Genomic DNA, 45,612 nt, shown 5'->3' on the forward strand with positions numbered 1-45,612 from the left:
AAAATAGCACACCACAATTTAAAGGTAAAATTGAAATTTATAATGATGAAAATATGACAGGACAACCAATCGAGATAATTGATAATATTAAATCTTATCAAAGTGAGATTAGTCAATCTATACTATTATCTACAAATGCTTATGCAAAAATTATATTAACAGATTTATTTGATCAAACTGTTGAGAAAAAGGTACAAATCAAAAATGAATTTCCAAACATTTTAGAAGGTAACGAATTTGCATGGTCGCTAAAAGGGATTGGAGATTTTGAATTTGCGAAAGTAAATTTAAATAAATCAACAGAAGAAATGCAAATTGATTTAAAAGCAGGTGTACCACATAACTACTTTGATAGTACATATGCAAGTATTAAAGTGCAAAACACATCAGGTAAAGTAGTATATAACAAAGAGATTTATGGAAATAAGCAACAAAATGCTGAGCAAGCCAAAGTTCCGGTAAAAGTAGGCGATTTTATCGAATTCACACATTTAGAAGGAGCGAACCGAGCTAATATTACAAATATGGAAAAGAACATGCAGGAAAGTTTTGGTAACAAAGCAGTCTATGAGATTACAAAAGAGGGATTGAAGAAAGTAGATAGCATTGTTAATCCGAAACCAGATACAGAAGCTCCCACGCAGCCACAAGGATTATATGCAAGCAACGTTACTTCTAACAGTGTAGAACTAAAATGGAATCCTTCTACAGATAATGTAGGTGTAAAAGAATATCAGGTATTACGTGATGGACAACTAATTCAAACAATACAAGGTACGACGTTTATTGATCAAAATCTAACAGCTAATAAGGAATATAAATACGCAGTAAAGGCTGTAGATGCAGCTGGGAATACATCAAATCAAAGTAACATTCTTCTGATAAAAATAAAAGATCAAAATATATCTTATGAAAAATGGGATCCGAGGAAGGCATATACAAAGGGCGACAAAGTAGAACATCAAGGGAAAGTGTATGAAGCTGTTCAAAATCATCAAGGAAATGGTGATCCGAATTGGATATTTGCCTTATCGTTATGGAAACCACTTACTTTGAATTTTTAAGTTGATAGGCGTGGGAATACCACGTTATAAAATGAAATTCGATAAAGGTAAAATTAGTGAAAGTTATAGGGACTAAGTTGCATTCCACTATGTCAGCCAGTTGCGAAAGGTTAGGAAACTACCAAATTATATTCATGTTGGCTGTTTAATTCCTCATGCCTTTAAGTATGGAAATTATTTTATATAAACGAGAATCATGCAGCAGTCAAAGGTCAAAAACAAAAAAGGGGGAATTATTTTGAAAAGGATTTCATCTTTATTATTAACAATGCCGATTATTTTAGGAAGTATTGCTACGATTCCGCATACAAAGGTTTCAGCTGAAACAATGTCATTCAATCAAGAGACATTCACTTTAGAAACATTGGACCAACAGACGGATCAAGCAATTGCAAATGGTAATTTTGAAGCTCATTTGAATAATCTCACAGCATATCTGAATGGAAATATTGGGGGTATTACTGAAGAGAATTTAAAAAAGAAGCTTGTAGATCCAGTATTTGCAGCAGCTTTGGCTCAGTGGCAATTCATATCACAAACAGGTGCTGCAACAATGGATGCATTTGCTAAAAAAGATGCTGACCATCAAAAATTTCTTAGCTGGGCTATGAAAAATACAGATGTGATGAATACCTATCTTGAAGGTGGTAGTCCAACTGGAAAAAACCCTGTAAATGCACTTGAGATATGGCATACAATTTGGAATGCGGATGCAGATTCTCACAAAGGATTGTATTTAAAATTAGCGATATCCACATCGTTAGCTCATGCTGAACCTATAAAATATTGGACAAACAATAAACCTATTAATCCATTAACAAGATACCAGCATTATAAATCAGCAGATCAAAATAACGAGTTACTTCCTTGCTTTAGAACATATGATGTTTGGCATTTAAGATTAGTAGTGAATACTTGGTCACCAGAAGAAGATTTAACTTGGGCAAGAAATATGATTAATACGGAACATCCAGAACTTAAAAGTCAAGATAAGGTAGGGGAAAGTGCATATTTGATTAAATATACAACCCATAACAAAGATGGAGTTAGCATTCACGCTGGAAATGATGCATTCTACGGTTTAGGTTGGAATCTTTCTTCCATTTACAGATTTGGCGGGGTATGCGGTAATATTTCGAAGTTTGGTACGCAAGTAAGCCAAGCCTTTGGAGTGGCAGCTATGCCTGTTGGACAACCTGGACATTGTGCACTCATATGGAATAACAAACCATCTTCTTGGAATTTAGGAAATGATATATCCGGATGGGGTGAATCGAGCCGTCATGATGCAACTGTTATTCCTTGGTCAGATAATAGCCCGACAAATCAAGTACCGTATATGCTACTATTTGAAAATGCTGAACGTGACCTAGTAAAACTAGATCAATCAGAGCGATTACGCTGGTTAGCGAAAGCGATCACTTCAGCAGATAATAAAATTGCAATTTATAAAATATCCACCAATATTTTACCAATCAATTTTTTAGTATGGAAAGATTACGTTTCTCTTATGTTACAAAATCCAAATGTAACAGATGCTGAGTGGAAAGAATTAAATAACAGTATCATTTCTGTTTTTGCGAATGAACCGCGACCGATGATGGATCTTCTTACTCAAATAAAAAGCCATGTACCAAATACAGATGATATCTTGGAAGGAAAACAGTTTTCATGGTCACTGAAAGGGATTGGAGATTTTGAATTTGCAAAAGTAAATTTAAATAAATCAACAGAAGAAATGCAAATTGACCTAAAAGCAGGTGTACCACACCATTACTTTGATGGCACATATGCAAGTATTAAAGTGCAAAACACATCAGGTAAATTGGTCTATAACAAAGAGGTTTATGGGAATAAACAGCAAAATGCTGAATCAAAAACAGTCCCAGTAAAAGTGGGCGATTTTATTGAACTTACACACCTAGAAGGTGAAGAGAGAGCAACGTTAATAAATTTAGATAATAATAAGCACGAAAGCTTTGATAAAAAGGTAATGTATGAGGTTACAAAGGATGGCCTGAAGAAAGTAAATCAAATTGTTAATCCTAAGCCAGATACAGAGTCTCCAACACAGCCACAAGGATTATATGCAAGCAATGTTACTTCTAACAGTGTAGAGCTAAAATGGAATCCTTCTTCAGATAATGTAGGTGTAAAAGAATATCAGGTATTACGTGATGGACAATTGATTCAAACGGTACAAGGAACGACGTTTACTGATCAAAACCTAAAAGTTAGTAAGGAATATAAATATGCAGTGAAGGCTGTAGATGCAGCTGGAAATACATCAAATCAAAGTAACATTCTTCTGATAAAAACAAAAGATCAAAATGTATCTTATGAAAAATGGGATCCGAGGAAGGCATATACAAAGGGGGACAAAGTAGAGCATCAAGGGAAAGTGTATGAAGCTGTTCAAAATCATCAAGGAAATGGTGACCCAAATTGGATATTCGCTTTGGCATTATGGAAGCCACTAACATAGGGGTCTAATATATATTGAAACTACGCCAAAATGTTGATGGCAATTATGGGGTTTCCCTCATTCCCATTAAGCTAACATTTTGAAGTGCCTACAAAACGGAAATTACAGCCAATAAAATAAAGTGGTTTTCCAATGTTGGGTTCCGTGAATGTTACCTATTGAAAAAATGATTTATAGTAATAACATAGACATTTGACGAAAGGGCAACGAATGCATGGTTGCCCTTATTATTCTAAAAGTTCCTTTATAATTTCTTTTATATGCTTAGTGGGCTTATCAACATGGTTTAAATAATAATTTTCAGTTATGACAAGACCTGGTCCTACTATTGAACGAAGAAAAGGTGATATCTTTCCTGTGTAATTATTAATAGTTATGCATTCAGTATCTTCATTCATTAGAATGTTATATTTACATGTTATTTCTAATACAGGCTTTCCTTCATTATTTATCATTTTTCGAGAACTGATGGATTCAATAAGCGCATTACTTTGTTCGATTTAAAAACTATCTGTATTAGCCAAATCGTAGGAAATAATGAAAGCTATACCTATTGCGTTAATCATAGATTTCCTCCTTTAGTAGTTATGCTTACTAAAATATAATAATATATATTAAAAGTAAACAATATGAGAGCAAGTGATGTATGGTTACTCTTTTTTATACGAAATATGACATACCGTAATGGATTATATAATAACAATTTCAGACATAAAGATAATTGAGAAGCATACACTTATATAGAACGGTTGCAAATATAATTACCGATACTCTTTGCGAGAGAGCACTTAAGGAGAGTGCTCTTTTTCATTTTCACACTTTAAAAGAGACAAGCATATAGTATAAAACAAGTTATATTTCATCTAATCCCTTTTTTACCAAAGTACTCGTGGAAACGGGTGCTGTTATTATGTAACCTTTTGATAAGGACAAGTATAGGTACAACCCTGCGTTGTTCCTTATTCACTCATATCTAACTCCTTATCACATTAAGAGCATCCTTGTGTAGGGTGCTTTTTATCATGTAATAAAACACTTTTTACACCAAAAAAGAAAGAAAACGAAAATTTTATATCCCTACAGTTATTTATGAAAGTTCAATTCATTTTTTCATTTTGGGGAACAACCAACTTCTTAAGTTGATGGGCATGGGGTAGCACCGTACATCCATCAACTTAAGAAGAATAAACGCCACCAAAACAAAAAAAGTCCCAAATTTTTCTTGAAAATAAATTGGGGCTCTTGAACCAGAAAAGTATATTTTTAACTATGAAAACTACGATAAATTTTTCCTTTTTTCCTACTTGCTAAATTCAGCAAGTAAAATATTTTTAAAAGGATTAGGACTGTCAGTTCTACCCAAACTATTCCAATTGACGACCAACGTATGCTTGCCTCCAAGTGTACCTCCAACAAGAGTAGTAAACCCTAGAATGCCACCTGTGTGTCCCCATATCGAGACACCGCTTGGAAGCTTAGTTTCATAGATTCCAAGACCATATCCATCGATTCCTTCTTTTCCTGTAGGAACTGTAGTAAGCATTTGTTTTAGTTGCTGGTCTTTCAGTAATTTGCCACTGAGCAAGTAAGAGAAGAATTTATTTAAGTCGTCAGCAGTAGAAATCATATCTCCAGCTGAGCTAGCTACACTTGGGTTATAATAAGTAACGTCTTTTAGCTCACTTGTTCCGTCTGGTTGGACATATCCACGGGCATGATTGATGCCTGGAATAACGCTTGAATTGCCAGGTAGGAATGTATTCGATAATTCAAGCGGTTCAATAATCCGATTTTCAATCTCTTCCGCATAGCTGTTTCCGGTTACTTTTTCAATAAGAATACCCAGTAATACGTATCCTGTGTTTGAATAAGACCAACCCTTTCCTGGGGCAAAGTCTGGGGGCAGAGAAATCCCCATCTTCACTAACTCTTCAGCCATATACGATTTTTTTGTATCCATAAAATCAGCGTCTTTTGACCTTGAGTATTCAGCGATACCACTTGTATGGTTCAATATCTGCCGGATAGTAATCTGGTTACCATCATATCCGTTTCCTTGAATGACACCAGGCAACCATTTTTCGATGGAGTCGTCTAGATTCAAGCGGTTCTCTCCAGCTAATTGAAGTACAACCGTTGCGGTGAACGTCTTCGTCACGCTGCCAATGCGAAAGCGAAAATCTGTTTTCATTGATTGCTTGGTGCTTAGATTCGCTATCCCAGCGGCATACCCCCACGTTTTTCCACCCTCAGAAGTTTTAGCAAGTATCCCCGGGTATCCAAGTTGCAATGTATCCCGCATTGCTTGCTTGACGGAAGTACGATCTCGTTGAGTATTTGTTTGTAACGAACTAGATACATTCTGAGTGGGCTCTGCTTTTACAATTGAGGTTGGTGTTGTATATAATAGAGAACTTCCAGCTATTAAAAGGGCCAGACTTGCACATGTAATTTGACTACGTGTTTTCATAAGGCATTCCTCTCCTCTATTCATATTGTATAGGTGGTTGCTTGCTGTTTCATACTAACCACACAGCTATCATCTTCACCGATTACAAAAGGTCAACATTGAATTTGTAATCATCTTCATAAGTATTATTTTATCAACGCCATTCTGCCCTAACAAACGGTAAATCTCTCTTTTTTCACATGTTTGTAAACCACAGAAATTACTTCTTTTCCTTGAAACACTTTTGTTACTAGTTTGTTTTTCATATATAAGTCATATCTGTTCCGCCTTTCACGCCTCGTAATATTTTTATCCTATACAATGAAACTCTCTTTTTCCTTACCCATTCCTTACAAATTTCTTACGTTTAAAATAGATTCTATTTATTAATATTATTTAAAATCTGCGATACGATTTAATCTTAATTTAGTTGTTTTATAGAAATATTTCTGGTTTTCAGAAAATAATAATCGGAATATTCATTGTTTTCTATATTATTTTTAGAAAATAATCCCATTAATAGGAGTGTTATGATTTAATTGTTAGTCAATATCTCACTTTTAGAGCGTTAGTGTCTTTGAGAAAGTCAAAGCAAGCTATTGATTTCATTACCATCACAAACGAACTGCAAAAAAAGAATAGGGTTGAAGAGGCGGGAGAAGTCTCTTATTCCACCCAATTAGTTTCTATCGTCCCTATTTAGTAAACTTAAGGAGCTCGTTTTTATGAAAATTACCGAATCAAAAAGTCTATGGGGAAATACAATTTATTTACAAGTTTTCTCTGCGTATTCACTGCTTATGCTCGGAGTATTTATTGACATGTTAGCCATTATGACCATTGTTAGTTTTGAATGGGAAGTAGACCCCACCATGATTGGATTAATTCCTGTTGCGTATGCACTTCCTGGGATTATATTTAGTTCATGGGCAGGCGTGATTGCTGATCGCTTTAGAAAAATTCCAATTATGATGTTTTGTAATCTAATGGTTGGTTTATTAACAATTGTTCTTTTATTTGTCCAAAATATTCATTGGCTTTTGTTAGCATTAATGGTTCGTTCCATTTTCACCGTTTTTTACTATCCTGCACAGCAAACACTAACACGACAGATTGTTTCTCCTTATCTGCTTACCAAAGCAGTAAGTATCAATGGGATAGTTGAGCAAGGAACCAAGATACTGGGCCCACTTATAGGAGGAATGTTACTGAGCTGGTTTCAGCCAGAGTTTTGTCTGATTATAAGGGCAATATGCTGTTTACTAGCTGCTTTGGTTCTGTTGCCCACAATAAGGTTACAGGAATCTCTGTCAAGAGAACATATAGAAAAGAAACAGCAAAGTACTTGGACTGCTTGGTTACAAGGCTGGGGTTATGTATTATCCAATCGGATGATATTATCAACCATGATTTTCTTTACAATAGCTATGGCAGTATTACAATTAGTAGACTCACAGTTCCCTACTTTATTTAAGAGCTTGTTCCCAAATGATAAGAGTAAAATGGGATACATCATTTCTATTATTGGTCTTGGGGGAATAATTGGCGCATTCTTAACTCAGAAATTAAAACATTTTCAATATGGTTGGGTAATATGTGGAGGTATTGCTTTAATGGGAATTGGCTTTGGAGGAATAAGTCTGATAACTCTGATAAGTCCTGATGCATCCCTCATTTTTGCCTATCTGATCAGTTTTATAGCTGGTATTGGAAGTGGACTTATGTTTGTATCCAATCAAGTCATTCTACAAATAGAATCTCATCAAGAACAGGTCGGAAGAGTATTTGGGATTCAAAGCAGTTTAGCAAATGCAGCCCTCATTATTTCTCCTGCTATGAGCGGTCCACTGGTTCACTTTTTCGGAGTAATTGAACTCTATTTTTATGTGGGTATTGGGCTCATCATCATTGCAGTAATTGGGGTTGCACTACAGAAATATTTATGGGTTACACATAAACAAGAACCTGTAAGAGTAAATAATTTTTGAAGGGAAGATTTTTTATGGCCAATGAGGAATGTTATCCGTTAAGTCATCCACAGAGGAGAATATGGTATACAGAAGTTATTCATTCCGGTAAAGGGATATGTAATTTAAGGTTTTTGTTTAAACTTCATAGAAAAATGGATTATTCAAAATTAAATCGAGTTGTGAATCGTGTTATTAGTGAAAATGATGGTCTTTGCATCAGATTAAAAGAAAATGGGCTTCAGGAACCTGAACAATATTTTATTAAACATGAAGAACAAGAATTTGAGTTTTTCGATTTCAGTTCCGTGGAGGATTCAGATTTGCTTGAGAAATGGATTGAGCAGAAAACAAAAGAAACGTTTACATTATTTAATTCAGATTTATACTATTTCGCTTTAATAAAATTAAACGATAATGAATGTGCAGTCTTTGGGAATGTTCATCATATTATCATGGATGGTTTATCAATCCAAATATTTACCAGTCAGATTGCAAAATATTATTATGAGATGCATAACGAGACTGAGGAAGGCGAAATTAGAAATTCATATGTTCAATTTCTGGCCAATGAACAAACATACTTGAATAGTATTCGCTTTCAAAAAGATCAAAAATTCTGGTTAGAGGAATTTAAAACAATTCCATCTGTGACGGGATTGAAGCCTTATAATACGTCCCAAGTTAGTACCAAAGCATCACGTGAAACGTTTATATTATCGGAGCATTTGAAGAAAAAGATAGAGTTATTTTCTGAAGATTATAAATTAAGTGTATATTCTCTTTTTGTTGCAGCGTTTTCGTTGTCGATTTATCGGTGGACCTCGTCGCTTGATATTGCATTAGGAATGGCTTATGGCAATCGTATGACTAAAATGGAGCGGGAATTAATTGGAATGATGGTGAGTACAGTTCCTCTAAGAATGGATATCGCCCCTGAAGAAGAAGTGCTTTCATTTATTGGTCGAGTGTCCAGAAAACAAAGTAAATCATTACGACATCAGAAATTTCCATTTGATTTGTTATTAAAGCAGATTAATAAAGAGAACAACAGCAATGTTAGACTTTTCGGAACTACGATTGATTATAGAGATCGTGATGAAAGTGGTGACTCACTTTGGATTCCAAATGGTGAAGAAATGCAAGATTTTGCAGTACATATTGAGAATTTGACTGATATAGACTCTTTACAAGTACATATTGACTATCGTAAAGAGCTATTTTCTAAAGAAGAGATAAACCGCTTTTTTAAAACCATGTTAGCAATAATAGAAAATACATTTAAAAACCCAAAGCAAAAAGTTTTTGAGATTGAAATTATTTCAGAAGAAGATAAAAGAAAAAGTTTAGTAGAGTTCAATGAACCAAAGCTTGACTTTCCATATCATGCAACCATTCATGAATTGTTTGAACAGCAAGCGATGATTTATCCAAATGCTATTGCAGTTATGTATGAAAAGGAGAGGATTACCTATAGAGAGCTAAATGAACGTGCAAATCAGTTAGCACATTATCTACAGAAAAAAGGAATAGGACACGATTCTTTGGTGGGCCTTTGTGTTGAACGTTCTCTGGGAATGATTATAGGCATTTTGGGGATTTTGAAGGCTGGTGGAGCTTATGTTCCACTTGATCCAACATATCCAGAGCAGCGACTTCAGTATATTTTAGAAGATGCTAGCATTCAATTAGTTGTAACGCAAGAAAGTTTAAAAGGATTGAAATGGTTACCAGAAAATATAAAATCGATTTGTCTTGATCGTGATCGTGATGAGATTGAGCAAGAAAGTAAGACTTTACCGATTTCTAATGTAAATCCTCAACACCTAGCTTACGTAATCTATACTTCGGGATCAACAGGGAATCCGAAGGGCGTCATGGTAGAGCATCACAATGTTATTCGTTTATTTAAATCAACGGAATGTTGGTATCAGTTTAATGAAAAAGATACTTGGACGCTTTTTCATTCTTATGCATTTGATTTCTCAGTATGGGAAATTTGGGGAGCATTATTGTATGGTGGAAAACTGGTTGTTGTTCCTTACTGGATTAGTCGATCGCCTAAGGATTTCTATCAACTATTGGTAGAGGAAGAAGTCACGGTTCTAAATCAGACGCCTTCCGCATTTCGACAATTAATACAGGTGTGTGAACAAGAAGATGAGAATAAAAACTTGCAGCTGCGTTATGTGATATTTGGTGGAGAAGCGTTAGAACCTATTAGCTTGTTACCATGGTTTCAAAGATATGGTGAGAAAGAACCGCAGTTAATTAACATGTATGGAATTACAGAAACTACAGTTCATGTTACATATTATCCGATTACTCTAGATGATGTGCAGCATGCTTCAAGAAGTAATATCGGAAAACGAATTCCAGATTTAGAAGTGTATATACTAGACGCCTATCAACAACCTGTTCCTATAGGTGTAGATGGTGAGCTTTATATTGGCGGGGCAGGGCTTGCACGTGGGTATTTAAATAGACCTGAATTAACAGCAGAGCGCTTTATATCTCATCCATTTAGTAGTGATTCGAAAGCAAGATTATACCGGACAGGAGACTTAGCGAGGTATTTGCCGGATGGGAATCTGGATTATCGTGGAAGAATTGATCATCAGGTTAAAATACGTGGTTTCCGAATTGAGATTGGGGAGATTGAGTCTACTTTAAATGCATATGCATCTATAAAAGAGGCAGTTGTAATTGTAAGAGAAGATCAACCGGGTGATAAACGATTAGTAGCATATGTTGTAGGAGATGGAAATGTAGGTGCGTGGAGAGAGTACCTTAAAGCGAAACTACCGAGCTATATGGTCCCTTCGGGATTTGTGACGATGGAAGCTATTCCACTTACAGCTAACGGTAAAGTTGATCGTGAGGCCTTACCTGTGCCGGAGGAAAAGCAGATTAAAAGTGAAGCTGTTGCCCCTCGGAATAGTAACGAACAGATACTGGCTACCATCTGGAAGCATGTGTTAGGTGTTAAAAAGGTGGGAATCTATGATAATTTCTTTGAAATTGGTGGTGACTCGATTCTCAGTATTCAAATCATATCTCAAGCAAGTCAAGTGGGGTTAAAACTTACTCCAAAGCAAATGTTTGAATGCCCAACCATTGCCGAGTTGGCACAAGTGGCTATAGAAACGCAGGGAGTGCAAGCGGAGCAGGGAATTGTGACAGGAGAAGTGCCCCTTACTCCAATTCAGTACTGGTTCTTCGAGCAAGAACATTCACGTCCGGAGCATTGGAATCAATCAATGCTTTTAAGAGTAAAAGAGAGATTGGACGTGAAGTTACTAGAAGGAGCGATCTTAAACTTACTAAAACATCATGATGCTTTACGTTTCCGGTACGAACAGTTACCAAATGGAACGTGGAGGCAGAGAAATGAAAGGACTGATGAGCATTCTGTACTTCATGTGGTAAAACGGAACAAAGCTAATGAACAAGCGTGGAATAAAGTAATACAAGAAGAGATGAACATTACTCAAACTAGTTTCAATTTAGTTACAGGTCCGTTAATGAGAGTAGTTTACTTTGAGGACACCTTGTCTGGAAATGATCGAATATTCTGGGTGATTCATCATTTAGTAGTAGATGGAGTATCGTGGAGAATTCTATTGGAAGATTTACAGGTGGTATATAACCAGATGAAACAAGGTCAAGGAGTTCGCCTACCTGCGAAAAGTACATCTTTTAAAGAGTGGTCGGAACGCCTGCAGGCATACAGTGATTCGGGTGTTTCAAAAGAAGTACAAGATTATTGGAATGAACGGGTAGAAAAAGAAACGATGAAAATTCCAATGGACTATCCAATGCAAGAAACAACAGAAGAATCGATTGATCAAGTGACGAGGACTTTAGGAGTAGAAGAAACACATGCATTGTTACAAGAAGTTCCAGTGACTCATAAGACAAGGATAAATGAGGTACTATTGGCGGCATTAGGACAAGCTATCGTCGATTTTACAAATCAGCAAACGGTTTCTATTCATCTAGAAGGACACGGGAGAGAAGAGATGGTTGAAGGTATTGATCTATCACGGACAGTGGGCTGGTTCACGAGTATTTATCCTGTTCATCTGAATTTTCAAGGAACTAAAACACCTATTGAAGGATTAAAGGCTGTAAAAGATCAATTGCGTCAAATTCCGAATCGCGGAGTTGATTATGGTATTTTACGTTACTTGAAAAAAGAATTACTTCCGTTTTATCAGCAAAAGCCTTCAATAAGCTTTAACTATTTGGGCCAATTTGATCAAGTGTTTTCAAAAGAATCTTTGTTTATGCAAGAGACAGGGTTTACATTTTTAGATCATGCTCCAGATTCCAAGCCATCTCATCTAATTGAGGTTATCGGTATGGTAAAAGATGAGAAGTTACATTTTGTTTGGATATATAGTAGAGAACAGTTTTCTAGATTAAAAATTCAAGCGATAGCAGATGGTATGTTGAGGCATCTTCTTCAACTTATTAATAAACCAACAACAGAGTCAGCTTTTACAGTATCAGATTTTGCTGATGCTGAGGATCTTACGGAAGAAAGCTTGAGCAAAGTATTACTTAAATTAACAAAGAAGAGGGTGTAAAGATGGGAGACGTTATAGATATATATGGATTATCACCTTTGCAAAAAGGAATATTGTTTCATACTTTATACGATCAAGATGATGAACATTCTTTTTCCTACATTGTACAAGTAGGCTTCTTGCTCGGGGGGCAATTGGATGTTGCTACTTTTGAAAAGGCTTGGGAATATGTTATTCATCGACATGAAGTTCTACGCTCAGTATTTGTGTGGGAGGAAGTAGAAAAACCTCTGCAAGCAGTTTACCAACGTCTTCCTTTTACTATTCATCAAGAGGATTGGAGTGCCCATTCGCATGAGGAGAGGGAGAAGAAATTACACCAGTTTTTGACTGCAGATCGTAGAAAAGGATTTTTATTGGATGAAGCACCGTTGATGAGAGTCACTGCGATTAAAGAAGCAGAAGAGGAAACGAGAATCATTTGGACACATCATCATATTTTGCTAGATGGGTGGAGTGTGTCATTGGTCTTTAGTGAAGTGATGGAAGTTTATCTCAAGATGATAAAGGGAGAATTGTTGAATCTTCCTAAATCTCTTCCTTATAAAAAATATATCCAGTGGATAAATAAACAAGATCAAAGTCAAGCAGAGGAATTTTGGACAGAAGAATTAAAGGGGTTTTATGCACCTACGCCATTAGCGATGGAAAGAAAGGATCAAGAACAGGAGAAGGGCTATGGAGAGTGTGTTTATCAGATATCTGAGGAACTCACTGAGAATTTACAAGAGTGGGTACGAAATAGTCGATTAACATTGAATACGTTAGTACAAGGCGCATGGGCCTATTTGATGAGTAGGTATAGCGGTGAAAGTGACATCGTATTTGGCATAACTAGCTCTGGACGTCCTACTGATTTGATAGGAGCAGAGAATATGGTAGGTCTATTTATTAACACATTACCTACGAGAATTCAATTAACGGATGATACATCAGTAGTAGATTGGCTTCGTAAAATACAGATGAAAGAAATGGAACGAAGACAATATGAGCATAATTCGTTGGTTGATATTCAAGGGTGGAGTGAGGTTCCGCGGAATAGTTCCTTATTTCATACCTTGTATGTGTTTGAAAATTATCCAATTCAAGGTAAGAGAAATGATGATTTAAGATTACTAGATGTTAAAAGCGCGGAACAAACAAATTATCCTTTAACACTCATTGTAATGCCCGGTAAGAAAATTACTTTAAAGTTGATGTATGATCGAAGCTATTTTAATGAAAAAACAATAAATCGGATTCAGGGTCACTTATTGCAAATATTAATTCAGATGACGAAGAGCTTAGATTCAAAACTCTTTGAAATTACTTATTTAACAGTGGAAGAGCAGACACAGTTACTAGAGGAATGGAATAATACTCAAGTAAAATATTCAGCTGAAGGCATGATTCATACGGTGTTTGAGGAGCAAGTCAAGAAAAATCCAGAAGCAATCGCAGCAATGTACGAAAATGAACAAATTACCTATAGAGAGTTGGATGAGCGTGCGAATCAGCTAGCACATTATTTACAAAAGCGTGGTGTAGGTTCAGAGTCTCTAGTCGGGGTATATATGGAACGTTCATTACAAATGATGATAGCGTTATTAGGTATTCTAAAATCAGGAGGGGCGTATGTTCCACTTGATCCTACTTATCCAGAGAGTCGGCTTCGTTATATATTAGAGGATGCTGGAATCGAAGTACTAGTGACGGAAGAAAATTCAAAAAATTTATATATATCTGAATGTGTTGAAACGATTTGTATGAATAAAGATTATACTGCAATTAAAAAAGAAGAATCAATCCCATGTATAAGTGGTGTAACAGGGAGAAGTTTAGCGTATGTTATGTATACTTCAGGATCTACAGGTAATCCAAAGGGAGTGATGATTGAGCATCATTCAGTAATCAATTACCTAGAATGGATGCAACATAAATATCCACTTTCTGAAAAGGATGTGGTCTTGCAGAAAACCCCATTCTCATTTGATGTATCTGTTTGGGAGTTATTTTGGGGTATTCACGTTGGAGCAAGTATATCTTTCCTACCTCGAGGTGGAGAAAAAGATCCTTCTATTATAGCTGAAGTGATTAAAAAACATCAGGTTACTATAGTTCAATTTGTACCTTCGATGTTATCTGTTTTCTTAGATCACTTCAATCATATTGAATTGAACATGAATTGTTCGTCCGTACGCCATGTATTTTCTGGTGGAGAAGAACTAAGTTCAGGGTTAGTTAGACGATTTCAACAGAAATGGAATTATAGTGGACAAGTGAAATTAACCAACTTTTATGGACCAACTGAAGCCACTATTTATGTAAATGCATTTGATATTCAGCCTAATCAAGAATTTGTTTCTATTGGGCAGCCAATACAGAACACGCAATTATATGTATTAGACCAAAATCAACGCTTGCAATCAATAGGAATTGAGGGTGAGTTATATATTGGTGGTGCTGGTTTAGCACGTGGATACTTAAATCGTCCGAATCTTACTGCTGAAAAATTCGTTTCGCATCCATTTCGATTGGGGGAACGACTATATCGAACAGGAGATTCAGTAAGATATCTAACTGATGGAAATATAGAATTTATAGGTAGAATGGACCATCAAGTAAAAATGCGCGGTTTTAGGATTGAATTAGGAGAAATTGAAGCGACTTTAGAAAAATGTTCGTTTATTAAAGAGGCTGTCGTATTAGTTAGAGAAGACCGTCCAGGTGATCAACGATTGGTTGCATATGTAATAAGCGATGGAAATACCCAAGAGTGGAGAGAGTATTTACAAAACCAATTACCGAATCATATGATTCCAGCTCACTTTGTAGAGTTAGAACACTTCCCGCTTACTCCGAATGGGAAAATTGACCGAAAGGCCTTGCCAGCACCTGATGAGCAAGCTATTGGAGATTTAAATGTTCTACCTCGGACGCCATCGGAAGAGCTTATTGCCTCGGTTTGGGGTCAAGTGTTAGGGACAGAAAATATTGGTATTCAGGATTCCTTCTTTGAAAGTGGTGGGCACTCACTACTTGCTACTCAAATCGTCTCTCGATTGCAAGAATTGTTCCAAATCAAAATCCCATTACGTGAACTTTTCAAGCACGATACAGTGGAAGCATTAGCGAAACGAGTAGATCAGTTGCGCAAAGAAGATAAAAAACGAGAGGTTCCACCCCTTGTACCTATGACACGAGAAGAATCTATTCCACTTTCCTATGCGCAGAAACGTCTATGGTTTATTGAACAATTAATGCCAAATAGTGCGATGTACAATATTCATGCAGCGTGTCGCTTAACAGGTAAATGGTCAATTGAAGCATTGGAATCCGGATGGAATCAGTTGTTTGAGCGTCATGAATCATTACGAACGATAATTCTAAAACAAGAGGGTGAACCTTTTCAACAGGTTCAATCTCATGTATTCAGACATATCTCTCAAACGGATCTAACAGATCTCTCTTTAGAAGATAGGGAAAGAGAAATGAAACGGCTCATTCAAAACGAAGCGGAGGAACCATTTCATTTTGGACAAGGTCCTCTAATTCGAGCACGAATATTGAAAGTGGACAGAGAAGAATGGGTTCTCCTTTGTACGATGCATCATATTATTTCAGATGGATGGTCAATGGGAATCTTACTTGAAGAATGGATGGCTTTTTATGAAGGAGAACTAAGCGGAAAACCGGTCGAATTGAAGGAGTTATCTATCCAATATGCAGACTTTGTCATGTGGCAGAAGGAATGGCAAAAAGAAGAGAATTTGGATCAGCACCTTCAATATTGGAAGGAAGAATTATCTGGGGAGCTACCGGTTTTACAATTACCGATGGATCGTCCGCGACCTGCGGTTCAAACCCACCGTGGTGCAAGTCAGTCCTTAACGGTGGCGAATTCCCTACAGGAAAAGCTCAAAGATTTAAGTCTGCAAGAAGGATGCACTTTATTTATGACATTGATGGCAGCGTATCAAAGCTTCCTTTCTCGTTATACAGGACAAGACGACATCTTGGTTGGAAGCCCAATTGCAAATCGAAATGTTAAAGAGATTGAGGGATTAATAGGTTTCTTTGCAAATACGTTGGTTTATCGAGCAGATTTCAGTGAAAATCCGACGTTCCAAGAACTTTTGTCGCAGGTACGAAAAAAAGCACTAAAAGCCTACGAGTATCAGGACATTCCATTTGAGAAAGTGGTGGAATCTGTAAAACCGGAACGGAATACAAGTCATTCACCGATATTTCAAACCATGTTTACTTTACAGAATACGAAACAAGCGTTTCCTCAGCTATCTGAAAGAAACATGGAACTCATGGAAAGTCATGCTTCTGTTGCGAAATTTGATTTGAGTTTATTTGCTTCTGAGACGGAAGAAGGATTATCGCTAACCTTTGAATACAATACTGATTTGTTTAATGATACAACCATTGAACGCATGGCAAGTCATTTTGAACATTGGTTAAATCAAATTGTCTCTCATCCAAAATATTTATTATCTGAACTGAATATGTTATCGAAAGCAGAATATAAGCAATTACTAGAGGAATGGAATGAATCAGGTGTTGTAGATATACAAGAAAGCACGATTCATACATTGTTTGAAGAACAAGTGAAAAAAACACCAGAAGCAATTGCAGTAGTGTGCGAAGATGAAGAACTAACATATCGAGAGTTGGACGAACGCTCGAATCAGCTGGCACATTATTTACAGAAAAATGGTGTTGCATGCGAATCATTGGTTGGGATTTGCGTTACACGTTCATCCGAGATGATTGTCGGCCTCTTAGGAATTATGAAGGCAGGAGGAGCATATGTCCCAATTGATCCAGCGTATCCGGAAAGTCGACTGCAATACATTTTAGAGGATGCTCAAATAAAGGTACTGGTGACACAGGAAAAGTTACAACAAAAAATGGTTATAACTAAATCCGTTGCCGTGATTTGTATTGATCGTGATCGAGAAGAAATAGAACAAGAAGTAACTACAGTGTGTACCAGTGAAGTGACGGGCGATAATTTAGCCTATATTATCTATACTTCAGGTTCCACTGGAAATCCAAAGGGGGTAATGATTGAGCACAGGAATACAGTAACAATGATTCATTGGGCGCATCACACATATTCCCAAAAGGAATTAGCGGGAGTATTAGCTTCAACTTCGCTATCCTTTGATCTATCCGTTTTTGAAGTGTTTGTTCCCTTAACGATGGGTGGTAAGGTGATTGTCGCTGAAAATGCTCTACATCTAGACAAGTTGTCTACCAAGGGTGTGACTTTGGTCAATACTGTGCCATCGGCAGCGAAGGAACTGGTTCGCGCAAAAACAATTCCTTCTTCGGTAAAGGTGATGAATTTGGCTGGAGAACCATTACCATATTCACTCGTTCAAGATTTATACGAGAGAAGTACGGTTGAGAAGGTGTACAACCTATATGGACCGTCCGAAGATACTACGTATTCCACATATATGGAATTAGAAAAGGGTGTCATGTATAGGGTACCACCAATTGGTAAACCAGTCTTCAATGCAGAAGTATATGTACTGAGTGCTGAACAAAAAATGGTTCCAATTGGTGTAGTTGGTGAGCTTTACATTGGTGGATCAGGATTAGCACGTGGATACTTAAACCGTCCTGACTTAACGCAAGATTGTTTTATACCGCATCCGTTTAAAGAAGGAGAGCGAGTATACCGGACTGGAGACCTAGTAAGGTATCTGCCAGATGGAAATTTGGAGTATCTTGGCCGAATCGATCATCAGGTAAAAATTCGTGGGTTCCGGATTGAACTAGGAGAAATTGAAGCGACATTGCAAAAGCATACATTAGTTAACGAAGTTCTTGTGATGGTGCGGGAAGATTATCTTGGTGATCCACGTTTGATTGCCTATGTTGTGGGAGATGGGGATGCTCATAAGTGGCGTGATTATCTCAAGGACCAGCTACCAAATTACATGATTCCAGCCTATTTTGTCGGATTGAATGCATTTCCACTCACTCCAAATGGAAAGATTGATAGGAAGGCCTTACCAGTACCAGAGAGACAGGAGATAGTGAGGGGGTATATTGCTCCCCGTACACCTACGGAAAAAACAATCGTTTCAATATGGCATCAAGTTTTAGGAGTAGAAAATATTGGAGTGCAGGATTCGTTTTTTGAAATAGGTGGGCATTCATTACTTGCTACACAAGCTGTTTCCAATCTTAAAGAGGCTTTTGGAATCGAGTTACCATTGCATGATCTATTTACGTTTCATACGGTGCAACAATTGGCAAAACAGATTGATCAATTGTTCTATAACAAAAATCAAGAAATACAGAATGATAGTAAGGAGAATGTAAGTCTTCAAGACTATATTCAAAAAGAAGCAGAAGTGAGTAATGATGAAGAATTACTTGAACTACTTAAGCAATTAGAAGAGCTATCAGAGGAAGAAGCACAAGGAATATTCGAGAGTAATTTAGTTGAGGAAGGGGTAAAAAAATGAGAAGTGATTTACATGCAAAGCTGAGTTCACTTTCTCCTGAGAAAAGAGCTTGGCTTCAGAAGAAAATGCAAAAAAAGGAGAATAAAGAAGCACTTCCGTTGTCTTATGCACAACAACGTTTGTGGTTTATGGACAGATTTAACCCAAACAGTTCTTTATATAATATTCCAACTGTATGGCATCTAAAAGGAAATTGGATTCCTGAAGCATTAGAAAAGGGATTCAATCGACTCATTGAACGTCATGAATCATTACGAACCGTTTTTAAAGAAGTAGGAGAACAACCTGTACAACAAATTGTCGAATTCCTTCCTAGAGCATTACCCGTAAGGGATTACTCGCAACTTCCTCTAGAAGTAAAAGAAAAAGAGGTAGATAGTTTAATTGCGAGAGAAGCGCAAGAACCATTTGATTTAATGAATGGCCCTTTAATTCGTAATCAGCTTGTTCAATTAGGAAAGGATGAATGGTTATTACTATGTACGATGCATCATATTATTTCTGATGCTTGGTCCATCGGTATACTTATGAATGAATTACTTACTTTCTATGAAGAAGAAACGGGCGGGAATCCTGCTAAATTAAGTTCACTATCCATTCAATATGCAGACTTTGCGAAGTGGCAAAAGGAGTGGTTGCAAGGTGATGTGTTAAATCGTCAACTTACGTATTGGGAGGAAGAATTGTCTGGGGAGCTTCCTATATTACAACTGCCAGTGGACCGACCTCGACCGGTTACGCAAACTTACGCTGGGGATACGCATCACGTGATTTTTCCTTATAGATTACTCAATCAATTAAAGGATATAAGTCGACAAGAAGGATCTACCTTATTTATGACTTTAATGGCTGCATACCAGAGCTTTCTTGCTCGTTATACGGGGCAAAAAGATATTCTAGTCGGAAGTCCGATTGCAAATCGGAATCATAAGGGAGTAGAAGGATTAATCGGTTTCTTTGTTAATACGTTGGTTTACCGATCAGATTTGAGTGGCACCCCTACTTTTCGGGAGATTTTGAACCAAACAAAGAAAAAGGCGTTAAAAGCTTACGAATATCAAGATATACCATTTGAAAAAGTGGTAGAAGCTGTGCAACCTGAACGAAGTATGAGTCATTCTCCTATCTTTCAGACCATGTTTACACTACAGAATATAAAACAAGAACGACTAGATTTGTCTGGTAGAAGTATCGAAATGGTAGAAAGTAATATGTCTATTGTAAAATTTGATCTGAGTTTAACTGCCTACGAAGTGGAAGAAGGTCTATTTGTCTCATTTGAATACAACACGGATTTATTTGATAGTAGTACCGTTGCACGTATGGCAGGCCATTTTGAGAACTGGTTAAATGAAATCGCGTATCATCCAGATGAATCATATACAAAGCTGTCAATGTTATCGGACACAGAGCAGAAACAACTCCTAGAAGAATGGAATGATACTGACATAGTTTATGGTCATGAGTGTATGATTCATGAGCTATTTGAGCAGCAAGTGGCACGTACACCTGATGCAGTGGCGGTAGTTTATGAGGGTGGAAAGTTAACGTATCAAGAACTCAATGAAAAATCGAACCAATTGGCACATTATCTACAAAAACGAGGTATAGGACCTGAATCATTGGTTGGTATATGTGTTGAACGCTCTCCTGATATGATTATTGGTCTCTTTGGGATTTTGAAAGCAGGAGGGGCTTATGTCCCACTGGACCCAAGTTATCCAGAAAACCGCCTGAGATACATTTTAGAGAATTCACAAATTCAAGTGCTGTTAACAAACGAGGCACTACAGGACTGGTTACCTAAAGATATTCAAGCAATTTGTTTAGACCGGGATCAAGTAATGATTTCTAAAGAGAGTAATTTGGCTCCGGTAAGTGGAGTAACTGCAAATAACTTAGCCTATATCATATACACTTCGGGTTCGACGGGAAATCCGAAGGGAGTAATGATTGAACACCATTCGGTTATCAACCGCCTACAGTGGATGCAGAAAAAATATCCATTATCTGAGGAGGATACAATTCTACAAAAGACACCGTTTTCGTTTGATGTTTCTGTCTGGGAATTATTTTGGTGGTCATTTGTAGGAGCACGTGTTTGTTTGCTTCCACCAGGAGGAGAGAAAGATCCTGCGGTGATTGAGGAGTATATCGAACGATATCGTGTGAACACCATTCACTTTGTTCCGTCGATGTTATCTACTTTCTTGGATTATATGGAACAATATAATTCGAAAAGGGATGTAGCGTCTTTAAATCAGGTTTTTACTAGTGGAGAAGCATTAAATACTGAACAGGTTCGCCGCTTTAAGGGGGTATTTTACGATGTTCAGCAAACAAAGTTAATTAACTTGTATGGTCCTACCGAAGCGACTGTGGATGTGACTTATTATAATTGCGATTTAGAAAAAGAACCTATGCTTATTCCAATTGGTCGTCCAATTGATAATACAGAGTTGTATGTGTTAGATCAACATCAACAGGTGGTACCGATTGGTGTGGCGGGGGAACTTTACCTTGGAGGAGTAGGATTGGCACGTGGCTACTTCAATCGACCAGAGTTAACTACTGAGCGTTTTATTCCGCATCCCTTTAAGGAAGGGGAACGATTATATCGAACGGGTGACCTGGTGAGATATATGAATGATCGTAACTTGGAGTATATTGGAAGAATAGATAACCAAGTCAAAATCAGAGGATTCCGAATTGAACTGGGAGAAATCGAAGCAGCTTTACATGATCACTCATCTGTAAAAGAGGCTGTCGTGTTGGTGAAGGAAGATCGACCAGGAGATAAGCAGTTAGTAGCCTATGTAGTGGGTGAAGGGGATACTGGAGAGTGGCGTGAATATCTTAAGAAGCAATTGCCACATTATATGGTTCCGGCATACTTCTTCCAAGTTGAAGGGATGCCACTCACTCCAAATGGTAAGGTGAATCGGAAAGCTTTATTGGAATTGGAGGCACAGTTCATAAGTGAAGATATTACTACTTCATCACGAACACCAGTAGAGGAGCTCATTGTTTCCGTATGGGGCCAAGTGTTAGGTATAAAAAATATAAGTGTTCAGGATTCTTTTTTTGAGATTGGTGGTCACTCGCTGCTAGCTACTCAAGTAGTTTCACGCTTACAAAAAATCTTTCAAATCGAATTACCGGTACGTGAACTATTTGAGTATGCAACGGTGGAGTCACTGGCAAAGCGATTAGATCAGTTACGTAAAGGAGATAGAAAACGAGAGATTCCGCCACTAATGCCGATGGAAAGAGGGGAAACTATTCCGCTCTCTTATGCCCAACAGCGCTTATGGTTTATCGATCAATTTACACCTAATAGCGCCCTTTACAATATGCCAATGGTATGCCGCCTTACAGGGAGTTGGCTACCTGAGGCATTGGAAAAGGGATGGAATCAGCTCATAGAGCGTCATGAATCATTGCGGACTGTCTTTCATGAAGTGAACGGTCAGCCCGTGCAGCAAATTGAACCGTATGCTTTTCGATCAATTCCGAAAACGGATTTAACTATGCTTTCTCCAGAAGACCGAGAAGAAGAAGTTAAACGTTTGATTCAACAAGAAACAGAAGTGCCATTTGATTTAACAGAGGGCCCACTAATCAGGACAAGTATTTTGCAAGTGGGAGAGGAAGAATGGATTCTCCTTTGTACTTTACATCATATCATTTCAGATGGATGGTCAATGGGAGTCCTACTTGAAGAATGGATGGCATTCTATGAGAAAGCTACGGATGGAAAGATAGCAGAACTTGAACCATTACCGGTTCAATATGCCGACTTCGCTCAGTGGCAAAAAGGATGGCTGAAGGCGGAAGTGCTTGATCAACAACTCCAATATTGGAGGGAAGAATTGTCTGGGGAGCTTCCTGTACTCCAACTTCCTATGGATCGCCCGCGTCCCGCAATACAAACTCATCACGGGTCGACATACACCCTGGTTCTGCCAAGCACGCTACATGACAAATTAAATGAATTTAGTCGTCAAGAAGGGGCTACACTCTTCATGACCCTGTTAGCTGCATATCAAAGTTTTCTATCCCGCTATACGGGACAAGAAGATATTCTGGTCGGAAGTCCAATTGCTAATCGAAATTATAGAGAAATTGAAGGACTTATTGGTTTCTTCGTCAACACCTTGGTATATCGGGCTAATCTAAGTGGTAGACCGACATTTCAGGATGTTCTGTCTCAGGTTCGTCAAAAAGCATTGAAGGCGTACGAGTATCAAGATATCCCTTTTGAAAAAATTGTGGAAGTTGTACAACCAGAGCGGAGTACAAGTCATTCGCCAATCTTCCAGACTATGTTCATCTTGCAAAATATGAAACAAGAGTTCCCGGTGTTATCTGGTAGAAGTATTGAAATGATAGAAAGCCATAGTCCAATCGCAAAGTTTGATTTAAGCGTAATGGTAGCTGAGACGGAAGAGGGATTACTTTTTACTTTTGAATACAATAAGGATTTATTCAATGCCACAACTATTGAACGGATGGCAGGGCACTTTGAGAAATGGCTACACGAAGTTTCCCATTACCCGCAAAATCCGTTGCATAGTCTGAGCATGCTATCGGAACCTGAGCGTACTTTGTTATTAGAAACATGGAATGACACTGTAATGGAAATGCCCCCACAGGGTCTTATTTGCGACAGATTTGAGGAACAAGTAGCAAAGCGTCCTGAAGCGATTGCGGTAGTTGATCAAACAAAAGATTGGACTTACGGTGAACTGGATGCACAAGCAAATCAGTTGGCAAATGTTTTACAGCGAAAAGGAGTTGCTCCAGAGTCAGTCGTGGGAGTTTATCTTCCGAGGTCGGCTGAGCTCATGGTAAGTTTACTAGGTATATTAAAAGCTGGTGGAGCTTATGTCGTTTTAGATCCGTTGTATCCAAAATCAAGGTTAGAATACATGATTGAAGATGCAGGAATTCAATTTGTAGTGACGGCGGAAGGACAAGAAGGCCTTTTCGAACAGGTCGAAATGGTGAGGTTAGAAGAGTTAACAGTGGAAAGCGTAATCGCACCTACACGGCAGATAAATCCAGAGAACTTAGCTTACATTGTCTATACCTCTGGTTCTACAGGAAAGCCAAAGGGTGTCATGATTGAATATCGCTCATTAATGAATATGGTTTCTTGGCATCAAGAAGTTTATCGTATTACAGCAGAGGATCGTGCGACTCAGATTGCAGGGATTGCTTTTGATTCGGCTGTCCAGGAGATTTGGCCGTATCTAACTGCTGGTGCAGCACTCTACTTGTCAACGGAAGAACTGAGAATTAATCCAGAAGCACTAAGAGACTGGCTCATTGATTCGCGAATAACAGCTAGTTTTGCACCTACGCCTATTCTGGAAAGACTCTTGAAATTATCTTGGCCAGGTAAAACGGATCTTCGTTTTATCATTACCGGCGGGGATCAATTAACGCAGTATCCATCTAACGATATTCCTTTTGCGGTAATCAATCAGTATGGTCCATCGGAAAATACCGTTGTTACCACGGATTGTTATGTACCTGTAGGAGTGACAACAGGTACGCCATCGATTGGTCGACCGATTGCGAATACAGAAGTTTATGTGTTAGATTCTCATCTTCAGCTAGTACCAAGTGGTGTGATTGGAGATCTCTATATTGGAGGGAAGAGTCTTGCTCGTGGATATGCTAATCGTCCGGACCTTACAAAGGAAAAATTTATTTCGCATCCATTCAAGTCAGGAGAGCGTCTCTATTACACCGGAGACAAAGCAAGTTATCTTTCTGATGGTGCTCTCCAGTTCCATGGTCGTATAGATGACCAAGTGAAAATTCGTGGTTTCCGGATTGAATTGGGAGAAATAGAAGCAGTTTTGCAGGCACATTCTTCTGTGAAAGAAGCGGTTGTATTGGTACGAGAGGATGATCCAGGCGACAAGAGATTAGTAGCTTATGTAGTTGGTGAAGGAAGTGTCCAAGAATGGCGAGAGCATCTACAAACACATTTACCAAATTATATGGTCCCAACAAACTTTATTGAGATGGAATTTTTACCACTTACACCGAATGGAAAACTTGATTTAAAGGCATTGCCAATACCTAGCAAATTATCTACTGAAAATACCGTTCACGCACGAACTCCGCTAGAAGAACTTATCGCTTCAGTGTGGAGTCAAGTGCTAGGAATAGAAAATATAGGTGTTCAGGATTCTTTCTTTGAACTTGGTGGTCATTCTCTACTTGCTACTCAAGTGGTTTCACGTTTACAAGAAGTCTTTCAAATAAAACTACTGGTGCGTGAACTGTTCGAGTATTCAACGGTGGAGGCACTGGCGAAGCGATTAGATCAGTTACGTAAGGGAGGCAAAAAACGAGAAACTCCACCATTGATGCCGATGGAACGAGGAAATGCCATTCCACTTTCTTATGCTCAACAGCGCTTATGGTTTATCGATCAATTTACACCTAATAGTGCACTTTATAATATGCCGATGGTATGCCGTCTTACAGGAAATTGGTTACTAGAAGCATTGGAGTTGGGATGGAATCAGTTGATAGAGCGTCATGAATCATTGCGGACAGTATTTCATGAAGTGGACGGTCATCCTGTGCAGAAGATTCAACCGTATACTTTCCGTTCCCTTCCACAAATTGATTTAACTAAGATTTCTCCAGAAGAGAGAGAAAGAGAAGTGGAGCAATGGATTCAAACTGAAGTCGAATCCCCATTTGACTTAGAGCAAGGGCCATTGTTCCGTGGACAAATCGTGAAAATTTCAGAAGAAGAATGGGTTCTTCTGTGTAATATGCATCATATTATCTCGGATGGATGGTCGATGGAAATCTTGCTCCAAGAATGGATGGTATTTTATGAGGAGGCGATTGGTGAAAAACCAGCAGAGCTCGCACCATTACCAGTTCAATATGCCGATTTTGCTCAATGGCAAAGGGATTGGTTAAAAGAGGAAGTACTAAATCAACAGCTTGCATATTGGAAGGAAGAACTGTCTGGTGAGTTACCAGTCTTAATGTTGCCGATGGATCGTCCCCGTCCTCCGGTACAAACCCACCATGGATTAACTCATAATGTGTTGTTGTCACGCTCATTACTGGATAAATTAAACGAACTTAGTCGTCAAGAAGGGGCAACGCTTTTCATGACCTTATTGGCATCTTATCAAAGTTTCCTTGCCCGTTATACAGGACAATCAGAGATTCTTGTTGGAAGCCCAATTGCGAATCGAAATTATCGAGAGATTGAAGGATTGATTGGTTTCTTTGTCAATACGTTAGTCTATCGGGCTGATTTAAGTGGCGCACCGGCATTTAAAGAGTTGTTGTCTCAAGTGCGGATAAAAGCATTGAAGGCATATGAGTACCAAGATGTTCCGTTTGAGAAAATTGTGGAGGTTATCCAACCTGAACGAAGTACAAGTCATTCTCCGATTTTCCAAACCATGTTTACTTTGCAAAATACGGGACAAGAGCTACCACAGCTACATGGACGAAGTATAGAAGTAATGGACAGCCACGCTTCAATCGCCAAATTTGATTTAAGTTTAACTGCCGCAGAAGTGGAAGAGGGCTTATTGCTTACTTTTGTTTATAGGACTGATTTATTTGACAGTTTAACTATTGAATCCATAGCTGAAAATTTTGGAAACTGGTTGAATTTAATCGTGGAACATCCTGATAAATCATTAGCTAAGTTGCCGATACTGTCAGGATTACAGCAAAAACAGTTAGAAGAGTGGAATAATAATGCTGTAGCATATCCACAGGAATTTGGGATTCATCAGCTTTATGAAGAGCAAGTAAATCGTACACCTGACGCGGTGGCAGTGGTAGATGAAAACCAGCAGTTAACCTATCGAGAGCTGAATGAAAAAGCAAACCAATTGGCACATTATCTCCAGAAATGTGGGATTGGGAGCGAGTCATTGGTTGGTCTCTGCTTCCAGCGTTCAGTTGAGATGATTGTCGGTCTCATGGGGATCTTGAAAGCTGGGGCAGCCTATGTTCCATTGGATCCATCGTATCCAGAAAGTCGCCTACGATATATTCTGGAGGACACAGGGATTCAAGTATTGGTCACGAACGAAGCATTAGAAGGTTGGATAACTGAAGAAATCAAAACAGTTTGTTTGGATCGGGATAAAGCGATGATTTCGCGAGAAGGCACCCTTTCACCAATATGTGAAGTGACAGGAGAAAACTTGGCGTATGTAATCTATACTTCGGGATCAACAGGGAATCCGAAGGGAGTTATGGTAGAGCATCACAATGTGATTCGTTTATTTAAATCGACGGAATGTTGGTATCAGTTTGATGAAAAAGATACTTGGACGCTTTTCCATTCTTATGCGTTTGACTTCTCGGTATGGGAGATTTGGGGGGCATTACTCCATGGCGGAAGATTGATTGTTGTTCCTTACTGGATTAGTCGATCGCCCAAGGATTTCTATCAACTGTTAGTAAAGGAAAAGGTTACGGTTCTTAATCAGACACCATCCGCATTTCGACAATTGATACAAGTGTGTGAACAAGAAGATGAGAAGAAAGACTTGCATCTGCGCTATGTCATATTTGGTGGGGAAGCACTCGATCCTACCAGCTTGGTACCATGGTTTCAAAGGTATGGAGGGCAGAAACCACAGTTAATTAATATGTATGGAATTACAGAAACTACCGTTCATGTTACGTATTATCCAATTACTCAAGATGATGTGCAGTATGCTTCAAGAAGTAATATAGGAAAACAGATTCCAGATTTAGAAGTGTATGTACTAGACGCTTGTCAACAACCTGTGCCTATTGGCGTAGCTGGCGAACTATATATTGGTGGAGCAGGACTTGCACGTGGATATTTAAACAGACCCGAATTGACTGCAGAGCGTTTCATTCCTCATCCATTCAGTAGTGACCCAGGAGCGCGATTATATCGGACAGGAGACTTAGCGAGATACTTACCTGATGGAAATCTGGATTATCTTGGGCGGATTGATCACCAGGTGAAAATCCGTGGTTTCCGAATTGAGCTCGGAGAAATTGAATCTGCTTTAAACGCACATGTCTCCATAAAAGAGGCTGTTGTAATTGTCCGAGAAGATCAGCCGGGTGATAAACGGTTGGTGGCATATGTCGTGGGTGATGGGAATGTAGGCGAGTGGAGAGATTATCTCAAGGCGGAACTACCAAGCCATATGGTTCCTTCAGGATTTGTGATGATGGAAGCCATTCCACTAACTGCTAACGGAAAAGTTGATCGTAAGGCCTTACCTGTACCAGAGGAGAGGAAAATCGAAAGTGAATGTGTTGCCACGCGGAATGGTAACGAAGAAACACTGGCCACCATTTGGAAGCAAGTATTAGGGATTAAAAAGGTGGGAATCCATGATAACTTCTTTGAAATTGGTGGAGACTCGATTCTCAGCATTCAGATTGTCTCTCGTGCGAAGCAAGCAGGTTTGCAATTGTCGCCAAAGCAAATGTTTGAACACCAAACGATTGCTGAGTTGGCGCAAGTAGTCAATGAAGAACGGGGTGTACAAGCAGAGCAGGGAGTTGTAACTGGAGAACTGATCCTTACACCAATCCAGCAATGGTTTTTTGCACAAGATCATCCAAACCCACACCATTGGAATCAATCCATGTTTTTTAGAACAAAAGAGCGACTGGATATAGTATTACTGGAGAAAGCTGTGCGTACCCTTCTAATCCATCATGATGCCTTGCGTTTAAGATATGAACGGTTACCGAATGGAGCTTGGAAACAGCGGAACGAAGGAATCGAAGAACAATCGACGCTGACCGTTATTTCATTAGAAGAAGTGCCGCAAGCAGAATGGCATCAAGTGATTCAAACGGAGATTGACACTGCACAAGCAAGCTTGCACTTACACGCAGGGCCGCTAATGAGAATGGTGTATTTTGATGAAGGTGAGAAAAGAGCCGGCCGATTATTCTGGGTGATTCATCACTTAGCAGTGGATGGTGTTTCTTGGCGGATTTTACTAGAGGATCTGCAAACGGCGTATAATCAAGCGAGCCAGGATCAGATGATCCAATTACCTACAAAGAGTACATCCTTTAAAGCGTGGTCGGAGAAATTGCATCATTACGCTGAAGCTGGGATTGTGCAAGAAGTGCGTGATTATTGGGAGCAGCAATCCGAACAAGAAGTGGCTATGCTACCAGTGGATACCACCCTCGAAGTTCCAGCAAACACAGGAACCGAGGAGATTACCGTGGTGCTGGATGAGAAAGAGACCCGTACGTTATTGAAAGAAATTTCAAGCACTCATCGTGTTCAAATCAATGAGGTACTATTGACAGCATTGGTACAGGCTACGGCAGCATGGACAGGTCATCCGGCGCTGACCGTGGATTTGGAGGGGCATGGTCGGGAAGAGATTATCGAAGACGTTGACCTATCTAGAACTGTGGGGTGGTTTACAAGTATTTATCCTGTTCACTTAAATATTACCGGTGCCGACACGCCAATTGCAGCATTAAAATTAGTTAAAGAACAAGTGCGTAAAATTCCTAATAAGGGTGTTGACCATGGAATTTTGCGGTATCTGAACACAACAATGTGTGAGAAATGGGGGTCTCAACATACACCGTCTATTAGTTTTAACTATCTTGGACAATTTGACCAAATGTTTTCTGACGATGCAATGCTTATTCCGGAGAACGGATTTAAGCGCTTAGATCATGCTTCTGGTTCCAAGCGCTTGCATTTAATCGATGTAATTGGAATTGTAACGGATGGGAAACTTCAGTTCACTTGGGTATACAATGTAGGACAATTCGCGAAATCAACGATAAAAAGTATTGCAGAGAATATGCTCCATCAACTAAGTAAATTGATTCAATCTGCGGATGGAGAATCTGCACTGACCGTTTCAGATTTTGTGATGGCTAATCTTGACCAAGCCAGTTTGACAAAAGTATTATCCAAGATGAATTGTGGAAATAATTATCAGATTACCGATTTATATCCACTATCGCCTTTGCAAGAAGGTATGATTTTCCATACATTGCATGACCAAGGGGATGAACATGTAGCGCCGTATATAGTGCAATTAAGTTTCATGATTAGAGGAGAATTGGATATTGTAACTTTCGAACAGGCGTGGAAATCGGTAATTCAGCAGCATGAAATTTTCCGCTCATCTTTCCTTTGGGATGAAGTTGAAGAGCCTTTACAAGTGGTGTATGAGAGTGTTCCATTTAAGGTGAATGTAGAAGATTGGCGTACGCTGACTGCTGAAGAAAAAGAGGAGAAAAGAAAAGCCTTTTTGGCATTGGATCGAAAACAAGCCTTTCTTTTTGATGAAGCGCCATTGATGCGGGTGACTGTCATTCAAGAAGGTGAGGAAGAATATCGGATTGTTTGGACACATCACCATATTCTGTTGGATGGATGGAGCCTACCACTGGTCTTTAACGAATTGCTTACAGTGTACCAGAAGAGAATGAATGGAGAAGCCGTGCATTTACCTAAGTCATCGCCATACAAGAAATATATTCAATGGCTAAGAGAGCAGAATCAGGATCAGGCGGAGCAATTCTGGAGAGAGAAACTTAAAGGTTTTACAGCTCCAACTCTGCTGGGTTTAGAAAGTAAAGAGCAAGAAAAAGGTTACACAGAGAAGGTAACTTATTTATCAGAAGAGCAAACCCAAGCGTTACAAAACTGGGCGAAGCGCAATAGGCTCACTTTGAATACGGTAATTCAAGGTGCGTGGGCGTATCTCATGGGCCGGTATAGTGGAGAAGATGACATTGTCTATGGTGTAACTAGCTCAGGACGCCCTACTGAGATTATTGATGTTGAAAACATTGTAGGTCCTTTTATTGCCACATCACCGACGCGAATTCAGTTGATAGATAATATAAAAATAATGGATTGGTTGCAGAAGATACAAGAGGAAGAGATAGAAAGAAGACAATATGAATATGCTTCTTTGACAGAGATTCAAGGATGGAGTGAAGTTCCTAGAGGAACCCCACTGTTCCATAGCTTGTATGTGTTTGAAAACTACCCAGTGAAAGAGGAGTCCTCAGGAAATCTAGAAATTGGTGAGTTGGAAGGAGTAGAGCAAACTCATTATCCATTAGGATTGACAGTTGTCCCAGAAAGCCAGTTGTTGTTAAAGTTGAAGTATGATCGTAGCAAGTTTAATGGTCTCACTATTGAACGGATGCTGGGGCATTTAAGCCAGGTGTTTAAGCAAATGATCGAGAACGTTGATCAAACTCTGTCGGAGCTGGTGTATGTTACGGAAATAGAACAGAAACAACTACTGGAAGAATGGAATGATAATGCAGCAGCGTATCCACGTGAGAGTGTGATCCACAAACTGTTTGAAGATCAAGTGGATCGTACACCTGATGCGGTGGCAGTGGTAGATGAAAATCAGCAGTTGACGTATCGAGAGCTGAATGAGAAAGCAAACCAATTGGCCCATTATCTTCAGAAATGTGGGATTGGGACGGAGTCATTGGTCGGGCTTTGTTTCCAACGTTCAGTTGAGATGATTGTCGGTCTCATGGGAATCTTGAAAGCTGGATCAGCCTATGTTCCGCTGGATCCATCGTATCCAGAAAGTCACCTACGATATATTCTGGAGGACACAGGAATTCAAATATTGGTTACGAACAAAGTATCACAAGGTTGGATACCTGAAGAAGTTGAAACAGTTTGTTTGGACCGAGATCAAGCAATGATTTCGCAAGAAAACACCCTTTCACCAATATGTAAAGTAACAGGAGAAAACTTGGCGTATGTTATCTACACTTCAGGTTCGACCGGGAATCCAAAAGGGGTTATGGTGCAGCATCATTCGGTATTAAATCTATCCTATGGTTTACAGAAAGAGGTTTTTTCACATCGGGCACATGATAACATGCGCGTTGGTCTAAATGCCTCAATCGCCTTTGATTCATCCGTTAAACAATTACAAATGCTTTTGTATGGTTCTAGTTTATATATTATTTCAACAGAAGTTCGCAGTGATCCTCAAAAGTTTGTATCTTATATTCGGGAGAATAAGTTGGAAATGTTTGATATAACACCTTCACTACTCCAATTACTCATAGATGAGGGGTTGTTAGAAAAAAACGATAGTGTTCATGTTCCAAGCAAGGTACTGGTCGGTGGAGAAGCGATTATGCCATCACTGTGGGAACAACTAGTAGAGAATGACCATATCCATTTTTATAATGTATATGGTCCTACGGAATGTACGGTTGATGCGACATGCTATCGTATCAAAAAAGATAGTAAGAGAGTAACCATTGGGCGTCCGTTGCCAAATGTTCAAGCCTATGTATTGGATGAGAAGTTGTTACCTGTTCCAGTTGGTGTAACGGGTGAACTTTATATCGGTGGAGCAGGCCTAGCGAGAGGATACTTGAATCGTCCAGAGTTAACGTTAGAACGTTTTATTCCTCATCCATTTAATGAAAGGGAACGGTTATACCGGACGGGAGATCTAGTCCGCTATTTAGCTGATGGCCATTTGGATTATCTGGGAAGAATCGATAATCAAGTGAAAATTCGAGGATTCCGGATTGAGCTTGGAGAGATTGAAGCGAATTTAGAAAGTCATCCATCGGTGAAAGAGGCTATAGTCTTGATAAGAGAGGACCAACCAGGAGATCGGAGAATGGTTGCCTATGTGGTGGGTGAAGGAAGTATGCATGAATGGCGTGAGCATCTCAAGAGGCAAGTACCGAATTATATGATTCCTGCACACTTTATTGAGGTGGATGCGATTCCGCTTACAACAAATGGGAAGGTTGATCGAAAGGCACTGAACAGCTTAACGATTCAAAGAGAAAGTACCTTTTCTACACCAATCATCCCACGGGATGAAATCGAGTATCAGCTGATTACAATCTGGCAGGATTTGCTACAGTTAGAAGATATCCATGTAAACGATGATTTCTTCAATATAGGAGGTCACTCTCTCCTTGTAATCAAATTGATTTCAAAGGTCAGAGAGAAATTTGGAAAAGAGATTAAGGTGCCCGCACTAATTAAGAATCCGACAGTGGAAGGAATCGCTTGTCTCATCCGTGAGAATCATCGTATGGAAGAATCATTATCGGTTCTGGTTCCATTACAAGAATCAGAGAAAAGACCTTTCTTCTGTGTTCACCCATTTATGGGTAATGTACTCTGTTACATTCAGCTAGCAAGGTTACTCAAGGATCACTGCTCATTTTATGGTCTACAGAATCCTCTCGTAGAGAAAGAAGGAATGAACGGGTTGATTTTATCGGAAGTAGTGCAACTCTACATCGAGGAAATGAAGCGGGCTCAGCCAGAGGGGCCGTATCGTCTGGGAGGATGGTCTCTGGGCGGTGCAATCGCCTATGAAATCGCAACTATGCTACGGAACCAGGGAGAAGAAGTTGAGGTGTTGGTACTATTGGATACCAAGGTGCCTTCAGAACGGGATTACAAGACAGAGGATGAAATGCTATCTTATATATTGGAGCATTTCATCCATATAGAGCTAGTGGACCAGGAAGAAGAGCTTGTTCATCAACAGGACATGCTTGTTGAACAATTAATTGTGGAAGGAGTGCTCCCGCCTGATGCAAATCTTACGAATTTGAAGCAAATTATCAATGCTCACAGGAAATGTCTGAACTTAATGGCAGAGCATGATTTAACACCATATTTTGGGGAAGTTATTTACTTTAGTGCTGAGGAAGGTAAAGAATTGTTTACGGATTGGAAGCCTTTATTAAAAGGAAGAGTGAATATGTATTCGGTCCCTGGATCACACGAAGAAATAGTAGCTTCCCCCGCAGTTGAAAAGTTAGCTAAGTATCTACTAAATGAATTAGAAGGAATAAAAGAGACATCCCTTTCGCTAACGGAAAAGTAGAGAGCACAAAAGAGGCAACTTTATAAACAAACATTGTTATTATTAAAGTTGTTATTTGTGAGTAGTAGTGTAAATAAAGAGAGCAGTCCAATAACTGCACATCAAGTGTAGGAGATTATGTATATATATATCAAGAGCATTACTTTTTAAGGGGCTTGCTTGATAGGGACATAGAAACATATATGAGTTGTTCATAGTATGCTGTAAATTCTCTGAAGTTTTTGTACCAGAAGCGAATGCTTTGATGATATTGCTGAGGAAAGGTGTATATTTTCATTGATATGTAAATATGCACCTTTTCTATTATATTTGCACTTGAATAAATGCAAGTTAGAAAATGAAATTGAATTTCTATAACGTATACATAGGAAGAAATCCTTTTAAAAAGGAAGTGATTTATCATACAAATTCATGCTGTGAAAATACCAAAAAATATTGAAAATCATTTGTTTAATCAATTTAGTAACTTGATTTCAAATGAGAAGAGAGAACGAATGAAGCGTTTATTAAATTTATGTGATATTAATAGGACTTTGATAGGAGATTTATTAATCCGTTCCCTAGTTTGCCAAAAATATAAAATGAATAATGAAGAAATTAAATTTATATATAATGAGTACGGAAAACCTTTTGTTCAAAATTTTTCTGACTTTCACTTTAATATTTCGCATTCAGGAGAATGGGTGGTCTGTGCCACTGCTAATTCTAATGTAGGTATTGATATTGAAAGAGTTTCAGACATAGAGGCTCTTAAATTAGCAAATGAATTTTTTTCAGAGGAAGAATTTTATGATTTATCTAATATGAATTCTGATGAACAAATCAATTATTTTTTTGATTTATGGACATTAAAAGAAAGCCATATAAAAATGATTGGTAAAGGACTTTATATCCCGTTAAATTCATTCTCTGTAAAAAAAGAGTCACGAACTTTAATTTCATACACGAATATACCTCAAAACTTTTACTTTAGACAATATAATATTGATCCAAATTATAAGATATCTGCTTGTGCAACACGTGATGAATTACCGAATGAGATAATAATTAAAGACTTTTATACAATTGGCCAAAATATAAACAAATTTTAAAGTAAGGAGAAAATCTATGAATAAGACTAAACTTTTTTGCTTTCCACATGCTGGTGGCTCTGCGTTTAGTTACTCAAAATGGAAAAATTACTTTAATCCACATATTGAAGTAGTTCCAATAGAGTTAGCCGGTAGAGGATATAGAATTGAAGAAAGCCTGTACCAGAGTATGGAAGAGGCTGTAAATGATGTCTACAATAGTATAGTCAAGCAACTAGATAATTCGCCCTATATTTTATATGGGCATAGCATGGGAAGCTTGATTGCCTATGAATTAGCTAGAAAAATACAGGATTCTAATAATGTATTGCCTGAATTTCTTGTTTTATCCGGTAGAAATCATCCTAATAGTAAGATAAAAAATATTCGACATAACCTACCCGATGAACAATTCAAAAATGAAGTTATTGCAATGGGGGGAACATCAACCGAGGTACTACAATCAGAAGAATTAATGGGAATTTTTCTCCCCATTCTAAGAGCAGATTTTAAAATTGTAGAGACATATATCCATAACAACAATATACGAGCATGTGACATTGATTTTCTTGTATTGAACGGAAAAAAAGATGAATTAACTACATATGATGAGGTGAAAAAATGGAAACAATACACAAGTAAATCGTGTACCTTCAATTCATTTGAAGGTAATCATTTCTTTCTAAATGAAAATATTGAAGAAATAGCAAGTGGTATTATAAGAAAGTTAGAATCTAAAAGATTTTCAACTAGTTTTTAGAATATTTCTAGGTATACTTATGGTTGAAAAATAAAAATATTAAAGGTGAAAAATACAGGTTCTGTTGAAACATCATTGAATAAAGAGATAGAAAAAATGCAGATACAATTAGAAGCTGGTATACCACATTCCTACTTTAATAGTACGTATGCAAGTATAAAAGTACAGAACTCATCGGGTAGCGTTGTGTACAATAAAGAAATTGTGAGAAATAGACAACGAACTGCTGAAACCCAAACCGTTCCTGTAAAAGTTGGGGATTACATTGAACTTACCCATATAGAAGGGGAAGCAGAAAAGGAAAAGATACGAGCTACTTTAACTAACCTTGAGAATGGCAAACAGGAATATATGGGTAAGAAGAGAATATATCAGGTTACATCTACAGGACTAATAAGACAATAGATGAATCAAAAAGTTGGGGGAATCCTCAACTTTTTTGGTTAAAAAGGAGGTTCTGGTGCCAATATATGAAGAGGAACGATAGTAGATTTTTAACGGAATCGTATTTTATACTATAAGTCCGAAAATTCTGTGAATGAAATCTTTCTGATTTAGGAAAGACTGATTTTGTAAATCAAATAAAACAGGAAGCAAGATTTTTGGATATTCTCAACACTCTACATGTACGCATACAGAGCTAATAAATACATGAGCTGTGATAAAAATTCAGCTCTTTTTCAATTTTTTAAAGAGTGTATTAAAAGAAGGAAGTTTAATTTAAAAACGACTTTTCAGGTTTGTTTATTTTGCGTTTCGATGGACAAGTTAAAATAGGTCTTGTTCATTTTAAAAACATATGTAAAGACAGATAAGGACTTTAAATGTGTTTTTGGGGTTTTTAGGGGGAATAAAAAGGCTAGTCATTATTTAAGACTTAACCCTTTTCTACTAGCTGACGAATTGCTTCATTTCAATTACTTATCTTGTTATCGTGCCAAAAATCCTCTATTTATTTTACTTGTTCTTTTGTAAATGAAACTAAATTTTCATGTATGGGGAAAGATATTAGATGAAAGCAACCGGATTAACTAGAAAAGTAGATGAGTTAGGGCGTGTGGTAATTCCAAAGGAACTTAGAAATACGCTAGGTATTAAAGAAAAATCACCATTAGAGATCTTTGTAGAAGGTGAAGACATTGTTTTACAGAAGTATCAGCCTGGTGGTGTTTGTGCATTAACAGAAGAGGTGTCAAATCGTAACATAGTATTAGCAAATGGTAAGATAACATTAAATCCAGAAAGTGCGGAACTATTAATAAAAGAAGTAAAACAGTACCTTGTAAAATAAGTGGCCCTTACAAGGGGCTTTTTTTAAAATCAATAAAATAATTTCATGTACCGTATTTATTATAAAAAATAATAACACAACGAACCTAACACCGCTAAAGGTATTGATAACAAGACCAACATTTGATGATCCTGAACCATTATAAGATTTTGTATTCTCTTTTGGAGAAATATTATAAAAATCGCCTAAGTTGAAAGAACCAGTACTATTTTGTACGACAAGGTTTGCTACAACTGAGGGCATAGTACGCACCTAATTTCCTAGAAAGTATTTAAATTAGCATATGTTGTAATCATCTAGAGGTTCATTTTGATCTAAGAATTCGAAGTTATTGCTCGTGAAGATTTTAATAAAATAGTTATTTTATGATGAATAAATAAAAGAACCCGTTTGTTATAAACGGATTCTGTGTACAAGGAATGCAAGGAATACAAGGTAACTGGTCCAGAGAAACCTATATATTTCTTGGTTTGATAATAATGTATTCGAAGTAATAGAAATGGTTAATAAAAAGAGCACATTTTTATATGCACTCTTAGTAAGGTAGGTGAATGTCTCATGAAATAGAAAGAATCATAAAAATTGTAATCAGATTTTTATGATTAAATTTTTAATATTGTATTCCTTACTTGGATCTATTGGCCTGTCACTGAAGAAAATGGTCAAGTGGAATCTAGAAGTAATTAAACAAAATTCTTATTTAACAACAAATAAAAAGAGCACATTTTTATATGCACTCTTAGTAAGATAGGTGAATGTCTCATGAGATATAAAAAATTCAAAAAATCGTAATCAGATTTTCATGAGTGAATTTTTTATATTGTATTTGTTACTTGGAGTTATTGAGCCTGTCACTATAAAAATAAAGAGCGCTTTTTAAGGCGCCCTATGACCAAGACTCATATCGAAAAGCCTACCATGATTAATGTATGTGCAGTTTTTTAATAAAATCCTTATTTGAAAGGGGAAAAATATCGTGAAATATGATAAACAAGAATGTCCGCAATGTAGCAAGCCAGTTAAAACTTTGTATAGACCATCAATGAAACATAAAGGGCCTAATCTTTGCTACTGGTGTAATCGAAAACGTATTAAAGAAGAAAAAGAAATGAACTTACAAAAATAAAAATCCCAGCTTTAAATGCTGGGACTTAGGGAAGTAAAGTTGTTGCAATTGTCGATTCCATATTAATGACTGTTAGGAACTTTAACAGTATAACCAATTGTTGATTATAAGTATATATAAATTCTACAAAATCGTTATTTTATCTTAAATAAAAAAGAGCACACATATAAGTGTGCTCTCAAATGAGAAAGGTAGAATGCTATGAATGGAAAGCTTCCATACAATAACATATGCTTGTCCGGTTTAAATGTGAGAAGTTTTTATTAAAAACGCTATTTTAATAGAAAACATTTAAAAGGACCCACAGTGAGGGGGTGGGTCCTTTTAAAAACTAAGCATTCAAGGATTAACTATATATTACCAAAAATGGAGTGTGTTTTCTATGTGTTAATTGTTGATAAAAATTTTAATAAAAACTTCATTTTAGTAGAAAAGGAGAATAGATAATGAAAACTTTTACTGTAACGTTTACGGAAACTAAGGTGTACGAGGGAATTGTAGAAGCGGAAACATTAGAACAAGCAGCTGATCGTGTTCGTGATGGATATGTAGAAGAAGAGGTACTAGTTGAAAAGGACATAACTATTGATGAGCTAAAACTAGATCAAACGGAAGAAGTGGATAATAGTCGAAGTTTGTTTGTTAATTACGGAGAATTTAATTTTACAGATTTTAACCGTGCTGTTAATGCTCTTTCAGAGGAATATGGTTATGGAGGTGAAGCATGGGAAATGGTTGTGGCAAGCGGTGATTTAGATATACTATGTGACTTCTTAATTGATGATGGTCTAGATGCAGAAATCGAATGAAAATTTCATTTTGTAGAAATAAGGAAATTAAAAAAGAGCACCATGCATCAGTGCTTTTTCAGATAAGAGGTAACTCTTATGAGCGTAACGACTAGTTTAGCAGTATATGATTTGAAAAAGAAATAAGAACAAAATTTTATTATTTGCTCAATACAAAAGAGCAGTTAACAAGCGCTAACTGCTCATCCCTCAGAGAAAGGGAAAGAACATTACAGAGGTCACTGTGAATTCAAGCTGTATCAGCTCATTTATAGTATGGGACATAATTTGAAACTTTATTCGGGTAAACTAAAAAAAGGCAGCTAGCAAGAGCTAACTGCCCTGGTGAATAAGAAGAACGAAATGGTCATTCGTATTCAACCTTGGTGTACTTATATTGTTAACACTTTTTAGAAATTTATTCAATAAAAGAGCAGTTAGCCCAGCCAAACTGCTCCATACAGAGGTAATAATCTAGATGCATAGATATTATATGCCAAATTATTTATTTTATTCGAGACGGATTAAAGAATTTGTCCTTATTAGGGAAATATAGTTAAAGAATTTCTTTAAGAAACAGAAGCAGTAACCAAATAAAAGAGCAGCTAGCAAAAGCTAACTGCTCTCCTAAAGAAAATTTAAGAAGGAAGTTCAAAAATTAAGTGTATTTATAGTATGGACAATATTTAGGAATTTATTCAAGGAGGAATTACTTACAGAATAAGAGCAGCTAGCAAAAGCTAACTGCTCGGCTCTCGACCAAGAAAGCTAGAGTGGGAAAAATCGACTTTTTAAAGCCTTAACTACATTGTTAGACAATGTTTAGAATTTTATTCGTGTAAAACATAAAAAGGGCAGCTAGTAAAAGCTAGCTGCTAAGCCTTCGGGTATGAAGGGAAATCTGAAACTGTATATACATTATTAACGGAATATTGGGTTTTATTCAGGAGTAGCCTAATTTGACACAATTTGGTCTTGATCGGCAACATCAGCATCGAATGTGTTTGTTGCACTAACACCATTAAAATTATTAACGATAAAAGCGACATTGGAACCGCCCGAGCCATTATAAGCTTTTGTATTTTCTTTTGGAGAAACGTTATAAAAATCACCTAAGTTGAAAGAACCATTACTATTTTGTACGACAAGGCTCCCGAGAATAGATGGCATATTTTTCACCTGCTTTCTTATGAAATATTTAAATTAGTATATGGTGTATGTGTCTAGAGGTTCATTTGAGTTTGAAAATTCAAGGGTATAGTTGATGAAAACTCAATAAAATAATCCTTTTACGAAAAAAGGTCCTGTTGTCTCCAACAGAACCTTTCTTAAAATGGCAAAGAGTAACTCTTACCTTACTCTTTGTTCATATACTACAGGATTGTTAATGAAAATCCTAGGCTCTTTATATTGAGAAATAAAGAAAAATATTCTAATAAAAATTTCATTTTGTATAAATAAAAACCCTAGTTTCCTAGGGTAATGGTATAACAGCTCAATATATTTTATTTTTTTATATTTTAACGTAATATTACGTTAAAAACAGCGGGTAAATGTAACCAATTGCAGAAAATAAGAGCAGCTAGCAAAAGCTAACTACTCACCTAATGGAGGTCTTGTTCCAACTAGGTTATCTACAGTATTGACGGAATATCGAGTTTTATTCGTGAAGAAATACGTTTAACTTAATGCATAGCCCACAATTAAAGTTAGTGTTAAAAACACTGATAATAAAAGTGTTAGTAGAACTGTTACTATGCTTCTAAGCATTGAAATCCAATTATCTACTTTAGAGAATCCTTTCATACCAGCAAAAAAAGTTCCTATTGAAAAAATGAGTACAAAAAATAAAGGGTGAAAATAAACGACGTTTATAAAAGATGCATTCATTTCAGGTGTGCATACTTCAAGATATAAAAGAAAAAAAGCAATGCAAACGAATGAAAAAATAAAGGACCATAGATTTATATTATGCTTCATAGGTTGCTCCTTTGTTATCGAAATATTTCTATTGAATTTTACTAGAGGATACCAATTTTTAGAGCAGCAATAGAGCTGTTCTAAGAAATGGTGTCCTTTTTATTTTGAAAAGGGAGATGGAGAAATGAATGTGCTAAGGGATCAATTGCGTGAGTGGAATAAGCAATCAAAACAAGCGAAGAAGAAAAACAAGAAAAAACAAAAAGAGAAATTAAGCACTCGTGACATTGAAGATTTAATGGGGATTCGTGGACCACGTTATGAACGTAGACGTGGAGCTTTAAGACAAAAGTAATTAAAAAATAAAAAGGGGTGGTCTTACATGACTAAACAATTATCTTTCTTACCAAAAATCGATAGAACGGCAACACAAGAGGAATTAGAAGGCGTGTTGGAAAGTGTACGTATACATAGACAATTTGGGATGATGCGTAAAGAAATGAAAGTCACTCCTTCTTATGAAATGCGCGAGCACGGCCCTACACATGTAGTTGGTAAGCCATTAGAAGATGTTGCCATAGCGAATATTCAACAAAGTAAACGTGAAGAATGGCTCGAAAGAATGTCATTACGTATTGATCAATTTCTAAATCGATTAGGAAACGGACGTGCAGGAAGTATCCAAAGGGATATTATTTGTAAACGTTATTTAGAAGAAGAGGATGTATGTGATTACATGGTTTATAACGAAATCGGAATGTCAGAGCGTACTTACCGCCGTTGGAAGTCTAAAGCATTTTATAAACTAGCTTTTGCACTTGGATTAGAAGTTTACGAGACAGAAGAGACTGGAGGTAATGAATAATGAATTTTGTTCAACCAATACGTAATCCAGAGCAAATACAACAGATAAAAGAATATTTGAAAGAAAAGAGTGACTGTAATTATATCTTATTCGTGATGGGAATTAATACAGGGTTACGTATAAGTGATATTTTAAAACTAAAGGTTGGGGATGTTAAAGGCAGTCATATATCTATGCGTGAAAAGAAAACAGGGAAACAGAAACGAATACAAATTACTGCAGCACTGAAAAGAGAGCTTAAATGGTTTATTATAGAAAGAGAAGACAATGAGTATTTATTGCAAAGTAGACAAGGTAAGAATCGTCCAATTGGTCGTAGCATGGCATATAAGATATTAAGCGGAGCTGCAGCAGAGTTTGGATTAGATGAGATAGGGACGCATACGTTAAGAAAAACATACGGGTATCACATGTACATGCAAACGAAAAACATAGCATTACTCATGGAGATATTCAATCACTCATCAGAGAAGGTCACGTTACGTTATATAGGTGTAAACCAAGATGCAATGGATAAAGCAATGACTAGGTTTAAAATCTAATCACTGCTTATTTCTTTTTAAATCTAGGGGTATCGCAGCATTTTGGAAAAAAAAACGCTAAGAGTATGCAAGATTTTATACAGTTCCAGTAACAAACAAGAACCCTAAAACCGCGCTAAGATAGGAATGTATAAAAAAATGCATAGATTCATAGAACAAAAAAAAGAAGGTTCCTTGGTGAGAGTACGGTTTCCTCCCTTTTCCTTGCTACCGATAATGATGCGTTATGTTAACCTCACATGTATAAGATATAAAAAGGAGAATCTAAGTAAAGTATCGAAGAAAATCACGAAAAGAGGGATACTAATGGAAAAATATTTTGAGGAAGCACATCGTTTTTGTTCTCATAATAGAAACCTCTTAGAAAAGGATATTATATGTGGTTGTTTCCACTGCTTAAAAGTATTTAGTCCTAAAGAAATAACAGATTGGTGGGAAAAGGAAGAAGATACAGCAGAATGTCCTCATTGTGGAATTGATTCGATTATCGGGGAAAGTTCTGGGTTTCCCATCACAAAAAAATTTCTAGTAGAGATGAATAAGAGATATTTTTAAAGATTTATTGACTACCGACTTCGATAATTATGTAAATAAGCTGTCCACATGGGCAGCTTATTTTATTTTTCCGCATAGCGTAGGTTGTTTTGCAAAATGCTGGTGGTATCCCTATACAGTTACTCATAATTTTCGTACTGTGTAACTCAAAAGAGAAAGTTAAATGAAATCAATGATACCAAGGGATTCAGCGAAGGGGGCAGTTACACACAATATAAGATATGGGTAAGTCAATTATTTATATGTTAAGATTATGCTATAAAAAAAGAAAGTAGTGATTGTGATGAGTGAAAGATGTCCGGTTTGTCAAAACTCTATTGAGGAACAACAATTAGTGGGAGTGGGAGGAGGACGTGTAGAGCAATATAAATGTGAGAATTGTGGTACATTTTCCATGGCTGAAGAAGCGAGATTTGAATTAAATGTAGAGCAGAAGAGAAAACTTTCTGCAATTTTAAGAAAGAGAACCATTAGAGGGATGGGAAAAATAATGATTTTTCTTAATCGATCAGATAAAAATCTTTCAGAATTTCCATATCCTATTTATCTTTTAGGGGATCTATTAAGTGAATATCCAGATAGTGCTTCTGATAGGTTGGATGAGTCATTAATAAACTTAGCTAAATTGTCCAAATTTCCAGGTGACCCAGTATATATTCGTGAATCAGATAAATCTCTATTTTTTGTACAGAGTGCTCAATTGTTGGAAATGAAATATATAGCGAACCAACTATTTCAGGACGAACTGATTGAGATATCTAAGCTATCGGCAGCAGATTTCCCTGCACATATTACAGTTACAGCGAAAGGATGGAATCGTATTGCAGAATTAGAAAAAGGAAGAGAAGCGGATACTAAGCAGGTATTTGTCGCGATGTCGTTTAGTCCAAAAATGGATAGTCCATATAAGAATGCAATCACAAAAGCTATAAAAGAGGCAGGATACCAGCCTATTAGAATTGATGAAGCGGAACATAATAATGACATAACTGATGAAATTATAGTCAAAATAAGACAAAGTAAATTTGTAATTGCAGATTTTACCGGACACAGAGCTGGAGTTTATTTCGAAGCTGGTTATGCGGTGGGACTAGGTAAGACTGTTATATGGACATGTAAAGATGACGATTTTAAAGATATTCATTTTGATACTAGACAATTTAGTCATATTAAGTGGTCAACAGAAAACGAATTATACCAAAAATTATTAAACAGAATTAAAGCAACAATTAATTAAAAACATGGCAGAGTCGTGACCGCTTTTTGGCAGTAAATGTGCCGGTTGTTTTGGAGTTAACGTGATATATTTGTATTGTGAGAAGTGGCTTAAAACACAACTCATAAAGATTCCTTTATAATCTATATGTTGTCTAAACGGTTTCATAATGACGGCACATAAAATCCGAAACCAGCAGATGGTAGTGATTGAATGATACCGTTATTAAGGAGAGCTTTTACTCTTCTTCCAGTTACTTAATATTGTTGGAATAGTGTAGCGACATTTGGTGATTGGAAGAAGAATAAAACTTCATTTACCGTAATTAAAACACAAATCAATAATTGCTATAAAAGCATCCATTCGGGTGCTTTTTATTTTGGAGGAGGATGAATAATGGATTTAACATTAGATGGATTAGAGCGGTGTTTTAATGAGGCTGTAAATGAAGGTGCAGAGTATTTAGCTGTTCAAATCGAAATGGACGGATTCCCTAGTGATGAAGTAATTATTAATCATAAGCAAAATATTGATACTAAGTTAGAGTATTATAGGAAAACGTACAACGAGGATTTAGAATATAGATACGCTCCAGGTATTCGTATTGTTGGATTTGCATATGGCTATTCGTTCTCAGGGATTCAACATGAATTAGGATTATTAGCGGAATAATGATTAAACCAATAGCAATTATCGTAGGCGCTGCCGTGATCTGGGTGGCGTCTTGTTTGTTGTTAAGGGGTGATAAGGGCTGAAATAGACTTGCAATTTGAAGATTAGATAATAATATTATTACTTTAAAATGCAGAAAGTAGACTAATAAACAAGCTGTTTTTAACTTTTAATCATAGAATATGAGGAATTCTATTGTTAAGAGGAGGTAATCATATTTATGGGATGTAATTGTAATTTCAGACATTGCAGAGATTGTAATAGATTTTGGGATGATTTAATGTTTTGCAGACGCAGACATAGAGATTTTGATGACTGTCGTTGTAGACGTGACCGTGACTGCGATTGTGATGATTGTCGTCGTAGACGTAATCATGACTGTGATCGTGATGATCGTCGAGATTGTTAAATCTCTTTGAACGAGTGCTTTGAAGAAAAGTGCTCTTTTTTTATTTTCATAAAAATATGGATTTAGTGGCCTATTTATTTTAATAATTGTATTGTTTATTCTTTTAATTAACATTGGAGATATTTGTTTTTTTACGTTATTTGTACAAATAACATGATAGCATGAAAAGGAATAATTGCTGTACGTATGAATGTACTAACATTCTTTTTCTATTATTATTTTAAATTAACTAAAATGTACATCAATAAAAGATATAGTTCTAGTTCCTGTTGGTTTGTTATGGATAAGTGATGTTATGTAAGAAGGTTGGTACAAGTTAATAGATGGCAATAGGTAAGATGACTCTAACCGATGATGCAAGGGTTAATCTTATCTATTGTCATCTATATTCAATTATAAAGTATTAGAAATCAAGGCTATAGATAACTGGTATATCCATTCTAGGGAAACCGCCCATACCTG

Annotated in this window: 24 protein-coding genes and 1 pseudogene (1 of these 25 cut by a window edge); 20 read left to right on the plus strand and 5 right to left on the minus strand. The window is 37.1% G+C overall.

Going from position 1 to position 45,612, the window contains the following annotated elements; all coding sequences use genetic code 11:
• Window positions 1-1,064: the 3' portion of a DUF3472 domain-containing protein gene (locus DN408_RS01680; protein ID WP_003192781.1), read on the plus strand. 928 nt of this gene lie to the left of the window's left edge; only the last 1,064 of its 1,992 coding nucleotides appear in the window; its start codon lies off the left edge, out of view; it ends in the stop codon at window positions 1,062-1,064.
• A 238-nt stretch (window positions 1,065-1,302) separates the two neighbouring features.
• On the plus strand, window positions 1,303-3,549 hold the full coding sequence (locus DN408_RS01685; protein WP_078179093.1) for a putative mucin/carbohydrate-binding domain-containing protein: 2,247 nt from the start codon (window positions 1,303-1,305) through the stop codon (window positions 3,547-3,549).
• Between the two features lie 227 nt (window positions 3,550-3,776).
• On the opposite strand, the gene DN408_RS31740 is transcribed toward DN408_RS01685, so the two are convergent.
• Window positions 3,777-4,004, minus strand: a complete 228-nt coding sequence (locus tag DN408_RS31740) for a hypothetical protein (RefSeq protein ID WP_131243726.1) — start codon at window positions 4,002-4,004, stop codon at window positions 3,777-3,779.
• Window positions 4,005-4,849: 845 nt separating this feature from the next.
• Window positions 4,850-6,019: a serine hydrolase domain-containing protein gene (locus DN408_RS01690; RefSeq protein ID WP_078179272.1), complete on the minus strand. Its 1,170-nt coding sequence runs from the start codon at window positions 6,017-6,019 to the stop codon at window positions 4,850-4,852.
• 550 nt (window positions 6,020-6,569) lie between these two features.
• On the opposite strand from DN408_RS01690, the gene DN408_RS32380 reads away from it, so the two are divergent.
• The 9 genes from DN408_RS32380 to DN408_RS01735 all read left to right on the plus strand — a co-directional run bounded on the left by DN408_RS32380 (window position 6,570) and on the right by DN408_RS01735 (window position 37,057).
• Entirely contained in the window at window positions 6,570-6,701 is a 132-nt protein-coding gene (locus DN408_RS32380; protein WP_003192741.1) for a DnaB-like helicase N-terminal domain-containing protein, read from the plus strand.
• A gap of 22 nt (window positions 6,702-6,723) precedes the next feature.
• Window positions 6,724-7,986 (plus strand): MFS transporter, encoded by a 1,263-nt coding sequence (locus tag DN408_RS01700; protein ID WP_078178494.1) that lies wholly within the window; start codon window positions 6,724-6,726, stop codon window positions 7,984-7,986.
• Between the two features lie 14 nt (window positions 7,987-8,000).
• Entirely contained in the window at window positions 8,001-12,557 is a 4,557-nt protein-coding gene (locus tag DN408_RS01705) for a non-ribosomal peptide synthetase (RefSeq protein ID WP_078178493.1), read from the plus strand.
• Between the two features lie 2 nt (window positions 12,558-12,559).
• Window positions 12,560-19,030 (plus strand): non-ribosomal peptide synthetase, encoded by a 6,471-nt coding sequence (locus DN408_RS01710; RefSeq protein ID WP_147739942.1) that lies wholly within the window; start codon window positions 12,560-12,562, stop codon window positions 19,028-19,030.
• Complete coding sequence (locus DN408_RS01715; RefSeq protein WP_078178491.1) at window positions 19,027-33,936, plus strand: non-ribosomal peptide synthetase; 14,910 nt, start codon at window positions 19,027-19,029, stop codon at window positions 33,934-33,936. Before DN408_RS01710 ends, DN408_RS01715 begins: the two co-directional genes overlap by 4 nt.
• 416 nt (window positions 33,937-34,352) lie before the next feature.
• A complete protein-coding gene (locus tag DN408_RS01720) occupies window positions 34,353-35,027 on the plus strand; it encodes a 4'-phosphopantetheinyl transferase family protein (protein WP_003192751.1) in 675 nt (224 codons plus the stop codon).
• Between the two features lie 16 nt (window positions 35,028-35,043).
• Window positions 35,044-35,766 (plus strand): thioesterase II family protein, encoded by a 723-nt coding sequence (locus tag DN408_RS01725; RefSeq protein WP_003192753.1) that lies wholly within the window; start codon window positions 35,044-35,046, stop codon window positions 35,764-35,766.
• A gap of 30 nt (window positions 35,767-35,796) precedes the next feature.
• Window positions 35,797-36,171, plus strand: a complete 375-nt coding sequence (locus DN408_RS01730) for a putative mucin/carbohydrate-binding domain-containing protein (protein WP_255449019.1) — start codon at window positions 35,797-35,799, stop codon at window positions 36,169-36,171.
• Between the two features lie 607 nt (window positions 36,172-36,778).
• Window positions 36,779-37,057 carry an AbrB/MazE/SpoVT family DNA-binding domain-containing protein gene (locus tag DN408_RS01735; RefSeq protein WP_078178489.1) on the plus strand — a complete coding sequence of 93 codons (279 nt, stop codon included), beginning with the start codon at window positions 36,779-36,781 and terminating at the stop codon, window positions 37,055-37,057.
• Window positions 37,058-37,144: 87 nt separating this feature from the next.
• On the opposite strand, the pseudogene DN408_RS31830 reads toward DN408_RS01735, so the two are convergent.
• A pseudogene (locus DN408_RS31830) lies at window positions 37,145-37,300 on the minus strand (spore germination protein); the annotation flags it as partial.
• A gap of 733 nt (window positions 37,301-38,033) precedes the next feature.
• Between DN408_RS31830 and DN408_RS31240 the strand changes: the two are divergent.
• Together DN408_RS31240 and DN408_RS32385 are read left to right on the plus strand one after the other, a co-directional pair.
• Window positions 38,034-38,183 carry a hypothetical protein gene (locus tag DN408_RS31240; protein WP_179957877.1) on the plus strand — a complete coding sequence of 50 codons (150 nt, stop codon included), beginning with the start codon at window positions 38,034-38,036 and terminating at the stop codon, window positions 38,181-38,183.
• Between the two features lie 617 nt (window positions 38,184-38,800).
• Window positions 38,801-38,992 carry a hypothetical protein gene (locus DN408_RS32385; RefSeq protein WP_321147131.1) on the plus strand — a complete coding sequence of 64 codons (192 nt, stop codon included), beginning with the start codon at window positions 38,801-38,803 and terminating at the stop codon, window positions 38,990-38,992.
• Between the two features lie 933 nt (window positions 38,993-39,925).
• Here the strand turns inward: DN408_RS32385 and DN408_RS01750 are convergent.
• Window positions 39,926-40,141, minus strand: coding sequence for a spore germination protein (locus DN408_RS01750; protein ID WP_033729037.1), 216 nt, complete (start codon window positions 40,139-40,141; stop codon window positions 39,926-39,928).
• 510 nt (window positions 40,142-40,651) lie between these two features.
• Window positions 40,652-40,951 (minus strand): hypothetical protein, encoded by a 300-nt coding sequence (locus tag DN408_RS01755; protein WP_033729035.1) that lies wholly within the window; start codon window positions 40,949-40,951, stop codon window positions 40,652-40,654.
• A gap of 124 nt (window positions 40,952-41,075) precedes the next feature.
• Here DN408_RS01755 and DN408_RS31245 point away from each other — a divergent pair, with 124 nt between their 5' ends.
• The 7 genes from DN408_RS31245 to DN408_RS31835 all read left to right on the plus strand — a co-directional run bounded on the left by DN408_RS31245 (window position 41,076) and on the right by DN408_RS31835 (window position 45,150).
• Window positions 41,076-41,246, plus strand: a complete 171-nt coding sequence (locus DN408_RS31245; protein WP_179957879.1) for a hypothetical protein — start codon at window positions 41,076-41,078, stop codon at window positions 41,244-41,246.
• 27 nt (window positions 41,247-41,273) lie between these two features.
• Window positions 41,274-41,756, plus strand: a complete 483-nt coding sequence (locus tag DN408_RS01760; protein ID WP_033729031.1) for an ArpU family phage packaging/lysis transcriptional regulator — start codon at window positions 41,274-41,276, stop codon at window positions 41,754-41,756.
• The gene (locus tag DN408_RS01765; protein ID WP_078178486.1) at window positions 41,756-42,298 is read left to right on the plus strand and encodes a site-specific integrase; all 543 of its coding nucleotides are present in this window, start codon (window positions 41,756-41,758) and stop codon (window positions 42,296-42,298) included. The genes DN408_RS01760 and DN408_RS01765 overlap by 1 nt, the downstream gene beginning before the upstream one ends.
• Window positions 42,299-42,604: 306 nt before the next feature.
• Complete coding sequence (locus DN408_RS01770; protein ID WP_016128160.1) at window positions 42,605-42,853, plus strand: hypothetical protein; 249 nt, start codon at window positions 42,605-42,607, stop codon at window positions 42,851-42,853.
• A gap of 283 nt (window positions 42,854-43,136) precedes the next feature.
• The gene (locus tag DN408_RS01775; RefSeq protein ID WP_078178485.1) at window positions 43,137-44,090 is read left to right on the plus strand and encodes a nucleoside 2-deoxyribosyltransferase; all 954 of its coding nucleotides are present in this window, start codon (window positions 43,137-43,139) and stop codon (window positions 44,088-44,090) included.
• 375 nt (window positions 44,091-44,465) lie between these two features.
• Window positions 44,466-44,741 (plus strand): hypothetical protein, encoded by a 276-nt coding sequence (locus DN408_RS01780; protein WP_003193761.1) that lies wholly within the window; start codon window positions 44,466-44,468, stop codon window positions 44,739-44,741.
• A gap of 220 nt (window positions 44,742-44,961) precedes the next feature.
• Window positions 44,962-45,150 carry a hypothetical protein gene (locus tag DN408_RS31835; RefSeq protein ID WP_078178484.1) on the plus strand — a complete coding sequence of 63 codons (189 nt, stop codon included), beginning with the start codon at window positions 44,962-44,964 and terminating at the stop codon, window positions 45,148-45,150.
• Window positions 45,151-45,612 lie beyond the last annotated feature (462 nt).

The sequence above is a fragment of the Bacillus sp. AR13-1 genome (genome assembly GCF_008042285.1).
In the GTDB taxonomy this organism is placed as follows: Bacteria; Bacillota; Bacilli; order Bacillales; family Bacillaceae_G; genus Bacillus_A; species Bacillus_A mycoides.

Coding starts and splice junctions, on each gene's coding strand:
- DN408_RS31245 (WP_179957879.1), top strand. CDS start 41,076: ATGAATGTGCTAAGGGATCAATTGCGTGAGTGGAATAAGCAATCAAAA.
- DN408_RS01705 (WP_078178493.1), top strand. CDS start 8,001: ATGGCCAATGAGGAATGTTATCCGTTAAGTCATCCACAGAGGAGAATA.
- DN408_RS01735 (WP_078178489.1), top strand. CDS start 36,779: ATGAAAGCAACCGGATTAACTAGAAAAGTAGATGAGTTAGGGCGTGTG.
- DN408_RS01700 (WP_078178494.1), top strand. CDS start 6,724: ATGAAAATTACCGAATCAAAAAGTCTATGGGGAAATACAATTTATTTA.
- DN408_RS01760 (WP_033729031.1), top strand. CDS start 41,274: ATGACTAAACAATTATCTTTCTTACCAAAAATCGATAGAACGGCAACA.
- DN408_RS01710 (WP_147739942.1), top strand. CDS start 12,560: ATGGGAGACGTTATAGATATATATGGATTATCACCTTTGCAAAAAGGA.
- DN408_RS01770 (WP_016128160.1), top strand. CDS start 42,605: ATGGAAAAATATTTTGAGGAAGCACATCGTTTTTGTTCTCATAATAGA.
- DN408_RS01715 (WP_078178491.1), top strand. CDS start 19,027: ATGAGAAGTGATTTACATGCAAAGCTGAGTTCACTTTCTCCTGAGAAA.
- DN408_RS01775 (WP_078178485.1), top strand. CDS start 43,137: ATGAGTGAAAGATGTCCGGTTTGTCAAAACTCTATTGAGGAACAACAA.
- DN408_RS01780 (WP_003193761.1), top strand. CDS start 44,466: ATGGATTTAACATTAGATGGATTAGAGCGGTGTTTTAATGAGGCTGTA.
- DN408_RS01725 (WP_003192753.1), top strand. CDS start 35,044: ATGAATAAGACTAAACTTTTTTGCTTTCCACATGCTGGTGGCTCTGCG.
- DN408_RS01765 (WP_078178486.1), top strand. CDS start 41,756: ATGAATTTTGTTCAACCAATACGTAATCCAGAGCAAATACAACAGATA.
- DN408_RS01690 (WP_078179272.1), bottom strand. CDS start 6,019: ATGAAAACACGTAGTCAAATTACATGTGCAAGTCTGGCCCTTTTAATA.
- DN408_RS31835 (WP_078178484.1), top strand. CDS start 44,962: ATGGGATGTAATTGTAATTTCAGACATTGCAGAGATTGTAATAGATTT.
- DN408_RS31740 (WP_131243726.1), bottom strand. CDS start 4,004: ATGATAAATAATGAAGGAAAGCCTGTATTAGAAATAACATGTAAATAT.
- DN408_RS01755 (WP_033729035.1), bottom strand. CDS start 40,951: ATGAAGCATAATATAAATCTATGGTCCTTTATTTTTTCATTCGTTTGC.
- DN408_RS01750 (WP_033729037.1), bottom strand. CDS start 40,141: ATGCCATCTATTCTCGGGAGCCTTGTCGTACAAAATAGTAATGGTTCT.